The sequence below is a fragment of the Streptomyces stelliscabiei genome (assembly GCF_014873495.1).
GTDB lineage: Bacteria > Actinomycetota > Actinomycetes > Streptomycetales > Streptomycetaceae > Streptomyces > Streptomyces bottropensis.
On record NZ_JADBGF010000001.1, the window covers coordinates 8,137,921 to 8,195,591 of the forward strand.

Sequence of the window (57,671 nt, forward strand, 5' to 3'; positions counted from 1 at the left end):
CGGCGACGACCCGGTGCGGGTCCTTCCCTCATGGACGTGACGATGCACGCGCTCACCGTGGACGCCGAGGTCGGGGACCTGCGCGCCGCCGATCGGCTCCTCCACAGGCTCGCCGCCGAACTCGCCCTGCCCGAGGGCACGTTCGGCTGCACCCATCTGGTGCGGGGGGGACCGGCCCCGGGTCGCCCTGTCCCTCGCGGTGCCGTCCGAGCCGCTTCTGAGCACCGTCCAGGAGCGGCTCGCGGCCCGTGACCTCAAGGGGGCGCCCGGCATCCCGGACGCCATGGGCCGGGCCGTGATCCATCCCGGCGTCACGGCCCTGACCGGCACGCTGAGGATCGCGGACGTGCTCGACCGCTCCGCGATCTCCCGCGTGAGCGTCCTCGGCCCCCCGGCCGGCCGTCGCCGGACACACCGCTGGTCACCTGCGACCACGTACGGCCTTACCGGCACGAGGGTGAACTGGTCCTCACCGCCATGCCGGCCGCCGGTGGCACCCTCGTCCCCTTCGAGGTCCCCGAACCGACACCGTGCTGCGCGGGCCACTGACACCGTGCCCGTCCCGTCCCGTCGGGGGCGCGGGGCGGGGGCGCGTACCTGCGGACCGTTCACCCGGCAGGTGGAACTCTGCGGCCCAGTGAGCCGATCCGCTGGCCAGCCGTCCCCGGGTGCCGAGGACACGTCCGGACGCTGACGGCATGTCCATCCTTGCTTCCCTACGGGGACCCCTGCGTGCCGTGGCCGTCCTGGCCACGGCACTGGCGTGTGTCGTCGCCGTGCCCCACGGCGCCTTCGCCGCACCCGGTGACCTGGACACCACGTTCGGCACCGGCGGAAAAGTCACTGTCTCCACCCCCTCCTACGCGGACGGCCGGGACGTGGCGGTCCAGGCCGACGGCAAGATCGTCTCGGTCGGCTTCGAACAGGACCCGGCCGGCCAGGACGCCGAGTTCGCCGTGCTGCGGCACAACGCCGACGGCAGCGTCGACACCTCCTTCGGCGGTACCGGCGGCGGCGCCGGCGGCGAGGTGCTGACCGACTTCGAGGGCGGTGACGACGTGGCCCAGGGGGTGGCCGTACAGCCCGACGGCAAGATCGTCGTGGTCGGCCGCCACCAGGAGACCGACGACGAGTTCGCGGGCTGCTGCTGGTTCACGGTGGCCCGGTACACCGCCGACGGCAGCCTCGACACCACCTTCGGCGACGGCGACGGCTGGGTCAGCCCCGGCCTGGCCGGCGGCGCCGAGGACGCGGCCGGGGTCGCGGTGCGGCCCGACGGCAGGATCGTCGCCGGTGCCCGGGCCGGAGGCCTGTTCGGGCTCGTCCAGTACCTGCCCGACGGCAGCCCCGACACCGCCTTCGGCGGCGGGGACGGCGTGGTCACCACCGCGCTCTCCGACTCGCCCGGCGTCGGCGCGACCGCGCGAGACCTGGCCCTCCAGCCCGACGGGAAGATCGTCATGGTCGGCGACGTCGGCCAGACGTCCTTCGACTTCGCCCTGGCCCGGTACAACGCCGACGGCAGCCTCGACACCACCTTCGGCGGCGACGGCAAGGTCACCACGGACCTCGGCGGATACAACTGGGGCGAGGCCGTGGTCGTCCAGTCGAGCGGGAAGATCGTCGCCTCCGGATGGAGCGGCGGCCGCTTCACGCTCGTGCGCTACCAGCTCGACGGGAGCCTCGACGGCGGCTTCGGCACCGGCGGCGTCGCGACCACCGACTTCGGTAGCAGCTCCGGCGTGAACGACCTCGCGGTCCAGCCCGACGACCGGATCGTGGCCGGCGGCACCGCGGGCGGCGACTTCGCGCTGGCCCGCTTCCACGCGAACGGCACCCTCGACACCGGCTTCGGCACCAACGGCCGCACCACCACAGACTTCGGCACCGGCGACAGCGCGTACGGCCTCGCCCTCCAGTCCGACGGCAGGACCGTCGCCTTCGGCAGCAACGCCGACGGTGTGCGCGGTCTGGCCCGCTACCTCGGCGGCGAGGGCGCCCCGCAGCCCACCGGCGTCGACCTGGCCGTCACCAAGACCGGCACCGGCACGGTGAGCATCGGCGACCGCGCCACCTACACCGTGACGGTCACCAACACCGCCGCCACGACCTCGGCCACCGGCGTCGGCCTCACCGACACCGTCACCGGCCCCGCCGCCACGGTCGTCTCGGCCACCCCGGGCCAGGGCACCTGCACCACCTCGGCCACCGGCGCGACCTGCGCCCTCGGTACCCTCGCCGCCGGCGCGAGCACCACGGTGACGATCGTCGTCGAACCCAGGGCCACGGGCACCCTGACCGACCGCGCCACCGTGAGCGCGGCCCAGACCGACCCGGACCCGGGCGACAACACCGCCACGGCCACCACCGCGGTCAACAACTCCCGGGGCTGCACCCGCATCGGCACCAGCGGCGACGACACCCTGACCGGCACCAGCGGCAACGACGTCATCTGCGGCCTCGGCGGCGCCGACACCGTCAACGCCGGCCTCGGCACGGACACCGCCTACGGCGACTTCGGCAACGACCGCCTCGACGGCGCCGGCGGCAACGACACCCTCCACGGCGGCCCCGGCAGCGACAACCTGATCGGCAACGCGGGCAACGACCGCCTCAACACCGTCGACAACGTCTCCGCCAACGACACCGCCAACGGCGGTACGGGCACCGACACCTGCACCACGGACCCCGGGGACACGCGCGTCAGCTGCCCGTGACCCGACGGCCTCCAGGCCGGCTGTACACGAAAAGCGGCCGGTCGGCGATCACGCCGACCGGCCGCTCCGCGCCGGCCTACCACCTACCCCTTACGTCCTCGTCGTCGAGAACACGAACGAGAACTCCGCCGGCCCGGCGAGCAGCTGGTGCTGCGGCAGCGGGCCCGGACCGCAGGACTGGGAGCCGATGCCCATCTGGCCGTGGTCGAGGTTGACCCAGACCGTGTCACCGGCCCGCAGGTCGGTGAGGTGCTCGGCGGCGTCCAGCTGTTCGGTGGTCCAGCGGCGGGCCGTGAACCAGAACTCCGGGTCGCCCTCGACGCGCAGACCGCCCAGTTCCGCCCAGCGGACGTCCGGGCGGGCACCGTTCTCCTGGGGGCGGAGGTACGGGGTCTGCAGTTCGTCCACCGTGGCGTGGTGACGGCTCACCAGGGACGCCGACCGGGTGTCGGGGTAGCCCTCGCCGGGGCCGCCGCCGTACCACGTCACCGCGTTCGCCGACGGCAGCCCGAAGCGGATGCCGAGCCTCGGGAGCGGGACGGTCCAGTCGCCCTCCGGGGCCACCGACACGGTCAGCATCAGCCGGGTGCCGTCGGCGGCCCACCGATAGGTCGTGCGCAGGCCGACCTCCGCCGCGGCCGGCGCCACCCGCGTGCGCACGGTCAGCGCGTCCTCGCCCAACTCCACCCCGTCGAGGCGGTGTTGCATACGGTGCAGGCCCAACTTGCGCCACAGCCGGGCGTACGGCGGGACCGGGTGCCAAGGATCGGCGGCGTCGTTGTCCGTCGGCGCCCGCCACACGTCCAGGCGCAGCCCGGTCACGTCGACTTCGCCGATGGTCTTCAGCGCGCCCGTGCGGACGTCGAAGGAGGCCGGGCCGAGATGGATCAGCCGCTCACTCGCCGTGGGGCGCTCGTTCGGCGTGACGGCGGGCAAGGGCCGCTCAACGGAGGGCAGTTGGGCCCACGCGACCAGGTGGCCCTTCCTGCCCCAGGCCGTGTCCTCGGCCAGCAGCGCCCGTACGGTCCACAGCGCCTCGCCCGCCGGTCCGCCGGACGGCGGCTGCGGCAGCTTCACCTCGGCCGACTCGCCGGGCCTCAGGTCGGGCACCGCCAGGGTGCCGGCCTCCACCGTCCTCCCGTCGACCTCGTACGCCCACTCGAAGGCCAGCTCCGACAGATCCGCGAAGTCGAACGCGTTGCGCACCCGGACCGTCCCGGCCGTACCGTCGCCGTCGATACGGACCGGCTCGATGACCTTCTTGAACTCGATCAGGCCGGGGGACGGCGTCCGGTCGGGGAAGATCAGGCCGTCGCAGACGAAGTTGGCGTCGTGCAGCTCCTCGCCGAAGTCGCCGCCGTAGGCGTAGCCCAGCTCCGGGTGGGTGACGCCGTGGTCGATCCACTCCCAGATGAAGCCGCCCTGGATGCGGTCGTGGGCCTCGAAGATGCGCTGGTAGTCGGCGATGCCGCCGGGGCCGTTGCCCATGGCGTGGCCGTACTCGCACTGGATGAAGGGGAGCCCGCGGCGCTTGTGGGTGCCGCCGTCCAGACCCTGCCCGATGCGCTCGGTCTCGGCGTGGTCGGCGTACATCCGGGAGTAGATGTCGGTGTCGCGGCAGTCCCAGTCGCCCTCGTAGTGCACGAGACGTGAGCCGTCGCGGCCGTGGATCCACTCGGCCATGGCGGTGAGACCGCGGCCGGTGCCGGCCTCGTTGCCGAGCGACCAGATGACCACCGAGGGGTGGTTCTTGTCGCGCTCGACCATCCGGGCCGCGCGGTCCAGGAGGGCCGGGGTCCAGCGGTCGTCGTCGACGGGGTTGTCCCGCCAGTTCTGCTCGGTGAAGCCGTGGGTCTCCAGGTCGCACTCGTCGATCACCCAGAGGCCGTACTCGTCGCACAGGTCGAGGAAGGCCGGGTGCGGCGGGTAGTGCGAGGTGCGGACCGCGTTGAGGTTGTGCCGCTTCATCAGCAGCACGTCCTCGCGCATCGTCTCCAGGTCCAGGGCGCGGCCCGTCTCCGGGTGCCACTCGTGCCGGTTGACGCCCTTGAACAGGATCGCCTTCCCGTTGACCTTCAGCAGGCCGTCCTCCAGCACGACCGTGCGGAAGCCGATCCGCAGCGGGACGCGCTCGCCCTCGGTGACCAGCTCGCCGTCGTACAGCCTCGGGGTCTCGGCGGTCCACGGCTCGACCGGGACCGCCACCGGCTCGCCGGTCGCGACATCGATGTCGAGGGCGGGCACGAGGACCCGGCCGTCGACGTCGGAGTCGACCCGCAGGGTCCCGATGCCGCCCGTGTGGTCGTAGGAGGCGTGCACGAAGAAGTCGAGGGCGCTGCCCGCCGGGCGGTGCAGCAGCGTGACGTCCCGGAAGATGCCGGGCAGCCACCACTGGTCCTGGTCCTCCAGGTAGGAGCCCGCCGACCACTGGTGGACCCGGACGGCGAGGACGTTCCCCGCCGGCTTCAGCAGGTGCCCGACCGCGAACTCGTGCGGCAGCCGGGACCCCTTGAACTCACCGATGTCCGTGCCGTTCAGCCACACCCGGGCACAGGACTCCACACCGTCGAACCGCAGCACCGCCCCGCCCTCGTCGAGAGCGGGCCACTCCTGCGGCAGGTCGAAGAACCGCAGGTGGTCGCCGGTCGGGTTCTCCGTCGGCACCCGCGGCGGGTCCACCGGGAAGGGGTACAGGTGGTTGGTGTAGATCGGTGCCCCGAAGGCCCCGTCCCCCTGCAGCACCCAGTGGCCCGGCACCGCCACCTCCGCCCAGCCCCCGGCGTCGTACCCCTGCGCCGCGAACGAGTCGTCCTCGGCGTCGGCGGTGGGGGAGAGGCGGAAGCGCCAGCTCCCGTTGAGCGACAGCGACCGGGCGTCGGAGGACGCGTACCAGGCACGGGGCGGCAGGGCCCCGCTGCCCGGCGAGACGTCCTCGACGTAGTCGACGGATGTGCCGGTGGAGGAGGTGGTGGCGGTGGTGCCGGTGGTGCGGAAAGACATCGGTCTCCTTGCTGATTTTTCCTAGCCCTTGATCCCAGTCTGCGCGATGCCCTGCACCAGCCAGCGCTGGAGGAAGAGGAAGACGAACACCAGGGGCAGGATGGAGATGGCCGTGGCCATGAAGATCAGGTGGAAGTTGACGGTCTGGCCGGTCATGTAGTTCGAGAGCGCGACCTGGACGGTCCACGCGCTCGGGTCCTGACCGATGACCAGGGGCCACAGGAAGGAGTTCCATCCGCTGATGAACGTGATCGTCGCCATCGCGGCGAAGAAGTTCAGCGAGTTGGGTACGACGACCCGCCAGTACGCGCCCATGTAACCGAGCCCGTCCACACGCGCCGCCTCCTCCAGCTCCTTGGGGAACCCCAGGAAGTACTGCCGGAACAGGAAGCAGGTGAAACCACTGAAGAGGCCCGGAATGATGAGGCCCCGGTAGGTGTCGATCCAGCCGAGGGAGGACACCAGTACGAAGCTGGGCACGAAGGTGACGGCGGTGGGGACCATCAGGGTGCCCAGCACCGCGTAGAAGATCTTGTTGGCGTGCTTGTACGGGATACGTGCCAGGCCGTAGCCGGCCAGCGAGCAGACGAGCAGCGTACCCACGGTGTGCAGAACGCCGACGACCGCCGAGTTCCACAGCGAGCGCGCGAAGTCGACCGACGGATCGTCGAACGGCTCACTGATGTTGCCCCACTGGATGTCGGTGGGGAACCACTTCCATTCCTCGCCCGTGATCTCCGGGTCCGTCATCAGCGCGTTGCGAAGGATCAGATAGAACGGGATCAGGAAGAGGAACGCGGCGAAGCCGGTGGCGACGTAAAGCCCGGTCGAGCCGAGCACACTGCCGGTACGCACGCGACGCGGCTTGGCCGACACGTCCGCCCGGTCCGCCGGAGGTGTCGTGGTGGTGGTCACTTGGACTCCTCACCCCTTCCGAATCCCATGAACTTGCCCTGGAGCAGGGTGACCAGGCAGATCAGTACGGTGAGGATCAGCGCGCCCGCACTGCCCGCGCCGTAGTCCTGGCTGTCACCGAGCGCCTTGTAGTACAGCTCGACCAGGGGCGGCCTGCCCCAGGTGGTCTTCGACAGCAGGTTGAAGAACTCGTCGAAGGCCTGGTATGCCGCCACGAGCAGCAGCAGGATCACGGCGGTGGAGGTCGCCCGCAGCTGCGGCAGGGTGATGTGCCAGAAGGTCTGCCAGCCCGGCTTCGCACCGTCGATCGAGGCGGCCTCGTACAGCTCCTGCGGGATGTTCTGCAGGGCCGCGATGAAGAGGATCATGTAGAAGCCGGCCTGGAGCCAGAGTCGGACGCTCAGGATGACCAGCCAGTACCACGGCGGGTCGGGGCTGGCCAGCCAGGCGGTGTTGTCGATGCCGAACAGGCCCAGGAAGGTGTTCGCGAGACCGAAGCGGACACCGTTGAAGATGGACATCTTCCACACCAGCGAGGCGGCGACATAGCTGACCGCCGTGGGCAGGAAGAACACCGACCGGAAGAACGCCCGCATGAACCGCAGCCGGTTCACCATGAGCGCCAGGCCCAGCGAGGTCGCCCAGGTGATCGGCACGATGAAGACGGCGAAGACGGTGAAGGTGACGAGAGAGCCGATGAAGTCCTCGTCGGTCAGCATCGTCACGTAGTTGTCGACGCCGACGAACGTGCTCGGGGTGACCGTGAAGCGGGCCTCGAAGAACGACAGATACAGGCTCCACAGGATCGGCAGATAGACGAAGATCGCCAGGCCGATCAGGAACGGCCCGGTGAAGAGCCAGAAGTTGAAGGTGGGGGAGCCCCGCAGCCCCCGCCGCGGCTCGGCCGGAGAGGCCTTGGCCGGGGCGGGGCTGGAGACGCCGTCCTTGGTGATGGTCGACATGTTGTGAGTACCTGTCCGCCGGTCTATCCGAAGAGCTTCTTCAGCTCTTTGTTGACCTTCGCGTCGGCCTTGGTGAGTTCCTTGTCCGGGTCGCCGCCCTTGCGCACGGAGTTGGCGAGGACGTCCTCCAGGGCGGTGATGCTCGCCTGGGTCCAGCCGATGTTGTCGAAGTGGCCGTAGTCGCTGAAGAGCTTGACGCCCTCAGCGGGCAGACCCGACTTCAGCTTCTCGGCCGACTGCGCGATGGAGGTGCGCGGCGGGATGTGGAAGCCGTACGAGAGCGCCCAGTCCTCCTGGTACTCCTTCTGGTCGATCCACAGCCACTTCACGTATTCCTTGGTCTCGTCGACGTTCTTGCCCTTGGCGTTGACGAACATCGACCAGCCGCCGTTGTAGACGGAGAGCTTGCCCGCGTCGCCGACCTTCGGGAACGGGAAGATGCCGAGGTCGTCGCCGAGCGCTTCCTGCATCTGGGGCATCGCCCACATGCCGCACCACTGCATGGCGGTCAGGCCCTGGTTGAGCGCCGACGGGTCCCAGAAGTCGGTCGGGGCGTCGAGCAGCAGGTCACCGCTGGTGAACAGCTTGCGCAGCTGCTTGAAGCCGTCGACGACCGCGTCCGTGTGGTAGGCGATCTGGTTCTTGTCGTCGAGGTGCTGCGCGCCGGCCGACCAGATCAGCGGGTTGACCATCGAGTGCAGGGTGTTGCCGAGGTAGGCGCCCTTGACCTTGCTGGTGGTCAGCTTGGCGGCGGCTTCGGCCAGCTCCTCCAGCGTCTGCGGGACCTCGACACCGGCCTTGTCGAACAGCGACTTGCGGTAGAAGAAGAACTGCGGGTCGTCGATCATCCGGATGCCGTATATCTTGCCGTCGACCGTGTGCGAGGCGATGTCGGCCGGGTTGAAGTCGTCCTTGACGGGGTTGATCAGATCGCTGAGGTCGGCGACCTGACCGCTCTCGATCATCTGCAGCTGCGGGTGGAACTCGAAGCAGTCGGGGGCCTTGTCCGTGAGCAGCGAAGCGAAGAGCTTGCTCTCGAAGTTGGAACCGGTGATCCACTGCGTGGTCACGTTTCCGCCCTTGTAGGCCTTCGCGTACTTCTTGATCGCCTGCTCGGTGCCCGCCTCGCCGTACGCGTGGAAGTACTGCGTGAGACCGGCGCCCGACCCCCCGCCGTTGCTCCGGCCGGTGTTGCTGCCGCATGCGGCCAGACCGCCGGCGGCGGCCAGGCCCATGGCGGCCCGCAGTACGGAGCGGCGGTCGAAGTTGCTGTTGCTCATTGCCGACATGCTGACGTCCTTGTCTCGAGTACGGCTGCGGCGCTGCGCCCACGGCTCGGCGGCTCAGTGCCAGTTGGCTCAAAGAGGCTTGCGGTGCGGGACGTTAACCTTCGGCTAAGGCTTCGGCAAGGGGTTGGACGAAGTCTGTTCGAAGCGTTGTATTCGGTTCGGTGTTCCGAACGTCCGTGCGGTGCAATGGATTTGACGTGGGGGTGAGGGCCGCCGGGTCAGGGTCCGGCGGCCCTCGGCTCAGGGGTGTGGGTGCAGCCGTTCGCGCTCGTCGAGGCGCCCTCGGCGGCGTACGGCGGGCTTGTCCGGGGCGGCGCGTCTGCCCGGTTTCTGCCCGACCGACTGGAGCGCGCCCTCCAGCGCGAACGTCGCCGCGCCGAGGCATGCCGGGTCGGTGGGGATCAGGGAGAGGACGATGTCGGTGGCGGCCATCGGGCGCGGCAGCGCGTGCCGGGCGACGGCCTCGCGCACCTCCGCGACCAGCGGCTCACCGAGGGCGGCCGCGACCCAGCTGCTCAGCACGACCACTTCGGGATTGAAGAGATTGACCAGGTCGGCGATGCCCGCACCCAGATAGCGGGCGGTGTCGCGCACCACCTTGACCGCCACCGGGTCCTGCCGGGCCACCCCCCGCGCGAGCGCGGCGATGGTGGCCGTCTGGTCCTCGGGATGCAGCAGCGTGCTGCGCGGACTCAGCTCCCGGAGGTTCAGCATGATCCCCGGGGCGCCCACATACGTCTCCACGCACCCGTGGTTGCCGCAGTGGCACAGTCGGCCGTCCAGCACGATCGTGGTGTGGCCCCACTCCCCGGCGCTGTTGCTCACGCCCCGGTGCAGCCCGCCGCCCAGGACGAGCCCGGCTCCCACACCGGTCCCGAGGTTGACGATCACGGCGTCCCCGCGCCCCCGCGCGGCCCCGAACCACAGCTCGGCCACCGCGACGGCGCGCAGCGGATTGTCCAGGTACAGGGGATAGGCGATGTGCTCGGTCAGCAGGTCGAGCAGTGGTACGTCGTGCCAGTCCCAGTTCGGCGCGTACTCCGAGATGCCGGTGGCGCGGTCCACCTGCCCCGGCACGCTCACCCCGACGCCGAGCACCCGCGCGCCCTCGATGCCGGCCTGCGCGACCACCGAGCCGACGGCGGCGGCCACGTGCCCCACCATCTGCTCGGGCAGATTCTCGCCGGGCCGGACGTCCTCCTCGGCCCGGGCCAGGACGTTCAGCGCCAGGTCGAACAGCTCGACATGGACGTACGTCTCCGCGATGTCGACGCCGATCAACGCGCCCCCCGACGCGTTGACGGCCACCAGCCCCCGGGGGCGGCCCCCGGCCGAGTCCTCGAACCCGACCTCGGTGATCATGCGGAGGTCGAGCAGTTCACCGACGAGCGTGGCGACCGTGGCGAGGCTCAGCCCGGTCGCCGCCGCCAGCTCCTGCCGGGAGGTGGGAGACTTGGCGATGATCTGGCGGAGCACCTCGTAGCGGTTCGCGGTGCGAATGTCGCGTGAGGTGCGCTTCACCGACGACATGATCCCCTCGATCCCTCCAGGCCATGACGAGGCCTGTTGCCCCGGCGCGGTCGAAGGCTATGGCGCGGAAGGGGCTTTCTACAAGGGGTTAGGAAAGGGGGTTTACGAAGTCGTCCGGCGAACCGCCGACCGTGGCCGGAGAACGACCGTGCACTCCTACGCGCCGAGAACCTCCCGTACGAAGGTGTTGCGGAACTTGCCCGCGGGGTCCAGCCCGTCGGCCACCCGCCGGAAATCACCCAGCCGGGGGTACAGCCGCCCCAGTTCGGCCGCCGGCACGGTGAACACCTTGCCCCAGTGCGGTCGCGCCTCGAACGGCGCGAGCACCTCCTCCACCCGCCGCACCACGGGCAGGACCGGCGCCGCGTCCGCGATCCACGTGAAGTGCAGCGCGACCGTGTCCCGGCCCTCGGCGGGGCCGATCCACTGTTCGTCGGCGGCCATCGTCCGGACCTCGCAGACCTGCAGCACCGGTGCCACGGCGTGCCGGATCCCGTCGACCGCGCGCAGGGCGTCCAGGGCGAACGGGCGCGGCAGCAGATACTCCGACTGCAGCTCCTCCCCGCTGCTCGGCGTGAACTCCGCCCGGAAGTGCGGCAGCCGCTCGTGCCAGGGGCCGGGCACGCCGAACTGCTCGGTGCAGTTCACCGCCGGCATCCCCGGCACCGGATGCATCGCCTCGGTCGCGGGCGCGGCCCACGGGAAGTCCGTCGTGGGCCGGTCCCGGCGACGCTTGACCCACACCTGGTCGAAGCCGGCGTGCTGCCAGCGGGTGAAGAGGCTCACGCTGTACGCCGACGCCGAGACGGCGTCGAAGTCCAGCCCGTCCAGGGGGAGTTCACCGAAGACGTGCTGGGTCACCTCGAAGGCGGGCGCCAGGTCGAGGGTGAGCGCGGTGACCACGCCGAGGGCGCCGAGCGAGGTGACCGCCGCGCCGAAGCGGTCGTCGCCACGCGTGAGCGTCAGCGCCGACCCGTCCGCCGTGACCAGCTCGACCTCGCGCACGGCCGCCGCGAGCGGACCGTTGCCGTCGCCGGAGCCGTGGGTGCCGGTGGCCACCGAGCCGGCGACGGAGATGTGCGGGAGGGAGGCCATGTTGTGCAGGGCGAGACCGTGGGCGTGCACCGCGCGGGCCAGCTCCGCGTACCGGACACCGCCGCCGACCCGGACCGTACGCGCCGCCGTGTCCACGTCGACCGCCGGCGGCAGGCCGGTCAGGGAGAGCAGAACGCCCTCGGGGCCGGGCTCCGCGATCTCGTTGAACGAGTGCCCGCTGCCCAGCACCCGCACGCGCTCGCTGCCCGCGACCAGGGCCCCCAGCGCGTCGAGGGTACGCGGCCGGTGCAGCTCCTTCGCCGTGTACGTGATGTTCCCGGCCCAGTTGGTCAGGGTCTCCGCCGTCATGCTGGATGTCCTCCGCGCTCCACGAGCCGTCGCTGTCGAGGGCCATCTTCTCCGCCCCTGCCCCACACCCCTTCATTGACCCTCTGGCGGGCGCCTGCCTACCGTAGAGAGCGGTTGCTGCCGCCTGCCTCCCCCTCAGTCGGAAGGTCCTTCCTTGCCCGAGCGTCCGCTCGCCCTTTTCGCCATGACGGCACCGAACGTTCCGCAGGTCTTCCCGCCGGAGGTGCTGTCCCGGCTGCGCGAGACCGTCGAGATCGATCCCGCCCTGGTCGCCGAGGACTTCGCCGACCCCCGGGTCCGGAAGGCGCTGGCCGAGGCCGAGGTGCTGGTCACGGGCTGGGGCTGCCCCCGTATCGACCGGGCGGTCCTGGACGCCGCGCCCCGGCTGCGGGCGGTGCTGCACTCGGCGGGCTCGGTGAAGGGCTTCGTCACCCCCGACGTCTGGGAGCGGGGGATCGCCGTCTCCACGGCCGCCGCCGCCAACGCCGTGCCCGTCGCCGAGTACACGCTCGCCATGATCCTGCTCGCCGGCAAGGACATCCTCGGCCGCCGTGAACGCCTGCGGACCGAGCGCGTCTCACCGGGCTGGGGATTCGTCCCCGGCATCGGCAACCACGGCCGCCGCGTCGGTGTCATCGGCGCCTCCCGCATCGGCCGCCGCGTCATCGAACTGCTGCGCCCCTTCGACCTCACGGTGAGCCTCACCGACCCCTACGTCGACGAGGCCGGGGCCGCCGCCCTCGGCGTACCCCTGCTGCCGCTCGACGACCTGCTGCGCACCTGCGACATCGTCACCGTGCACGCCCCGGACACCCCCGAGACCCACCGGCTCCTCGACCGCCGCGCACTCGCCCTCATGCCCGACGGAGCCGTCCTGATCAACACCGCGCGCGGCGCCCTCGTCGACCACGCCGCCCTCGTCGACGAGCTGCGCGCCGGCCGGCTGTCCGCGATCCTCGACGTCACCGATCCCGAACCCCTGCCCGCCGACTCCCCCCTCCTCGACCTGCCGAACGCCTTCGTCACCCCCCACCTGGCCGGCTCCCAGGGCAACGAGGTCGCCCGTCTCGGCCTCGCGGTCACGGAAGAGGCCGAACGCCTCACCACCGGCCGGGAACTGGCCCACGCCCTGGACCGCACGACGCTGGAACGCATGGCGTGAACCCGGCGCCGCCACCGCGACGGCCCATGCCACGAGGCACCCGAACGAATCGACCGGCCCCGGCACGAGGAGCAGCAGCCGCCCTCGGACCGCTCCCGGCGGCCGGCGCCCGCGCGGCGGCGCGCACGAGGAAACCGGTGACCGTCGTCACCCCCGCCCCGCCGAGGGCCCCCGCTCCCACGTCCCCGCCCACGGAGGCATACCGTGAGGTGGCGAACAACGACGACGGACGACCTCTTGCGTGACGTCGGGAGCGAGGAGAACGGGATGGGCAGCCGCACCGCACTGGTGGAGGACCTGATGGAGAGGTTCCCGCACGTGCCACGGGAAGCCGTCTTCAAGGAGGACCTGCTCAGGGGTGGGGTGGCGTTCGACGCCTCCGCGCTGAGCGACAACGAGAAGGGCGACGTCAAGCCGAAGTCGTACTTCATCTTCTCCTTCGACCACGGCACCCTCCCCGAGCTGGGCGAGGCCGCGCTGCGCCGCCCGCCGGAGGAGATCATCCTCACCGGCGGCCCGTACGACCTGCGGCGTACGGTCGTCTCCGTACGGGTCAACCCCGCCTCGCCCTACCGGGTGGCCTCCGACGAGGAGGGCCTCCTCGGCCTCTACCTCGACGGGCGGCGCATCGCCGACGTCGGCGTGCCGCCCATGCCCGAGTACTACCGGCACACCCTCTCCAACGGGAAGTCCGTGATGGAGGTGGCCCCGACCATCCAGTGGGGCTACCTGATCTACCTCACCGTCTTCCGGGTCTGCCAGTACTTCGGCGCGAAGGAGGAGTGCCAGTACTGCGACATCAACCACAACTGGCGCCAGCACAAGGCGGCGGGCAGGCCGTACACGGGCGTGAAGGACGTCGACGAGGTACTGGAGGCGCTGGAGATCATCGACCGGTACGACACGGCGAAGACCTCCACCGCGTACACGCTCACCGGCGGCGCCATCACCAAGACGGTCTCCGGCCGGGACGAGGCCGACTTCTACGGCCACTACGCCAAGGCCATCGAGGAGCGCTTCCCCGACCGCTGGATCGGCAAGGTCGTCGCCCAGGCCCTGCCGCTGGACGACGTCAAGCGCTTCCACGACTACGGCGTCAAGATCTACCACCCCAACTACGAGGTGTGGGACGAGTACCTCTTCAAGATGTACTGCCCCGGCAAGGAGCGCTACGTCGGCCGCGACGAGTGGCACAAGCGGATCCTGGACTCGGCGGGCGTCTTCGGCGCGCGCAACGTGATCCCCAACTTCGTGGCGGGCGTGGAGATGGCCGAGCCGTTCGGGTTCACCACGGTCGACGAGGCCATCGCCTCGACCACCGAGGGCCTGCGCTTCTTCATGTCGCACGGCATCACGCCCCGCTTCACCACCTGGTGCCCGGAGCCCACGACCCCGCTCGGCAAGGCCAACCCGCAGGGCGCGCCGCTGGAGTACCACATCCGGCTGCTGCAGGCCTACCGCGCCACGATGGACGAGTTCGGGCTGTCCTCGCCGCCCGGCTACGGCCCGCCCGGACCCGGCAACGCCGTCTTCTCCGTCAGCTCCTTCATGGACAGCCTCCCGGCCGTCGAGGAGGCGCCCAAGGGGGCGACCGAGGAGACGACCAAGGGCTAGAGGGGGAGAAGGGGGCCGACACGGAGAGTACCGACTACGTTTCCAGTCGGTAATTCCTGTGACGGTTGAGTCGATCGGGTCCGGCGTACGTACCACTCCACAAGCGTGACCACTGGTGACGGCATTTGAAGACGCGGCTTGTCAGTTGTGCGGAAACCGTGAAAAGCTCTGGGCCACCCGCAAGGTGGTCCCCCCAACTCCCTTGAAGCAAAGGGTAGTTGACCGCTTTTGCGAACTTCCCCCCTCGCTCTGTGGATGCAGGAGACCCATGCCCGACCTGCCGAAGCCCCAGGACGCCGCCGAGGCCGCGTTGTTCTCGGAGTGCTGGGACGCGGTCCTGTCGTACGCCGACCTGTGCACATCCGGTTCGACGGCGGCGACCCAACTGGCCACCGACGCCTTCACGCACGGCATGCACGAGGCCCGCGCCCTGGAGTTCGACATATGGGCCGACCGTGGTGCCGGACGGCGTGCCCTGCGGCTGCCACGCATACCCTTCCTCCTGACCTGGGTCAGGACCACCGCCGCGACCTGGGAGGCGGGCGGCCAGGGCCACCGGCTCGACCCCGACCTGCGCCTGTGGCTCAACTCGGACAAGGCCGCCCGTTACACCGGCCCGCCGCTGCACCGCCCCCTCGCCCTGCGCGCCCTGCGTGACATGCAGGAACCCGACGCGGCCCTGCTGTGGCTCGCCGAGGTCGAGTCGCTGCCGCTGGGCTCGGTGGCCCGCCGCCTCGGCCTCGACCCGGAAGTCGCCCGGTCCGAACTCGACCAGGTGCGCGCGCTGTTCAGGGACCGCTGCGCCCGCAGTCAGCTCGACACGCCCATGAACCCCGACTGCCGCAGCTACGCCCGGCTGCTGGACGCGGTCACCCGCTCGCCCGGCACCGACACCCCCGACGACCTCTCGCGCCACCTCGCCACCTGCGTGGAGTGCGCCGAGGCCGCGGCCTGCCTCGGCCTGCACGGCGGCGGTCTGCCCGCCGCGCTCGCCGGCGGCGTGATCGGCTGGAGCGGACTCGCCTACCTGGAGCGCCGCCGCCGCGCGGCCGACGCCGGGCTGCTCCCCGGGCGCGCCGACGCCACCGGTGCCGACCGCGGACTCTCGCCGGGCCGGGAGCCGGGGCCCCGGTTCGGCCGCAACGGGCTGCTCGTCGCCGCCGGTCTGGTCTCCGTGCTGGCGCTCGCCGTCTCCCTCATGCCCTTCGGCGAGGACGACACGATCGCGGGCGGCCCGTCCGCCGACGACTCACCGGTGGTCCAGCAGGACCCGAGGTTCCCGGTGTCCCCGCCCCCGTCCGGGGAGGGGTCCGAACTGCAGAGCACGACCCGGCCCGGGCCGACCGGCTCCGGCGACAAGGGCGACAAGGGCGACGACAAGGACAAGGGCGGCAACAGCAACGAGGAGCCCCAGGGCGACTCCTCGTCGCCGGCCCGCGTCTCCCACAAACCGGTCGACCCCGGCAAGTCGCCCAAGGCCATCTGCCACGTCCGCTACCAGCTCGTCAACGAATGGCCCGGCGGCTTCCAGGCCACCGTCACCGTCACCTCCAAGAAGGCCCTCGACGGCTGGCGCCTCGGCTGGACCTACGCGGGCGACCAGCGCGTCACCCAGATGTGGGACGGCACCTTCGACCAGGAGGGCTCGCAGGTCAGCGTCAGCGCCGCCGACTACAACAAGTCCGTGGCCGCGGGCGGCACCTTCGGCGTCGGCTTCCTCGGCATCTGGCAGGGCTTCGACAACCCCGACCCCGTGAAGTTCACCCTCGACGGGAGTCCCTGCGCGACGGGGAAGTGAACGCGTCGCGTCCCGGAGGGCGGAGAGCCCGCCCGGGGCGCGTGCCCCGCCCCGCGGCGCGTGCGGTGGCACCCGTCGCGGACAGCCGGAGGGGCTCCACGAACGCGAACCGCGGCTCCACCCTTGCGCTGCCGGGCAAGAACCGGTGCACTCGTGGACGATCGACAGCGGGTGATTCTTTCTATGGTCGTCGCATTCCCGCCGTGCGTGCCGCTCAGCCGGACGCCGGTCATCCGCGAACGAAGGAACGAACCCCCATGCCGTACATCACCGTGGGCCAGGAGAACTCGACCACCATCGACCTCTACTACGAGGACCACGGGAGCGGGCAGCCGGTCGTCCTCATCCACGGCTTCCCGCTCGACGGGCACTCCTGGGAGCGGCAGAGCGCCGTACTCCTGGAGGCGGGGTACCGCGTCATCACGTACGACCGCCGCGGTTTCGGACAGTCCAGCCAGCCGACGACCGGCTACGACTACGACACCTTCGCCGCCGACCTGAACACGGTGATGGAGACCCTCGACCTGCGTGACGCCGTCCTGGTCGGGTTCTCGATGGGCACGGGCGAGGTCGCCCGGTACGTGTCCGCCCACGGCACGGAGCGGGTCGCCAAGGTGGCGTTCCTCGCGTCGCTGGAGCCCTGCCTGCTGAAGTCCGACGACAACCCCGACGGGGTCGCCCCGAAGGAGTTCTTCGACGGCGTCGTCGCGGCCGTGAAGGCGGACCGGTACGCCTACTACACCGCCTTCTACCAGGACTTCTACAACCTGGACGAGAACCTCGGCACCAGGATCAGCGAGGAAGCGGTCCGCCACAGCTGGGACGTCGCGGCCGGCGGCGGGTTCTTCGCCGCCGCCGCCGCGCCGTCGACCTGGTACACCGACTTCCGGTCGGACATCCCGGCCATCGACGTGCCGGCCCTGATCCTGCACGGCACGGGCGACCGGATCCTGCCCGTGGAGGGCACCGCGCGCCCGTTCCACAAGGCGCTCCCCTCCGCCGACTACGTCGAGATCGAGGGCGCCCCGCACGGTCTGCTGTGGACCCACGCGGAGGAGGTCAACACCGCGCTCCTCGCCTTCCTCGGGAAGTGACCCGTACGGGACCGACGGCCGGGGGGAACCCGGGCGTCGGTCCCCCCGCCCTTCGTGGGTGCGGCAGTCGTTCGAAGCCCCTGAGAAATTGGTTGGCGTCCGCCGCCGGGTGTTCCTATCCTGAGGGGGCTTCACGCGGTGGCTCAGGGCTGCCGTTGTCAGTCGTGTGTCAGCAGGACGAACCAGTACGCGGAAGTACGTCAGTCGTACGGAGAAACGGGAGGTGTGACCGATGGCTGTCTCTGTGATGGGCGCTGCCCGCAACCAGAAGATCATCCACTCCACCTCCGTGGCCTCCGGCTGACCTTTCCCACACAGCGCGCACGCGCGTGCCGCCGGGGCCGCCCTTGTGAAGGGTTTCCCTTGAACCTCCTTTCTCTTTCGGCCTCTTCGACTTCCCCGCACCCCCTCGCCGCGTACGGCTGGGACGAGGGCTGGGAAGCGGAGTTCGCCGTCCACGCCGAGCAGGGTCTGCTGTCCGGCCGTGTCGTCCGGGTCGACCGGGGGCAGTGCGACGTCATCACCTCCGACGGTCCGCTGCGGGCCGACACCGCGTTCGTCACCCCCCACGACCCGCTGCGGGTGGTGTGCACGGGCGACTGGGTGGCCGTGGAACCCGCGGGCGACCCCCGCTACGTCCGCACCTACCTGCCCCGCCGCAGCGCCTTCGTACGCTCCACCTCCTCCAAGCGCGCCGAGGGACAGATCCTCGCGGCCAACGTCGACTACGCGGTCGTCGCCGTGTCGCTCGCCCTGGAACTCGACCTCGGCCGGGTCGAACGGTTCCTCGCGCTGGCCTGGGAGTCCGGGGCGCAACCGGTGGTCGTGCTCACCAAGGCCGACCTCGTGTCGGACGCCGCCACACTGGCGCATCTGGTGCAGGACGTGGAGACCGTCGCGCCCGGCGTCGCCGTGCTGACGGTCAGTTCCGCGTTCGGCGAGGGCCTCGACGTCCTCGCCGCGGTGCTCTCCGGCGGCACCTCCGTACTGCTCGGGCAGTCCGGCGCCGGCAAGTCGACCCTCGCCAACGCGCTGCTCGGCGACGACGTGATGGACGTCCAGGCCATCCGTGACGTGGACGGCAAGGGACGGCACACCACGACCACCCGCAACCTGCTCGCCCTGCCCGGCGGCGGGGTCCTGATCGACACCCCGGGCCTGCGCGGCGTCGGCCTCTGGGACGCCGAGAGCGGGGTCGGGCAGGTCTTCGCGGAGATCGAGGCACTCGCCGCCGACTGCCGTTTCCACGACTGCGCGCACATCGCCGAGCCCGGCTGCGCGGTCCTCGGCGCGGTCGAGTCCGGTGAACTGCCCGAGCGACGCCTCGACAGCTACCGCAAGCTGCTCCGCGAGAACCAGCGGATCGTCGCCAAGAGCGACGCACGGGTGCGGGCCGAGATCCGCAAGGAGTGGAAGCGGCGCGGCGCGGAGGGCCGCGCGGCGATGGAGGCGAAGAGGGGCGGCCGGCGCTGATCCCGGCGCGGGCGAGAGGGGCGTGTCGCGCGGTTCCGCGCGCACGCCCCCGGGGGGAGGCGGGGCCGCGCGCCCCTCCTTCCCCTTCCCCTTCCCCGTCCCCGGGGCACCCAGCATCGTGTCCGAATCCCGCCAGCCCCGCTCGTCACCGTCGTCGACACTTGATGTCATGAAGGACGAGGACACCAGGTACGAGGCCGTACGCAGCAGGGACGGGCGGTTCGACGGCGCGTTCTTCTTCGCCGTCGGGACGACCGGGATCTACTGCCGGCCGAGCTGCCCGGCGGTCACGCCGAAACGGGAGAACGTCCGCTTCTACGCGTCGGCCGCCGCCGCCCAGGGCGCGGGCTTCCGCGCCTGCCGGCGGTGCCGGCCGGACGCCGTCCCCGGGTCGGCGCAGTGGAACGTCCGCGCGGACGCGGTGGGTCGGGCCATGCGGCTCATCGGGGACGGCGTGGTCGACCGGGAGGGCGTCGCCGGGCTGGCCGTACGGCTGGGATACAGCGCGCGCCAGGTCCAGCGGCAGCTCACCGCCGAGGTCGGTGCCGGGCCCGTCGCCCTGGCCCGCGCCCAGCGGGCCCACACCGCCCGCGTGCTCCTGCAGACCACCGCCCTGCCGGTCACCGAGATCGCCTTCGCGTCCGGGTTCGCCAGCGTGCGCCAGTTCAACGACACGATCAAGGCCGTGTACGCCCTGACCCCCAGCGGCCTCCGCGCCGGCGCACCCCGGCGCTCCGCCCCCTCGCCGAGCGCCGGTATCCCGCTCCGGCTCGCTCACCGGGGCCCGTACCAGTCCACCGCGCTCTTCGACGTCCTCGCCGCCGAGGCCGTCACGGGTGTCGAGGAGATGACCGGCGGACGCGGCCGGCGCACCTACCGGCGCACCCTCCGCCTCCCGTACGGCACCGCCGTCGCCGAGGTCGGCGAACGGCCGGTGAGCGGCCGGCCGCGCACATCGCCGCCCCCGGCCCCGTCCGCGGCCCCGCACCCCGGCGGCTGGCTCGACGCCCGGCTGCGTCTCACCGACCCGCGGGACCTGACCACCGCCGTGCAGCGGCTGCGGCGGCTGTTCGATCTGGACGCCGATCCGTACGCCGTGGACGCGCGCCTCGCCGAGGACGCGCGCCTCGCCCCGCTCGTCGCCGCCCGGCCGGGGCTGCGCTCGCCGGGCGCGGCCGATCCGGAGGAGTGCGCGGTACGGGCGCTCGTGGGCCGCGAGGAGGCGGCGCGACTCGTACAGGTGTACGGCAGGACCCTGGACGCCCCGCACGGGACGCTGACCCACCTGTTCCCCGAACCGGCCGCCCTGACCGGCGAGGCCGGCCTGCTCGGCGCCCTCGCCACCGCCCTGGCCGACGGCACCGTCCGCCTCGACGTGGGGGCGGACCGGGACGCCACCGAGGCGGCCCTGCTCGCCCTGCCCGGCCTGGGCGCCCGTACCGTCGCGGCGATCCGCGCCCGCGCCCTCGGCGACCCGGACGCGGCACCCCCGGACGTGACCCTGCCGGACGCCTGGCGGCCCTGGCGTGCGTACGCCCTCCAGCACCTCGGCACGGCGGACGAGCGGGAGCCGGTCACGGCCGCACGGCGACGGACGCGGACACGGGCGCGGACGCAGTCGCAGGCACAACCCGAGACACGGGCACAGGCACAGGAAACGGCTCTGGGACAAGGAGTGCAGTCGTGAGCACCGAGCAGGACACCTACTACACCGTCGTCGACAGCCCCACCGGACCACTCCTCCTCACCGCCGACGGCTCCGGCGCCCTCACCTCGCTCTCCGTGCCGGACCAGAAGGGCGGGCGGGTCCCGCTGCCGGGCTGGGTGCGCGACCCGGGGCCCTTCCGGGCGGCCGAGGAGCAGCTCGCCGCCTACTTCGCCGGGGACCTCACGGAGTTCCGGCTGGAGTTGCGCGGCGAGGGCACCGACTTCCGGCGCCGGGTCTGGGCCGCGCTCGACGACGTGCCCTACGGCGCGACCACGACGTACGGTGCCATCGCCGCCCGTATCGGGGCGCCCCGGGCCGCCGTACGGGCCGTGGGCGGGGCGATCGGCGCGAACCCCCTCCTCATCCTCCGCCCCTGCCACCGGGTGATCGGCGCGAACGGCACCCTCACGGGGTACGCCGGTGGCCTCGGCCGCAAGCGTCTCCTCCTCGGCCTGGAGGGCGTGCTCTAGCGCGGCGGCTCGCGGTGTGGGGGCGCACCGTGTGGGGGCGCGCGGTGGTGCCGGACGGCGTGGGCCGGTCTCAGCCGCCGAACACCACACCCACCCACGCCCCCGCCACCAGCAGGCACGCGAAGAGTTCCGCCAGGACGCTCGACCCGCCCGCGCGCATCGCCGTGCGGGTGGCGGCCTTCGCCGCGCCGTGACGGCCGAGGCGGAGTCGTTCGCAGAGGTAGATACCGCCGACGAAGCCCGGGATCGCGCCGAGCACGGGGAGCAGCACGAAGCCGAGGAGCGCGCCGGAGCCCGCGTACGCGCCCATGCGGGGGGTGGCGCCGCTCTCCGTCAGGCGCCGGGGTGGCAGGCCCCAGCGGACCGCCCACGACACGAGCAGTACGACGGTGGCGCCGACCAGCACCCACCAGGCGGCGGGCCGCGGATCCTCCAGAGCCCACCACATGACCCCGGCCCAGACCAGCCAGGACCCCGGCACGCCGGGCACCAGCACTCCGCACAGGCCGAGCAGCAGTACCACCGCGACCAGCAGGAGTTCCCACGCTCCCATCTGCCCAGGGTGCAGGACCGCGCGCGAAAGCGCAGGTCAGAGATGCCGGTCCAGGTCACCGGGCCGGGCTCGTACGCGGCCCGGCCCGGCCCGGCCGCGGCCGGGGTGCCGTGCCGGCGGGCGGCCGACGAGGCGGGGCCCCACGGCGGGATCCCAGGAACATGCCGCACACGCGGGCCGACCGGCCAGGCGCCCGCACCGCGTGGCCCGGATCCCTAGGATCCCTCGACTTTCCCCGACTCCCTTGCCTCGCACCGGAGTTCGACGTGTAGTCCGACACGCCGTGACGTCGTCGGCTCTGCGGACCGATTTTCCGGATGCCCCGTTTTCATACGGCTCCTGAGGTGGACAATTAGGGGATGAGCCAGCAGGGGGAGAGGCCCACCGGTCACGAGGACGACTGGTGGCGGCAGTTGTACGACGACGACATCAACGGGGACACGGGCCCCTCGGTCGCGGCCGATTCCCTCGACGACCGCTTCGCCTCGGCGGCGGACACGGTCGGGAAGCCGCGGACGACTCCGGCGAGCGCGCCGGACGGACTGGATGCGCCGGATCCGCCGGAAGTGCCGAACGTGCCGGAAGCACCGGAAGTGCCGGAAGTGTCGAACGCGCCTGAAGCACCGGAAGTGCCTGAAGTGCCGGACGCACCCGACCCGGCGAGTACGCCGAGTCGGCCGAGGGCGTCGAGTCCGCCGGGCGCCTGGGGGGCCGTACCGGGCACGTCCGGCGCCTGGGCAGCCGTGCCGGGCACATCGGCCACCAGGGCCACGTCACGCGGCGAGCCCGACGGACGACGGGGCGGCACGGGCAACGGCCCGACCCCGCCGAGTGCGTCGACCGACGCGGTCCCGCCGCCCCCCGGCCACGCCCCGGGCCCCTACACGGACAGGGTGCCGCCGCAGGGCTCGCCCGGCGGCCCCCGGCAGAGCGACCGTGGCGACCGGTCGGGTCACCCGCCGGTGCCCCCCGCGCCCCCCGCCCCGCCCCCGCCCACCGGCACCCCTCCGTACACCGGCCCCCCGCCCGCATCCGACCGCACCCCTCCTCCGCCGGACCGCGTCCCGCCTCCGCCGGACCACACCCCTCCCTCCTCGCCCCGCGACCGCACCCCTCCCGTGCCCGACCACGCCCCTCCATCCCCGGCCCCCGCCCTTCCCCCCGTCCCCGCCGCGGACCCCCGCCGCGGGCTCGTTTCGCAGCGGGCGCCCTGGGAGCCGCCGGTGGCCCAGGCGTCCGGGCCGGTCACCTTTCCGTCCGGGCCCACCCCGCCCGGATTCCGCACGGTCGCGCCCGGGTGGCGTGCGCCCGCGCAGCGGTCCCCGGGCGGCGTGCCCGTCGTGAGCCCCCCGGCGGATGTGCCGCCCGAGAGCGGCAGCGGGCACCCCGGGGATCTGTCCCGCGGTGGCACCCCCGCACCCTCCCCGGCCACCGAACCGTCCGACGCCCCGCCCCCCACGCTCCAGGCGCAGGAGGTCACCCTGGTCACCGGGAGCAGGCGCGTGCGGGTGGAGTACGTGGGGTCCGGGCCGCCCACGTACGACGCGGAACCGACCGCGCTGCCGCCGGCGGACCCGGAGGATCTGGGTGACCTGGTCGCGGACACGGTGCTGGACGGCGCGCGCTATGGGGCGTGCACGCTGCGCGCCGCGTCACTGCGCGGCGACTCGGCGCGCTACCGGGGCGAGCCGCGACGCGACGCGCTCCTCACCGCCCGCTTCGGCCTCGGCGAACAGGCGCTCGTGCTGGTGGCCGTGGCGACCGGCGCCCGCGCCACACCGGGCGCGCACCGCGCGGCGGCGGAGGCGTGCCGGTGGATCGGGCGGGCCGTCGGGCTGAGCCACGCACGGCTGGTGGATGACATCCGCGCGGCCCGGCGCGGCGACCTCAAGTCCGGGCTGCACCGGCTGACCGACCGCAGCCTCGGCAAACTGCGCGCCGGCGCGGTCGAGCAGGGGCTCGACCCGGAGGAGTACACGGCGAGCCTGCGCTGCCTGCTGATCCCGGCCGACCCCCGGTGCCGTACGCGCGTCTTCTTCGGGGTGGGCGGCGGCGGGCTGTTCCGGCTGCGGGACGGGGAGTGGCAGGACATAGAGCCCCGGGTCGCCGACACGGCCGGCGCGCCGGTGCTCGGCTTCGGTTCGCTGCCCCACGAGACCCCCGACGGCGACCGCCTCACCATGGACCTCAACATCACGACACCCCCGAGCCCGTACGAACCCGCGCCCGCGCCGCCCCGCGAGCCCTTCCGCTTCCGCGCCTCCGTGGCCCGGGAGGAGGACGTCCTGCTCCTGTGCAGCAGCGGTCTGGCCGAACCGCTGCGCGGGGAGGCCCCGCTCGCCGAGCATCTGGCGTCGCGCTGGGGGGCCGGTGAGCCGCCCGGCCTCGCCGCCTTCCTCGCCGATGCCCAGGTCAGGGTCAAGGGCTACGCGGACGACCGTACGGCCGCCGCCGTGTGGGAGGCCTGAGACCCCACCCCACAGGACGCGCAAGGGCGTCAACCAGCCGCGGGTTGGCCTGTACCAGCGAAGGTTTCCGGCCAATCAACATCATCGAGCCCAGCCGCCGGTCCGGGCCGGCGTCGCGGTGCGCGCGGGGCGGCCGTCCGTGCGGAGGATATGACCGGATCCAGGGCCCCGCATGGGCAATCGCGCCCCTTCTCGACCTCGGACGGGGGTGCCGCGGGCGCGGTGGGCGGACGGGTCCGGCGGGCCGTGCGGGGGTTTCGGAGGAGGGGAAGCGCTCTCCCGCGGTGGCGACAGCTGGCTTGACCCTGTGCGTTTGAAAGCGTACGGAGGGTCGTTGACGATTCGACATGAGTGCCGCGATCCGGACGGGGCATGGATCCCCGTGTACGTGTTCGGAACAGGGGGAATCGTCATCGGCGCGTGGGCGGGGGTCATGAAGAGGCAGGCGCGAGGGAGTGGTCCCGTGGCGACAGGGGCCTCCTCGGCAGAGGTGGTGGAGGAAGCGGTCGGCGACCCGACGGACAGGGCCGACGCGGAACAGCTGGAACGCACACTGGGGCGGGCGGACCTGAAGGCGGTGCCCGAGGCCCGCAGGGCCCTGCGGGAGCTGCTGCGGCAATGGGGGCGGCCGGAACGATCGGAGATAGCGGAACTGCTGACGAGCGAGCTGGTCACCAACGCGCTCATCCACACCGACCACGACGCGGTACTGACCGCGACCGTCTCACCGCGCGGACTGCACGTGGAGGTCCGGGACTTCGTGGGACGCAGGCCCAGACCCAGGGTGCAGAACGCCGACGACAGCACCAACGGACGCGGCCTCTTCCTCGTCCAGGCCCTCGCCGACGCCTGGGGGGTACGGCCGCACGGGGTGGGCAAGGCGGTCTGGTTCGACCTCGACGGTGGGCTGGCGTCCCCCTCGACGTGAAACGGACAGGGGCGCGGCTTCTGCCGCGCCCCTGTCCGATGTGTGGCTCCGTCCGAGCCGCCGGCTCCCTCAGCCGAACTGCTGCTCCAGATCCTTGAGCTTGCGCTCCAGGGAGTCGAGTCGCGGCAGGGCCATGGTGTCGTCCTCGGCGGTGAGGTCGACGGTGAGCGACTTGTCAGCGTTGCGTACGGGCTGCAGGGAGGGACGCGAGCGCACGGGCAGCTGCTCCGGCGTCGATATGGCAGGCTCCGAGGCCACCTGGGCCGCCGGTACGCGCTCCACCGTGGTGTCCACCTGGCGCCCGCCACCGCCACCGCCGCCGCCACGACCGGGCAGACCTCGGTGGCCCCGGCTGATCGCCTTGAGGTGGGCGCGCTCCAGACGTTCCTGCTCCCGCTTGCGCGTCCGGGTCTCTTCCTTGATCCGCTTGTCCTCGCGCACCTCGTCCACGGCCTCGTCCAGGCTGCGCACGCCCTCCAGGAGCATCAGCGACCAGGCCTTGTACGTCTCGCGCGGGGCCCGCAGCCAGCGGACGATACGGATCTGCGGCAACGGACGCGGCACCAGGCCCTGCTCGCGCAGCGCGGCGCGGCGGGTCTGCTTGAGCGCGCGGTCGAAGAGCACCGCGGCGGACATGGACATGCCTGCGAAGAACTGCGGGGCGCCGTCGTGGCCGAGACCCCTGGGAGCGTGCACCCAGTTGAACCAGGCCGCCGCACCGGCGAACGTCCACACGAGTATCCGTGAGCCGAGGGCCGCGTCGCCGTGGCTGGCCTCGCGCACGGCGAGCACCGAGCAGAACATGGCGGCGCCGTCCAGGCCGAACGGAACCAGGTACTGCCACCCGTTGGAGAGGCCCAGGTTCTGCTCGCCGAAGCCGACCAGGCCGCGGAAGGAGAGCGCGGCGGCGACCGCGGCACAGCAGAAGAGGAGGATGTAGGACGCCGTGGCGTAGAGGGCCTCCTTGCGCCTGCGGCGCTCCTCGCTGCGTTCCCACGAGTCATCGGTCTTCGCGTGCTCCCCGGAGCGCTTGCCGCGCGCGAGCACCGCAACCGCCGCCAGCATCCCCAGGAGCAGTACGGCGCCCGGAAGCAGCCAGTTCAGCGATATGTCGGTCAATCTCATCAGGGGTCCCTTGCATTGGGATAGGGCGTAACGCCCGCCATAGTGGCCCAATCCTCGCGGCCCTCAGGGGGTTTCGGGGCAAGAGACCGCCAAAGAAGTGCAATGAGTGACGCCAGGCGGCATTCTGCTCGAACTACCGCGCGAGGGACGGGAGTAGAGTGCGAGTGAGATTACCCGTTCGAGTGGTTCCACGGAAAGTTCCTGCGACAAGTGAGGAATTTGTGAACCAGCTGTAATCAAACAAGGGTCCCACCCGGATTTGATCTTACGGCACAGGCGGCGGGCGATCGCCGGGGGGTGGCACGCGAGAAGCATCCTCGTCCCCCGAGGGCCCGTCAACTGCGGGCGGCGGCCGTCAGTTTGCCGATCCGGTCCGCCTCGCAGGTGCGCGGGCAGGTGACGCAGGTGTCCTCCGGGGCCAGCGTGTAGAACATGCAGCAGCTCGCCCGGTCCCGGGTGGGCAGCGACTCGCCGCCGGGGCCGGTCAGTTCACGGAAGCCCGCGGCCCCCACGTACGGCCGGGTCGCGCCCGGCAGCAGCAGCTCCAGCTCGCGCCGGCAGCGCTCCTGCTCGTCGGCGCCCAGGAGTTCGGCGACGTACCAGATCCCCTCGACGATCTCGTCGGTCGCCATGCCCCACAGTGCCCGCCCCCGCCGCCGCATCCGGGGGCCGAAGCCGCCGAGGACCGGTTCTATGTGCTCGGCGAAGGCCGCCCGCAGCTCGGCCCGCAGCGCCTCCTCGTCCGGGACCACCCGGGCGCCCGGCTCGGCGGCCGCCGGATCGCCCGGCAGGCAGCTGAACGTCTCGCCACGCACCGCCAGCCGGCTCTGCTCCCGCTGGAACGCCACCTGCCCGGCGGGGAACCGGGGCACCCGGCGCTGCAGGAACCAGGGGACGGTGAAGAGGAGGCAGGCGTACCAGGCGTACCGGTGCAGTCCGAAGGCCGCCACCACGTCCGGCCGGCCCTCGCGGCCGTGGTCCCGCCGTATCTGGGCCGCGTCCCAGGCGAGGAACGCGTCGAGCTCGGCTCCGGCCGCCGCGAGCCCGGCCGCCCGGACCCACCCCTCGCCGTCGGGCAACGGATCCATGGGGGAGAGTTCTGTCACGCTCACCATCGGCAGGACCTCGCTCAGGCGGGCGTACGCGGCCGTCATGGGTGACGTGCGCGCGGAAAGGGCCGGTGCCGGAGCTGAGTGGGGCATGCGGGGACCGCCGTTTCACCATCGCTGGCCAAGTAAGGCTTACCTTACCCGAGGTGGTCGAGGTTTGAACTGAGGGCATGTGCGCCTATGGTGCTTTACGACCGGTAACAACCCCAGTAATGACCTAAGCGCCCCCATGTACCCCGTCGGCCGCGCTGCCCGACCCACCCGACACACGACTCGGCTCGCAGGAGGACCCGTGGAGCAGGCCGGACCGCGCTCGCGTCAGGCCGCCCCGCGCGCGCCGGAGGCCGCCGCCCGTCCGGCGTCGGCCTACCGCGTGCCCGCGCAGCCCGGAGTCGCGGACGTCGACCGGGAACGGGGCATCACCGCGGACGGCGGCGGCGCCGGGGTGCGCGGCGACACCGGCGGCGTCACCGACGCGGCCCGGGGCGAGCACACGCACAGCGAGACGCCCATCCCGCTGCCGCGCACGCCGGAACGACCCGTCCTCCAGCGGTCCTCCGTACGGGGGCAGATCCTCGACGCGCTGCGGGCCGCGCTCGCGGGCGGTGAGCTGACGCCGGGCGAGGTGTACTCGGCGCCCGCGCTGGGTGAGCGGTTCGGGGTCTCCGCGACCCCCGTGCGCGAGGCGATGCAGCAACTGGCCATCGAGGGCGCGGTCGAGGTCGTGCCCAACCGGGGCTTCCGCGTCGTACGACGGGGTGCCCGGGAGCTGGCCGAGCTGGCGGAGGTGCGGGCGCTGCTCCAGGTGCCGGTGGTCATGCGGCTCGCGCGTACGGTGCCGGCGGACCGCTGGGGCGAACTGCGGCCGCTCGCCGACGAGACGGCTCGCGCGGCGTCCACCGGGTGCCGGGCCACGTACGGGGAGGCGGACCGGGCCTTTCACCGGGGGGTGCTGGGGCTGGCCGGGAACGAACAGCTGCTGCAGATCGCGGACGATCTGCACCGGCGTACCCAACTGCCCTTGGGGGTCGGGCACTTGGGGGATGTCGGGAGTGGGGGACGCGTGGAGCTGATGGCTGACGCGGCGGAGCACATCGCGTTGCTGGACGCGTTGATGGCCGAGGACCTGGAAGCGGCGTGCTGTCTGGTGGAGAAACACTTCGGGGCGGTGGGCTGAGGTCGCGTCGGCGGCCTCGGGCCCGGTGGGGCTTCTCGCGCAGTTCCCCGCGCCCCCGAAAAGCCGGGGCTGCGCCCCGTGCTTTTCAGGCCCGTCAGGGCCTGTGCTCTTAGGGGCGCGGGGAACTGCGCGACCAGCCCCCACCCGTCCGCACCCGAAGCACGCACCCGCACTCATGCCCCCGTCGCGCCGTCACGCCGTCGCGGCCGGCGGTGGTGCCAACTGCCGGGCCAGCCACGTCGGTACGCCGCCCAGCAGCCGGAACAACCGCCCCGCCTCCTCGCGCAGCCGCGACGCCTCCGGTTCGGACTCGGTGTCCGCGAGGGCGACGAGAGCCGGGGCGGTGCCGACCAGATAGCCCAACTCCTCCCGAATCCGCAGGGATTCGGCGAAGCCGTGCCGCGCCTCGGCCAACTCGCCGTCGCGCAGGGCGAGTCCGGCGAGATGACGCCAGGTGAAGGACTGCAGGAGCAGATCGTCGTGCGCGGTCGCCCCGGCGTGGGCCCGTCGGTAGGCGGCACGCGCGGCCTGCGGGGATCGGGCGAGGTTCTCGGCGAGAACCCCCCGCCGGAAGTCGAGCAGGGCCCGGCCGGGCGCGCCGGGGGCGATCAGGGCCGCCGCCCGGCCGAGCGCGGCCCGCGCCTCGTCGGCGCGGTCCCGGACACGGAGCAGCGTGGCCGCGTACGCCAGTTGGCCGCGCTCGCAGGCCGCCGCGCCCCGCTCGTCGTCGGTACGGGCCTGCGCCTCGGCCGTGCGCAGCGCGTCCTCGGCCTCCTCCCAGCCCTGCTCGGTGTAGAGGCAGCGTTCGACGAGCAGCGCGGTCCGCTGCAGCGAGGCCTGTGGGGTGTCGGGCTCGATCAGGGCTGCCGCGTCGACCCAGCAGGCGCGTGAGCGCAGCCGCCATACCGCGGTCTGGAGTGGATCGTCACCGGCGGTCGTTCCGTTACCGGACATGGCGGTGTGCGCCACGTTGCCCTCCCCGAGCACGCCCTTGAGCTTTGAGTGGTGGCCGCATCTCAGCACGGATTCCGTGGCCCGGCCAAGGGGGTGGGTGAAGGAATTCACAAAGTCATGGGGTGCGGACGGCGCACTTGGATCTTCGCCCACCACCCCATGACCTCAGCTCATGCGCAGGGCCAGGAAGAAGTCCAGCTTGTCCTCCAGCCGGGAGAGGTCCCGGCTCGTCAACTGCTCGATGCGGCCCACCCGGTAGCGCAGCGTGTTGACGTGCAGGTGGAGCCGGGCGGCGCAGCGCGTCCAGGAGCCGTCGCACTCCAGGAACGCCTCCAGGGTGGGGATCAGCTCGGCGCGGTGCCGGCGGTCGTAGTCGCGCAGGGGGTCCAGGAGCCGGGCCGTGAAGGCGCGGCGCACGTCGTCGGGGACGAAGGGCAGGAGCAGCACGTGCGAGGCCAGTTCCTGATGGCCCGCCGCGCACACCCGGCCGGAACGGGCGGCCGCCACCCGGCGGGCGTGCCGGGCCTCCTCCAGCGCGCCGCGCAGGCCCTCCGCCGAGTGCACGGCGGCGCTGACACCGAGGGTGAGCCGTCCGTCGTCGTCGAGCCCGGCGGTCAGCGGGTCCCGTACGGCGGTGAGGAGCGTGTCGGCGTGGATGCCGGGCTCCGGACCGTCGGGCCCCGAGGAGACCGCCGGGAGGGGGACGAGGGCGATGGCCTCCTCACCCGTGTGGGCTACGGCGATCCGGTCCGAGGGCTCCGGGCCCGTCGCCAGGGGATCGACGAGGATCTCCTCCAGAAGCGCCTGGGTGACCGGACCGCTGTCGCTCTCGTCGCCGTCCCACTCGACCCGGGCCACGACGATCTGCCAGTGCGGCGCCGACCCGAGGCCGGGCAGCAGCACCGGCGCGGCCACCCGCAGCCGGGCCGCGATCTCGGCCGGGGCCGCCCCCGCCTGCACCAGTTCCAGGACCTCCTGGGCGAGTCTTCGCCGTACCGTGCGGGCCGCGTCGCGCCGGTCGCGCTCGACCGCGATCAGCTGGGTGACGCCCTGCAGCAGGTCGAGCCGTTCGGCGGGCCAGTCCCCGGCGTCCGCCTCGACCGCGAGGAGCCACTCGGACAGCACGGTCGCGCGCACGTCCCGCGCGAGGGGATCCGTGCCGCGGCCCGCGCCGCCGATCGGGAAGAGCGAGTACGTGGTGGTGCCGACGATCACGCGGTGCGGTCCTCGCCGTCCCGTGCGGGTCGCCGCCAGGTGCTCGGCGGCCAGCCGCGCGCGCAGTTCGGCGGGCAGGGCGGGCCCGGCGTCCTCGGGGCCCGCGACGAGCCGGCCGGCGGGGGAGAGCACCCAGGCGCGCAGGTCCAGATCCGAGCCGAGCAGGTCCAGAACCACGTCCGGGCCGCCGCCCGCCGGGCCGGAGGTCATCATCCGGCGGTGGCGGTCCACCACGGCCGCCAGGTCTCCGGCCCGCTCGCCGGAGACCTGCCGTACGACGTGCTCGGTGATCGTCGCGAAGGCCACCGACTCGTTCACCGCGAAGAGCGGGAGCCGGTGCCGGGCGCAGGCCACGACCAGGTCCTCCGGGATGTCGCCCAGCTCCGCCTCCCCGGCCGCCAACGCGGTGACCCCGGCCCCTGCCAGGAGCCGTACGAAGGGCTCGGAGTCGGCGGCGTCCCGGCGCCAGGCCAGGCCCGTGAGCACCAGCTCGCCGCCGGAGAGGTAGCGGCTGGGGTCCCTGAGGTCGGTGGTCATCACACCGCGCACGGTGCGGTCCAACTCGTCCCCGCCGCCGAGCAGCCGCAGACCCAGCGCGTCGGTGTCCAGCAGTGCGCGCAGCCGCATTCTCGTCGCCACCGTTCTTGTCTAGAAAACAACGTTCGGTTCGCCCGGGAAGCGTGCCCGAGGCTTCCGCGGGAGGGTGGTCGTGGAGGCCGGGGCCCCGTGTGTGTGCGGGGTGTTTCCAGCCGAAAACGAAGAGGTTGCCGAGGGCCTCCGTTCATACGAATCTACAAGATGCGCCCCTTGGCCAGCCAACTCCTTCATGTTTTCCGTGACTGACCGGGGTCGGGCGGGCGCTGTGTACTGAGACCCAAGACACGTGAACAGCCCATGGACGAGCCGGGCCCGCCGCACACGATGATCTGGCTCAAAAGACGACACAGACGAAGAAGAGAGCCGGTCACATGGACTTCCTTCGCCCCGCCAGCTGGGAGGAGGCGCTCGCCGCGAAGGCCGAGCACCCCACCGCTGTGCCGATCGCAGGCGGCACCGACGTGATGGTCGAGATCAACTTCGACCACCGCCGGCCCGGGCATCTGCTCGACCTGAACCGCATCGGCGAACTCTCCGAGTGGGAGGTCGGCGAGGACACGGTCCGCCTGGGCGCGTCCGTCCCCTACACCCGGATCATGGAGAACCTCCGTACCGAGCTGCCCGGCCTCGCCCTGGCCTCGCACACGGTCGCCTCCCCCCAGATCCGTAACCGCGGCGGCGTCGGCGGCAACCTCGGCACCGCCTCCCCGGCCGGCGACGCCCACCCGGCCCTGCTCGCGGCGGGCGCCCAGGTCGAGGCCGAGTCCGTACGCGGCACCCGGCTCATCCCCATCGACGACTTCTACACCGGCGTGAAGCGCAACGCCCTCGCCCCGGACGAGCTGATCCGCGCGGTACGCATCGACAGGGCGGACGGCCCGCAGCAGTACTCGAAGGTCGGCACCCGCAACGCGATGGTCATCGCCGTGTGCGCCTTCGGGCTCGCCCTCCACCCGTCGTCGCGGACCGTGCGGACCGGCATCGGCTCGGCCGCGCCGACCCCCGTCCGGGCCAAGGCCGCCGAGGAGTTCCTGAACGCGGCGCTCGACGAGGGCGGCTTCTGGGACAACGGCCGGATCATCACCCCGTCGGTCGCCAAGCAGTTCGCCGACCTGTGTGCCGGCGCGTGCAACCCGATCGACGACGTCCGCGGCACCGCGAGCTACCGCCGCCACGCGGTCGGCGTCATGGCCCGCCGCACGTTGATGTGGACCTGGGAGTCGTACCGCGGCACCGCCGCCACCGAGGGAGCTGCGTGATGCGCGTCAATTTCACGGTCAACGGCCGTCCGCAGGAAGCCGACGACGTGTGGGAGGGCGAGTCCCTGCTGTACGTGCTGAGGGAGAGGATGGGACTTCCGGGCTCCAAGAACGCCTGTGAACAGGGCGAGTGCGGGTCGTGCACCGTCCGGCTGGACGGGGTGCCCGTGTGCGCGTGTCTGGTCGCGGCAGGACAGGTGGAGGGCCGCGAGGTCGTCACCGTCGAGGGGCTGGCGGACTTCGCCAGGCAGCGGGCGGAGCGCGGTGGTTGCGCGTCGGGTGCGTGTGGTACGCCTGGTGCGGGCGGGACTTCGCTCGACACGGCCAGGCAGTGGGCCGCCCGAGGGGCCGACTCACAGGCCGGCGAAGGGGGCGGCGTACCTCCGCGTGCGACGCTCTCCCCGATCCAGCAGGCGTTCATCGACGCCGGCGCCGTCCAGTGCGGCTTCTGCACGCCGGGGCTGCTCGTCGCCGCCGACGAGATGCTGGAACGCACTCCCGACCCGAGCGACGCGGACATCCGCGAGGCACTGTCGGGCAACCTGTGCCGCTGCACCGGCTACGAGACGATCATGGACGCGGTCCGCCTCGCGGCCGCCCGGCAGTCCGAAGGGGTCTGAACATGGGAACCACCGGCCTGCCCACCAACATCACCCAGGGCTCCCGCACCAAGGGCGGCATCGGCGAGTCCACGCTGCGCCCGGACGGCACCCTCAAGGTCACCGGTGAGTTCGCGTACTCGTCCGACATGTGGCACGAGGACATGCTCTGGGGCCAGGTCCTGCGCTCCACCCTCGCCCACGCCGAGATCGTCTCCATCGACACGGCCGAGGCCCTCGCCACACCCGGTGTCCACGCCGTCATGACGTACGACGACCTGCCGACCGAGGTGCGCAACTACGGCCTGGAGATCCGGGACACCCCCGTCCTCGCCCACGGCAAGGTCCGCCACCACGGCGAGCCCGTCGCGATCGTCGCAGCCGACCACCCGGAGACCGCCCGCCGCGCCGCCGCCAAGATCAAGGTGGAGTACCGGGAACTTCCGGTCATCACCGACGAGGCCTCGGCGACCGCGGCGGACGCGCTCCTCATCCACGAGGGCCGCGACGACCACCACAGCGGCCATGTCGCTCACCCGAACATCGTCCACCGCCAGCCGATCGTCCGCGGCGACGTGGCGGCGGCCCGTGAGCGCGCCGATGTGATCGTCGAGGGCGAGTACGTCTTCGGCATGCAGGACCAGGCCTTCCTCGGACCGGAGTCCGGGCTCGCCGTGCCCGCGGAGGACGGCGGCGTCGACCTCTACGTCGCCACCCAGTGGCTGCACGCCGACCTGGGCCAGATCGCGCCCGTCCTCGGCCTGCCCGAGGACAAGGTACGGATGACCCTGGCCGGAGTCGGCGGCGCCTTCGGTGGCCGCGAGGACCTGTCGATGCAGATCCACGCCTGCCTGCTCGCGCTGCGCACCGGCAAACCGGTCAAGATCGTTTACAACCGCTTCGAGTCCTTCTTCGGCCATGTCCACCGCCACCCCGCGAAGCTCCACTACGAGCACGGGGCCACGAAGGACGGCAGGCTCACTCACCTCAAGGCCCGCATCGTCCTGGACGGCGGCGCGTACGCGTCCTCCTCCCCGGCCGTCGTCGGCAACGCCGCCTCGCTCGGCGCGGGCCCGTACGTCATCGAGGACGTCGAGATCGAGGCCCTCGCCCTCTACACCAACAACCCGCCCTGCGGCGCCATGCGCGGCTTCGGCGCGGTCCAGGCGTGCTTCGCCTACGAGGCGCAGATGGACAAGCTGGCGGCGAAGCTCGGCATGGACCCGGTGGAGCTCCGGCAGATCAACGCCATGGAGCAGGGCACCCTCCTGCCGACCGGCCAGGCCGTCGACTCCCCGGCCCCGGTCGCCGAACTCCTGCGCCGCGTCAAGGCGATGCCTCTGCCGCCGGAGCGCCAGTGGCTCGCGGCGGGCGAGGCGGCCGACGTACGGCAGCTGCCGGGCGGCCTGTCCAACACCACGCACGGAGAGGGCGTCGTGCGGGGCGTCGGCTACGCGGTCGGCATCAAGAACGTCGGCTTCTCCGAGGGCTTCGACGACTACTCGACCGCCCGCGTCCGTATGGAGGTGGTGGGCGGCGAGCCCGTCGCCACCGTCCACACGGCCATGGCGGAGGTAGGCCAGGGCGGCATCACCGTCCACGCGCAGATCACCCGCACCGAGCTGGGCGTCACGCAGGTGACCATCAACCCGGCGGACACGCGGGTGGGTTCGGCCGGCTCGACCTCCGCGTCCCGGCAGACGTACGTCACGGGCGGCGCGGTGAAGAACAGCTGTGAGCTGGTCCGGGAGAAGGTGCTGGAGCTGGGCCGGCGCAGGTTCGGCACGTACCACCCGGCCTGGGCCACCGCCGAACTCCTCCTGGAGGGCGGCAAGGTCGTCACCGACGCCGGTGAGGTGCTGGCCGACCTGGTGGACGTCCTCGGGGACGAGGCCGTCGAGGTCGAGGCGGAGTGGCGGCACCGGCCGACCGAACCCTTCGACCTGCGGACGGGGCAGGGGTTCGGGCACGTGCAGTACTCCTTCGCCGCACACCGCGCGGTCGTCGAGGTCGACACCGAGCTGGGCATGGTCAAGGTCGTCGAGCTGGCCTGCGCCCAGGACGTCGGCAAGGCGCTCAACCCGCTCTCCGTGGTGGGCCAGATCCAGGGCGGTACGACCCAGGGTCTCGGCATCGCGGTGATGGAGGAGATCGTCGTCGACCCGAAGACCGCGAAGGTCCGTAACCCGTCCTTCACGGACTACCTCATCCCCACGATCCTCGACACGCCGACCATCCCCGTCGACGTGCTCGAACTCGCCGACGACCACGCGCCGTACGGGTTGCGTGGGGTCGGAGAGGCGCCGACGCTGTCGTCGACCCCGGCCGTGCTGGCGGCGATCCGGGCGGCGACGGGGTTGGAACTGAACCGGACGCCGGTACGGCCGGAGCATCTGACCGGTACGGCGTAGTCCGTGGCCGCCGGGCGCGTAGGGGCTCGGGCGGTTCGGTTCGTCGGCGGGTGCGGGTGGGTGGGGGCTGGTCGCGCAGTTCCCCGGCGCCCCTAAGAGCACAGGCCCTGACGGGCCTGAAAAGCACGGGGCGCAGCCCCTGCTCTTCCGGGGCGCGGGGAACTGCGCGAGAAGCCCCACCGGACCCGCACCCGACAACGCACCCCACCAGCACCCACCCCGTTCGTCTCGGGCCGTCCCCCGGGTCGGGCACTTCCCAAATCCCGCCGAAGCCCGGTGCGACGGCCGGGTGCCCCTGTGAACCTTGGGAGTAGGCCCCATGACCCAACAGTCGCTGAAGCCGAGGACGGCCGCCGAAGGCGCCGTCGACCCGGCCGGCCGGTCCCGTCTCGACCGGTACTTCCACATCACCCACCGAGGCTCCACCGTCCCCCGAGAGATCCGCGGCGGCGTCACCACCTTCATGGCGATGGCGTACATCCTCCTGCTCAACCCGCTCATCCTGTCCGGCCCGGACGCCACGGGCGCCACCCTCGGCCAGAAGGCCCTGATCACGGCGACCGCGCTCGCGGCGGCCGTCACCACACTCCTCATGGGCTTCGTCGGCCGGGTGCCGCTCGCCCTCGCCGCCGGCCTCTCCGTCTCCGGTGTCATCGCCTCGCAGGTCGTCCCCCGGATGACCTGGCCGCAGGCGATGGGCATGTGCGTGATCTACGGCGTGATCATCATGCTCCTGGTCGTCACCGGCCTCCGGGAGCTGATCATGAACGCCATCCCGCTCGCGCTGAAGCACGCCATCACCATGGGTATCGGCCTCTTCGTCGCCCTGATCGGCTTCTACAAGGCCGGCTTCGTGCACCAGGGCAGGGCGACCCCGGTCAGCCTCGGCCCGACCGGCGAACTCGCCGGCTGGCCGGTCCTCCTCTTCGCGGTCACCCTCCTCGCGATCTTCATGCTCCAGGCCCGCGGCGTCCCCGGGGCGATCCTGCTCGGCATCGTCGGCGGCACGGTCCTCGCCGTCGCCCTCAACGCCCTCGACGTCGTCGACCCGAAGCAATGGGCCAGTGGCGCACCGGAGTTGCACGGTGCCGCGGTCTCGATGCCGGACTTCTCGCTCCTCGGGCACGTCGAGTTCGGCGGCTGGGGCGACGTCGGCGCGATGACGGTCGGCATGATCGTCTTCACGCTCGTGCTCGCCGGGTTCTTCGACGCCATGGCCACCATCATCGGCGTGGGGACCGAGGCGGGGCTGGCCGACGACAAGGGCCGGATGCCGGGGCTGTCCAAGGCACTGTTCGTCGACGGCGCCGGCGGCGCGATCGGCGGCGTGGTCGGCGGCTCGGGCCAGACCGTGTTCGTCGAGTCGGCGACCGGCGTCGGCGAGGGCGCCCGCACGGGGCTCTCCTCCGTCGTCACCGGCCTGTTCTTCGCGGCCTGCCTGTTCTTCACCCCGCTCACGGCGATCGTGCCCGGCGAGGTCGCGGCCGCCGCGCTCGTCGTCATCGGCGCCATGATGATGATGAACGCCCGGCACGTCGACTGGTCCGACCGCGCCACCGCGATCCCGGTCTTCCTGACCGTCGTGATCATGCCGTTCACGTACTCCATCACCGCGGGCGTCGCCGCCGGAGTCGTCTCCTACGTCGCCATCAAGCTGGCCCAGGGCCGGGCGCGGGAGATCGGCGCGTTCATGTGGGGCCTGACCGCGGTCTTCCTCGTCTTCTTCGCCCTCGACCCGATCGAGAGCTGGCTGGGCGTGCACTAGACGCCCGGCGCCGAGTACCGTCCGCACACCCGTCGCTTCAAGGAGACCGAACATGCTGGACATCGCCGAAGAACTGCACCGGTGGGTCGAGCACGGGCGCGACTTCGCCGTGGCCACCGTGGTGGCCGTCGGCGGCAGCGCCCCCCGGCAGCCGGGAGCCGCCCTCGCGGTGGACGCCGAGGGCACCGCGATCGGCTCGGTCTCCGGCGGTTGCGTGGAGGGCGCCGTCTACGAGCTGTGCCGACAGGCGCTGGCGGACGGCGAACCGGTGCTCGAACGCTTCGGCTACAGCGACGAGGACGCCTTCGCGGTCGGTCTGACCTGCGGCGGCGTCATCGACATCCTCGTCACACCGGTGCGGGCCTGCGACCCGGTCCGCCCGGTCGTCGCCGCCGCGCTCTCCGCCGCCACGAGCGGGGAGGCGGCGGCGCTGGCCCGGATCGTCTCCGGCCCGGCGGACCTGCGGGGCCGCGCCCTGCTGGTCCGCCCGGACGGCGCGTACGACGGCGGCTACGGCGCCCATCCCGAACTGGACCGCACCGTCGCCGCCGAGGCCCGCGCCTTCCTCGACGCCGGCCGCACGGGCACCCTGGAGATCGGAGAGCAGGGCTCACGGTGCGGAGCACCGCTCACGGTCCTCGTCGAGTCGTCCGTCCCACCGCCCCGGATGATCGTCTTCGGCGCGATCGACTTCGCGTCGGCGCTGGTCCGTGTCGGCAAGTTCCTCGGCCATCACGTCACCGTCTGCGATGCCCGTCCCGTCTTCGCGACCCGTGACCGCTTCCCGCAGGCGGACGAGATCGTCGTCGACTGGCCCCACCGATACCTGGAGCGTACGGCCGTGGACGCCCGTACGGTCCTGTGCGTCCTCACCCACGACGCCAAGTTCGACGTCCCGCTCCTCCAGCTCGCCCTACGGCTCCCCGTCGCCTACGTCGGCGCGATGGGCTCCCGCCGCACCCACCTCGACCGCAACGAACGCCTCCGGCAAGTGGGCGTGACAGAGCTGGAGTTGGCCCGGCTCAGGTCCCCGATCGGCCTCGACCTCGGGGCCCGCACCCCGGAGGAGACGGCCCTGTCCATCGCCGCCGAGATCGTCGCCGCCCGGCGCGGCGGCAGCGGCGTCGCCCTGACCGGCGCGCACACCCCGATCCACCACGACGGTTCACCCGAGGTCACGCGGCTGCCGAGCCTGCGGGTCTCCTGACCCCCAATCCCCAATCCTCAATCCCCAACCCCCGGACTCGCGCCGCGACTTGACCCCCAGCGCGACAGGGCGGACCGTTGCGATACGACAACAGCACTACGGGGGCGGACAGTTGGGTACGGCGAGCGGCGAGGAGCGCCCGGCCGAGGGCGCGGACCAGCGCCCGGACGGCACGCCGCGCGCGGACGCGGGCGACGGCAGCGCAGGCGCGAGCGGGAACGGCGGCGGCCCGCCCCCGGGCGAGAGCACCGCCGACCGCGACGCGGCCTCCGCCACCGATGACGGCGCGGCCGAGGGCTCCGGCGCAGACTCGGGCGAAGACTCCGGAGCGCACTCGGGAGACGAACCCGGAGACGACCCCGGCACCGGATCCGAAGACGGCGAGCCCGGCAGCGACTCGGGAGACGACCCAGGCGCCGACTCGGGAGACGACGACCCCGGCGCCGGATCGGGCGAAGCCCCTGGCGCAGACCCGGCCGGCCCCGCCGACGGCGCCGCCCCTGAACCCGACGCCACCCCCGACGAACGGCGGCTGTCCACCCTCTCGACGACCCTGCTCGGCCTCTTCCTCCTCGCCGACGTCGTCTTCGTCTGCGGAGCCCTCGTGACGCTCTGGCCCGCCGTACTGGCGACGGTCGAGCCCGGGGCCGAGCCGACGGTCACCGCGCGCTGGTCGCCCTTCGGCCTAGGGGACTGGTCCCTGACCGCCGACGCCGCGATGCTGCTCGCCGTGGTCGTGTGCAGCGCGCTCGGCAGCTTCGTCCACGCGGCCACGTCCTTCGCGACCTACGTCGGCAACCGGCGGCTCTACGCGAGCTGGCTGTGGTGGTACCTCCTGCGGGCCGGCATCGGTGTGGCCCTCGCCCTGCTCGTGTATCTCCTGCTGCGCGGCGGCCTGTTCGCGGGCAGTTCCGGCACCGGCGCCACCAACCCGTACGGCTTCTCCGGCATCGCCGGGCTCTGCGGACTGTTCTCCAAGCAGGCCACCGACAAGCTCCGCGAGATCTGCGACACCCTCCTCACCACCACGGGCGACGGCGACCGCGACCGCCGCGACGGCCTGGCCGCCGGCCGGAACGGCGACCCGGGCGCGTCCTGACCGGCCCCGGCCCGGTCTCAGCCCTCCCGGCGGTTCACCCCGGCCTGCGCGCCAGCACGTACGCCTGGGGCGTGGCCGCCGTGGTGCCCGGCCCGTCCGCCTCCCGCACGAGCCGGGCGGACTCCACGAACCCGGCGTCCGTCAGCAGCTGCGCGACCAGGTCGGGCGGGAACCGGTGCACGTCGAGGTCGAGGGGGTGACCGTACGCGTGCGAGAGGTGCACGGACTCGTCCCCCACCTTGTACGCCAGCGCGAGGAGGCCGCCGGGCGCGAGAACGCGATGGAACTCCCGGAACAGGGGCGGGAGTTCGTCCAACGGGGTGTGGACCGTCGAGTACCAGGCGAGGGCGCCCGCCAGCGAGCCGTCCTCGAAGTCGAGCGCGGTCATCGTGCCCACGTCGAACCGCAGCCGTGGATGGGCCCAGCGGGCCACGGTGATCATCTCCGGCGAGAGGTCGATCCCGCAGATGTCGAGCCCCAGCGAGGCCAGATGCCCGGTGACCCGGCCGGGTCCGCATCCCAGGTCCGCCACGCGGCCGCCCCCGGCGCCCAGCACCCGCTCGGCGAACACGCCCAGCATCGCCCGCTCGAACGGGCTGTTCGCCAACTCGTCCCTCAGTAACCTCTCGTAGTCGGCGGCGACCGTGTCGTAGGACGCCCGGGTGGCGTGCGGGTGGTGTGTGGTCATGCTCCGGGACAGTAACCGGGGGGTCTGACAAGGACATCGGGACCGAGAGAGGCCCTGACAACGGTCGGCGATCGCCTTGTCGGAGGCGTCGGTCAGCCCGGCCGTCGGCTCAGCCCGGCCGCCGGCCGTGGGACGCGAGCAGTCCGTCCACCGCCCGCCCGAACATCCACCGTGCCACCAGCCCCAGCGGGCGGTCGAAGAGGCCCGGCAGCCCGCGCACCCGCAGGTCCTCCCGCCACACCACACGGCACGCGCCGGCGCCGTGCGGACGGACCTCGATCTCGGCCCACCCGGTGACGAACGAACCGTGCTTGACCAGCCGGCACCTCCCGCCGGCCGCCCCCTCCGGCGGCTCCCAGAGCGTGACCTCCATCGGGTCGTCGAAGGCGAGCGGGCCGACACCGCTGCGGGCCACGAACACCGTGCCCTCACCGGTCGGGGGAGGCGTGCGGACGGCGACGCGGGTCAGCGGGACGACGTCGGCGTGCCGGGGCCAGTCGGTGAGACGTTGCCAGGCGCGGTCCGCGGGGAGCCGTGGGAGGCGTTCCAGGACGAAGAGAACCACGGGGCGATCGTAGGCGCACGGGAGTGAACCCACCCCTCCCGACCCGCGGGCCCGTCCCGGCGCGGAGCCCCTACCGCGCCGCCCCGCCGTACGGCACCATGAGCGCGACCGCACGCCCGCCCCTGGCCGGAAGGTGCTCCCGTGGACGCTGAACTGCACGACAGGTTCGACGAGTTGCAACGGGATCCGTATCCGCACTACGCGCGGGCCAGGGCGGCGGAGGGGCTGACGTACGTCCCCGAGCTGGACTCCTGGCTGGTCGCGCGGGACGCCGACGTACGGGAGGTGCTGCGGCGCCCGGAGGACTTCTCGTCGGCGAACGCGCTGCGTCCGGACGTCATGCCCGCGCCCGCCGCACTGGCCGTGCTCGGCGGCGGCTTCGGCGGCCGCCCCGTCGTCGTCACCGCCGACGGGACCCTGCACCAGGAGCTGCGGGCACCCATCGTGCGGGGCCTGTCGCCCGCGAGGGTCGCGGCAATCCTCCCGTACGCCGCCGAACGGGCCGAAGCCCTGATCGACGGCTTCGTCAAGGACGCCGAGGGGAGCAGGGGCGCCGAGAGCGGGCGGGTCGAGCTGATGTCCGCCTACGCGGGCCGCCTCCCCGGGGAGGTCATCGGCCGCCTCGTCGGGTTCGACCCGGACGACGTACCGGCGCTGGTCCACGGCGGTCACCGGGCCGAGCAGCTGCTGTTCCGGCCCATGACGGAGGCCGAACAGATCGCGGCGGCCGAGGACGTGGTCGCCACGGCCCACCGTCTCGACGCGTTCGTGCGGGCCCGACACGCCGACCCCCGCGAGGACCTGGGCACCGAACTCATCAGGTCCGTCGTCGGGCCCGGCGACGGTGAGCTGACGCTCGACCACCGTCATCAGGTCGTCGCCCATCTGCAGAACCTGCTCATCGCCGGGCATCTGACCACGACCGCCCTCATCGGGACGACCCTCCTGCACCTGCTGCGCGACCGTCGGCAGTGGGAGCTGCTCTGCGCCGAGCCGGAACGCATCCCGGCCGCCATCGAGGAAGCCGCCCGCTACGACACCGCGTTGCAGGGTTTCCGCCGGGTCACCACTCGGCCGGTCACCCTCGCCGACACCGAACTCCCCGCCGGGGCACCGGTGTTCCTCGCCTTCGGCAGTGCCAACCGGGACGGCTCGCGTCACCCGCGCCCCGACGACTTCGACATCACCCGGCCCGCCGGCAGCCGCCACCTCTCCTTCGGCTTCGGCACCCACACCTGCCCCGGCTCACAGCTCGCCCGCGAACAACTCCGCCTCACCCTGGAGCTGTTGACCAGCCGCCTGCCGAGCCTCCGCCTCGCGGGCGGCCCCCACATCACCATGCGCCCGACCTTGATCCACCGCTCCCCGGAGCGCCTCGAACTCGTCTGGTGACCGCACGGCCCGATCGCCGGACGGCGCGCGGGAGGCCCGCCCGGTCACGGCCCGCCGCTTCCTCGTGGCCCTGCGGCGGCGACTGCGGCCCGGCGACCTGGCCGCGGGGTTCGTGGCCCTCGCCGGCCTGACTCTCGTTCACCGACCTGGCCCTCGCGGGCGCCGGACTCCGGGCGGCCGGGCCTTCGCTCTCCTCGTCGCCGTCGCCGTCGCCGTCGCCGTCGCCGTCGGCATCGGCGCCGCGGCGGTCGGCCTGTGCGCCTGCGCACGCCCCGGGTATGTCGCAGACCGGCCCGCGGCGCTGCGGCGAGCGGCGCGGGACGCGGTGCGCGCTCCGAGCGGCAGCGGACCGGTCGTCCTGGCCGTGGCCACGGCCGCGCTGAGCGCGTGGATGCTGCTGCCGCTCGCCTTCCTCGTACCGGGACCGCCGGCTCCGACGCTCACCGCCGTGGACCTGCGCGGAAACGGGGTCGCTTCCCGGACGGGCGTGTGATGGGGTGACGCCCGGGATGTCCTCAGGAGGGGGAGCGCACGGTGAACATACGGCGGCGCAAGAAGCTGTCCCGGCGGCTGGTGTGGGCCGCCATGATCGGTGACACCGCCGGGGTCGACGCGCTGCTGCGTGCCGGAGCGCCCGCCGAGACGGCCGACGCCGAGGGGACGACGCCCCTGTACGCGGCGTCCGTCCACGGCGCCGCCGACACCGTCCGCCTGCTCCTGGCCGCCGGGGCCCTGCCCGACACCGAGAGCGGACGCGGCACGGAGGGCACACCGCTGTGCGGCGCCGCGTGCTGGGGGCACACCGACACGGTGCGCGCGCTCCTCGCCCACGGCGCCGACCCCGGCCTCCGCGAGGACCACGGCACCGGCCGCACCCCGCTCGACTGGGCGACCGCCGGCCCCCACCCCGAGACGGCGGCCCTGCTGCTGGCCGCGGGGGCGCGTTCTTCCTAGTGCGCCGTCGCTGTACGGGACGGGTACGGGACGGTCAGAACGCGTACGGTCCGAAGCGGCCCCAGGCCACCACGGCCGCCAGGATCAGCAGCACCAGGCTCGGGACGCTCTCCTTGATCTCCTTGCGCCGGACATGGAAGCCGACCGCGCCGAGCATGGTGAGTGCGAGGCCGGTGGCCGCCAGCGGGACGAGGACGGGGGCCATGTCCAGCGCCGCCGGGAGGATCAGGCCGAGGGCGCCCAGGGCCTCCACGGCGCCGATGCCCTTGACCGCGCCCGGGGAGAACTCCTCGGCCCAGTTCATACCGGAGGCGATCAGCTTCTCCCTGGTCTGGGTGGTCTTCATCAGGCCGGCGGCGAGGAAGGCGGCCGCGAGCACGCTCGCGATGATCCAGAGGGTGACGTTCACGGTGGGCACGTCCGGTTCATGAGGTCTTGTGAATTGAAAGTTCAAGGGATGCGGGGCTCAACGTAGGGGCGCGTGACTTGAAGCGTCAAGTCATTGAAGCGTCAAGTCATGCCGTGGGGGGTCACGTGGAGCGGCACGTAGAGTGGGCGTCATGGAGGCCAGGGAGACACCGCACCAGTCGCGTGGGCTGACCGAGGAGGAGAGCGAGACCTGGCACGCGCTGGCGGGCCTGATGGTCCGACTGCCGAGTGCTCTGGACACGCGTCTCCAGCAGGACTCGGGGATCAGCCACGTGGAGTACCTGGTGATGTCGATGCTCTCCCAGAGCGAGGAACGCACCCTGCGGATGAGCGACCTGGCCAGGCACGTCGGTTCGTCGCTGTCCCGGCTGTCCCATCTCGTGAAGCGGCTGGAGAGGAGCGGATGGGTGCGCCGGGAGCCGGACCCCTCCGACGGGCGTTACACGCTGGCCGTGCTCACCGAGGCCGGTCACGCCAAGGTCGTCGACAGCACGCCGGGGCACGCCGACGCCCTGCGGCACCTGGTGTTCGACGCGCTCACCAGGACCCAGCAGCGGCAGCTGCGGGACATCGGGCGGCGCGTCTGGCGCAGCGTCGCGCCGGACGACCACTGCGTGCCACCGCCGGGCTGACGGCGCGGTCCCGGCGAACGGGAGACCGGCGACCGGCGCCTCAGTGGCCGGCCGGCGGGCCCGTGGTGCCGCGGACCTCCAGCGTCGGCGTGGTCAGGACGACCTTGCCGGCGCGCGTCGGGTCGGCGATACGGTCCAGGAGGCACTGGGCGGCGGCCCGGCCGACGTCGTGGCTGGCGTTGTCCACGGTGGTGAGCCAGAGGTGGCGCAGGCGGGCGACGTAAGTGTTGTCGTAGCCCACGAGGGAGAGGTCGCGCGGCACCTTCAGGCCCATCTCCTCGGCGGCGGAGAGGGCGCCCACGCAGGCCATGTCGTTGAACGCCACGATGGCGGTGGGGCGTTCGCGGGCGCCGAGCAGCCGGACCGTGGCGCGGTAGCCGCCCTCCTCCGTCAGATCGCCCCGCTCGACGGACGCCAGGTCGCCCAGCCCGTGCTCGCGCATCACCGTCTCGAAACTGCGGCGCCGCAGCGCGCCGACGACACCCTCCCCGGCGATGTGCGCGATGCGCCGGTGCCCGAGGCCGAGGAGGTGCTCGGTGGCGAGGCGGGCGCCGAGCTGGTCGTCGCCCGCGACGACGTCCACATGGGGGAGCGTGGGCTCCCGGGCGCCCGCCACCACGGTCGGGATGCGCCCGGCCGCCGTGCGCAGGGCCTCGGACGGCGGCAGGGTGCCGACCGCTATCAACCCGTCGACCCGCAGCTCCGTGAAGGTGCGGGTGAGGTCCTCGCCGAGCCGCCGGTTGAGATGGCCGTCGGCCAGCAGCATGCGCAGACCGTTGTCGTGCAGCCGGGAGTTGAGGCCGTCCAGCAGCTCCACGAACCAGGGGTTGCGCATGTCGTTGAGGAGGACGCCGACCGTGCGGGTGCGGCGCTCGCTCAGGCTGCGCGCGGCGGCGTTCGGCCGGTAGCCCAACTGGTCCACGGCCGTCAGCACGGCCTCCCGCTTCTCGGGGCGCACCTGGTCGGAGCCGCGCAGCACCAGGGAGACCAGTGACTTCGACACGCCGGCCCGCTCGGCGACGTCGCGGATGGTCGGGGGTCTCATGGCGTGGACCGTTCCATAGCCGCGGCGCGCTTGTCAAAGGGGTTGACAGCCAGGAAGACAGGCCCGCATGGTGAGCGGCGTACGTTCTGGAACGGTCCAAAACGCGGTCGACCACGCTCGCCGCGTACCGAACAAGCCCATGGCACGACCCCTCGCTCGGTCCACAGGTCGCGGAGACGATGCGAGGAGGTCCGGGCAGGGTCGAGGAAGGGCAGTCATGGTGAGTGCGCTCGGTGTCGCCGTCGTGGGGTTCGGCTGGATGGGGCGGGTGCACACCCAGGCGTACGCCCGCGTGATCCATCACTTTCCGCAGCTGTCCCTGCGGCCCGAGCTGGTCACCGTCGTCGAGGAGGTGCCCGGCCGCGCCGAGGAGGCCGCCCGGCAGTTCGGGTTCGCCTCGACCGCCCGGGACTGGCGCGAGGTGGCCGCCGACCCCCGCATCCGGGCGGTCAGCATCACCGCGCCGAACTTCCTGCACCGCGAGATCGGTGTCGCCATGGCCGAGGCCGGCAAGCACATCTGGATCGAGAAGCCGGTCGGGCTCACCGCCGCCGACGCCCGCGCCGTCGCCGACGCGGCCGCCCGGGCCGGGGTCCAGGGGACCGTGGGCTTCAACTACCGCAACGCGCCCGCCGTCTCCACCGCCCGCGAGTTGATCGCCGCCGGCCGGATCGGCACCGTCACGCACGTTCGCATCCGTCTGTTCAGCGACTACGCCGCCCACCCCGAGGGCGCCCTGACCTGGCGCTACGAGCGGGAACGCGGCGGCAGCGGCGTCCTCGGCGACCTCGCCTCGCACGGCGTGGACCTGGCCCGTCATCTGCTCGGCGACATCACCTCCCTCACCGCCGACACCGCGATCTTCGTCCCCGAGCGGGCCCGGCCCACCGGCGCCACCGCCGGCCACACCCGGGCCTCGGGCGGCGAACTCGGCCCCGTGGAGAACGAGGACTACGTCAGCTGCCTCCTCCGCTTCGCCTCCGGCGCCCGGGGCGTCCTGGAGGCCTGCCGGGTCTCCGTCGGCGAGCAGAACAACTACGGCTTCGAGATCCACGGCACCGAGGGCGCCCTCTTCTGGGATTTCCGCCGCATGGGCGAGCTGGGCGTCAGCAGGGGTGACGCCTACCAGGACCAGTCCGTGCACACCCTCTTCGTGGGCCCCGGCCACGGCGCGTACGGCGCCTTCCAGCCGGGCTCGGCCAACGCCATGGGCTACGACGACCTCAAGGTCGTGGAGGCGTACAACTTCCTGCGCTCGATCGCGGAGGACACCCCGCACGGCACCACCCTCGCCGACGCCGTGCACAGCGCCACCGCGCTGGACGCGATGAGCCGCTCGGCCGAGTCGGGGGCGTGGGTGAACCTCTGAACCGGGGGCGCGTGGAGTTCTTGGACCGTTCCCGGACCTGAACTCCCCTGCGCTGGGGGTCAGTTGCGGACGAGGAGCTGGAAGTCGAAGGAGTAGCGCGAGGCCCGGTAGATGTGGGTGCCGTACTCCACCGCGCGGCCGGTGTCGTCGTACGCCGTGCGCTGCATGGTGAGCAGCGCGGCGCCCTCCGGCTCGCCGAGGCGTCCGGCCTCCTCGGGGGTGGCGATACGGGCGCCGACGCTCTGGTGGGCGCTGTGCAGGGTGATGCCGGCGTTGCGCATCATCCGGTACAGGCCCGTCGACTCCAGATGCTCGGTGGCGAGGTCCAGCAGCCCGCCCGGCACGAAGTTGGCCAGGTACGCCACCGGCTGGCCGTGGGTCAGGCGCAGCCGCTCGAAGAGGTGCACCTCGGCCCCCTCGGCGATGCCCAGGGCGGCCGCGACCTCGGCGGAGGCCTGCCGGACCTCGCTCAGCAGCACCCTGGTCGTGGGCTGCTGACCGGCCGCCTCCAGGTCGTCGTACAGGCTGCTCAGCTCCAGCGGCCGTTTCACCTGGCTGTGCACCACCTGCGTACCGACACCCCGGCGGCGTACGAGCAGGCCCTTGTCGACGAGCGACTGGATGGCCTGCCGTACGGTCGGGCGGGACAGACCGAGCCGGCCCGCGAGCTCGATCTCGTTGCCCAGCAGACTGCCGGGGCCGAGAGCGCCGTGCTCGATCGCCGACTCCAGCTGCCGGGCCAGCTGGTAGTACAGCGGCACCGGGCTGCTCCGGTCGACGCTGAGGCCGAGACTCCCTGTACTCCCCGTGGTCGCGCTGGTCACGCCCATGAGAGTAGCCGTCCGTCCGGATGACAGGAACCCCTGTCATCGCATTGTCCTGACATGGGCGGGAGAGTGGCGGGGAGGCCGGCCCGGGGATCGGCCGGGAGGTCGGTCCGGCGATTGGCGGAGGCCAGTACGGAGATCGGCCGGGAGACCGGTACGGGGTGGGCCGGGAGGCCGGCCCGGGGATCGGCTGGGAGACCGGTACGGGGTGGGCCGGGAGGCCGGCCCGGGGATCGGCTGGGAGACCGGTACGGGGTGGGCCGGGAGGCCGGCCCGGGGATCGGCCGGGAGACCGCTACGGGATCGGTCGCGGCTCCGACCGGAAGCGGGGGCCACCGAAGGGCACCGGTGTGCGGGCCCCTCGGTGGCCTTCGGTCGGGGCCCGTCAGAGATGGCGCCGCCGGCCGGCCGCCTCGCGGTCGTACGCCGCGCGTGCCTCGACGGCCGCCGGGCGGGAGGCCGTCTGCGCGACCGGGACGTCCCACCAGGCCTCCGCCGGGGGAGCGGTGGGCGCCGGGTCGGTCTCGACGTACACACAGGTGGGCCGGTCCGAGGCGCGGGCCGTCGCGAGCGCCTCGCGCAGCTCCCGCACGGTCTTGGCGCGGATGACGTCCATGCCGAGGCTGGCCGCGTTCGCCGCCAGGTCCACCGGGAGCGGGGCGCCGGAGAAGGTGCCGTCGGCGGCGCGGTAGCGGTAGGCGGTGCCGAAGCGCTCGCCGCCCACCGACTCCGACAGGCCGCCGATGGAGGCGTACCCGTGGTTCTGGATGAGGACCAGATTGACCGGCAGGCCCTCCTGGACGGCTGTCACGATCTCCGTCGGCATCATCAGATACGTGCCGTCCCCGACCAGCGACCAGACGACCGTGCCGGGCGCCGCCTGCTGGACACCGATCCCGGCGGGGATCTCGTAGCCCATGCAGGAGTAGCCGTACTCCAGGTGGTACTGGCGGGGGCTGCGGGCCCGCCACAGCTTGTGCAGGTCGCCGGGGAGCGAGCCGGCCGCGTTGATGATCACGTCCTCGTCGCCGACGACCGAGTCCAGGGCGCCGAGCACCTGCGTCTGGGTGGGCGCGGCGTGCTCGTCGACCGGGGTGTAGGCGGCCTCCACGACCCGCTCCCAGCGCTCCTTGCCGGCCCGGTACTCCGCCTCGTACGCCTCGCTCACCCGGTGGCCCTCCAGTGCCGCGGTGAGCGCGGTGAGACCGGCCCGCGCGTCGCAGACGACCGTCCGGGCCGACAGCTTGTGGGCGTCGAACGCGGCGATGTTGAGATTGACGAAGCGGACGTCCGGGGTCTGGAAGAGGGTGTTCGAGGCGGTGGTGAAGTCGGTGTAGCGGGTGCCGACGCCGATGACCAGGTCGGCGGTGCGGGCGATGTCGTCGCAGACGGCCGTGCCGGTGTGCCCGATGCCGCCGAGGTCGGCCGGGTGGTCGAACCGCAGGGACCCCTTGCCCGCCTGGGTGGACGCGACCGGGATGCCCGTGGCGTCGACGAGCGCCTTCAGCGCCTCCTCGGCCTCGCTGTGGTGGACGCCGCCGCCCACGACGATCAGCGGCCGCCGCGCGGCACGGACGGCCCGTGCGGCCTCCGCCAGTTCCACCGGATCGGGCGCGGGACGCCGTACGCGCCACACGCGCTCGGCGAAGAACTCCTCCGGCCAGTCGTACGCCTCCGCCTGGACGTCCTGCGGCAGGGCGAGGGTGACGGCGCCGGTGTCGGCCGGGTCGGCGAGGACCCGCACGGCGTTCAGGGCGGCCGGGATCAGGGCCTCGGGGCGGGTGACGCGGTCGAAGAAGCGGGAGACCGGGCGCAGCGTGTCGTTGACCGAGACATCGGCCTCGGTGGGGTGCTCCAGCTGCTGGAGCAGCGGGTCGGCGGTGCGGGTCGCGAAGTAGTCGCCGGGCAGGAGCAGCACGGGGAGGCGGTTGATGGTGGCGAGGGCGGCGCCGGTGACCAGGTTGGTGGCGCCGGGGCCGATGGAGGTCGTGACCGCCTGCGCGGAGAGCCGGTTCAGCTGGCGGGCGTGACCCACGGCGGCGTGCACCATGGACTGCTCGTTACGGCCCTGGTGGAACGGCATCGCCTCCTCACCGGCCTCCAGCAGCGCCTGGCCGAGCCCCGCGACATTGCCGTGGCCGAAGATGCCCCAGGTCCCGGCGATCAGCCGGTGGCGCTCCCCGTCGCGCTCGGTGTACTGCGCGCACAGGAACCGCACCAGCGCCTGGGCGACGGTCAGACGGCGGGTGGGGGACTGGGACATCGGGACCTCACGGGTTGGGGTGGTGGTGGGTTGGTGTGCGGGGCGGGCTCAGAGCAGCCCGACCGCGGTGTCGACCGCGGCCTCCACGCCGCCCTCGGCCGGGTAGAGCAGGGAGCGGCCCGCGACCAGGCCCTGCACGGTGGGCAGGCGCAGGGCCTTGCGCCACTTCTCGTAGACGCCCTCCTGATCCCTGCCCACTTCGCCGCCGAGCAGCACGGCCGGCAGGGTGGACGTCTCCAGGACCTCGCCCATGGCGTCGGGGTCGTCGGTGACGGGAAGCTTGAGCCAGGTGTACGCGGAGGTGCCGCCGAGCCCGGCCGCGATGGCGATGGAACGGGTGACGGCGCCGGCGCCCAGGTCGTTGCGCACCCTGCCGTCGACGCGGCGGGAGAGGAAGGGCTCGACGAACAGCGGCAGTCGGCGGGCCGCCATCTCGTCGACCGCGCGGGCCGTGGAGTACAGCGTGCGCAGGGACCCGGGGTCGTCGTGGTCGATCCGCAGCAGCAGCTTGCCCGCGTCGAAGCGCAGCCGCGCGAGGTCCTGCGGGCGGTGGCCGGTGAAGCGGTCGTCCATCTCGAACGAGGAGCCGGCGAGCCCGCCGCGGTTCAGGGAGCCCATGACGACCTTCCCCTCCAGCGCGCCCAGCAGGAGCAGGTCCTCCAGGATGTCGGCGGTGGCGAGCACACCGTCGACCCCCGGGCGGGCCAGCGCGACGCAGAGGCGTTCGAGGAGGTCGGCGCGGTCGGCCATGGCGAGCGGGCGGTCGCCGACGCGGAGGGCTCCGCGGGCGGGGTGGTCGGCGGCGACGATCATCAGACGGCCGGTGTCGCCGACGAGCGGCCGCCGGGTGCGGCGCGCCGCCGCCTCGGCGATGGCCTCCGGGTGCCGGGCGCGCACGCGCACGAGGTCGGGGATGCGGACGCTCAAGTGGGGCTCCTGTCGTTCGGCGGGTGCGGGTGCGGGTGCGGGTGCGGGTGCGGGTGCGGGAGCGAGGGAGGTGCGGGTGCGTGGGGGCTGGTCGCGCGGTTCCCGCCCCCCGAAACGCGGGGGCTGCGCCGCCGGACGCTCGTCAGGCCGCCCGCATCAGACAGCCGCCCGCACCCTCTGCCCGCCGACAGGGGGCCGCCCGCAGGGCGGGAGCCCCGGAGGCACTGCCGAGGAACCCGCCGACGGGCTCGACGCGCGCGAGAGGGACGCCGGTCTGCAACGGATGGAGATCGATTGCGACACGGCTTGTCGTGAGCGGATCGAAGGATTCGGCGGACTCCGGCATGCGCGTCGCTCCTCAAGGCGGGGATGCGGGCCACCGGAGGTCCGCGGCGCGCGGGGATGCGCGCACTCGGGTCCGGATGTATCCCAGGTGTAGGACCCGAAGCGGCCCCCTGTCAAGACTTTGTACTGACATCCTGACTTGCTCGTGAAATGATGTCTTAACAAAGTCTTGACAGGGGGGTCCGCCAGGGGTTTGTATCCCGTCCCAACGAATCAGCGCAGTCGGCCTACCGGCACAATGATCCGGACTTTCGAAGTCCGGGCCCGCGCGGGCGCTCCGCCCGACGCTGTCCCGATCCCTTTCCCCCTGTCGCACAGTGAGGTGCAGGAAAGATGGACCGCACGTTGTACTCCCGCTCACGCAGAGTGGCTCCCTTCTTCGCCATGGCCGCAGCCTCCGCGCTGCTGATAGCCGGCTGCTCCAGCAGCTCCGGCGGGAAGGAGTCCGAGGAGGGCGGGGCGGACGCCTCCGCGGGCAAGGCGAACACGCCCCGGATGAAGGTCGCGCTGGTCACCCACCAGGCCCCCGGTGACACCTTCTGGGACATCGTCCGCAAGGGCGCCCAGGCGGCGGCCGACAAGGACAACATCGAGCTCATCTACTCGGCGGACCCGAACGCGGGCAACCAGGCCAACCTGGTGCAGAACGCGATCGACCAGAAGGTCGACGGCATCGCCATCACCCTCGCCAAGCCCGACGCGATGAAGGACGTCGTGGCCAAGGCGACGAAGGCGGGAATCCCGGTCGTCGGCCTCAACTCCGGTCTGAGCGACTGGCAGAGGCTCGGTCTGATGTCCTTCTTCGGGCAGGACGAGAGCGTGGCGGGCGAGGCGTTCGGCAAGCGGCTGAACGAGGTCGGCGCGAAGAAGGCCGTCTGTGTCGTGCAGGAGCAGGGCAACGTCGGCCTGGAGCAGCGCTGCGCGGGTGTGAAGAAGACCTTCGAGGGCGACACCGAGATCCTCAACGTCACGGGCACCGACATGCCGTCCGTGAAGTCGACCATCACGGCCAAGCTCAAGCAGGACACCGCCATCGACTACGTGGTCGCCCTCGGTGCCCCCTACGCCCTGACCGCGGTCCAGTCGGTCGGGGACGCGGGCAGCAAGGCGAAGGTCGCCACCTTCGACCTGAACAAGGACCTGACGGACGCCATCAAGAGCGGTGACATCCAGTTCGCGGTGGACCAGCAGCCGTATCTGCAGGGCTACCTGGCCGTCGACTCGATGTGGCTCTACAAGAACAACGGCAACTACAGCGGCGGTGGCGAGGAAGCGGTGCTGACCGGCCCCGCGTTCGTCGACAAGAAGAACGTCGACACGATCGCCGAGTTCGCCGCGAAGGGCACCCGGTGATCTGAATGACCCAAGCAACGGCTCCGGCGGCGAGTTCCTCGCCGCCGGCTCCGCCGGCCGGCGCGCAGAAGGACGGGCGCACCGCGCAGCGCTCGCTCGGACGGCGGCTGCTGGCCCGCCCGGAGGTCGGCGCGCTGATCGCCGCGATCGGGGTGTACGTCTTCTTCTTCTCGGTGGCCCCGTCCTTCCGGGAGGCCAGTTCGCTGGCGACCGTGCTCTACCAGGCCTCCGTCATGGGCATCATGGCGATTCCGGTGGCCCTGCTGATGATCGGCGGCGAGTTCGACCTGTCCGCCGGTGTCGCGGTCACCACCTCCGCCCTCACCGCCGGCATCCTCAGCTTCCAGCTGACGGTGAACGTGTGGACCGGCGTGATCGTCGCGCTGATCGTGTCGCTGGCGGTGGGTGCGTTCAACGGCTGGCTGCTGATCAAGACCGGGCTGCCCAGCTTCCTCGTCACGCTCGGGTCGTTCCTGATCCTCCAGGGCTCGAACCTGGCGGTGACGAAGATCTTCACCGAGAACGTGGCGTCCGACTCGATCAGCGACATGGACGGCTTCGACCAGGCCAAGAGCGTCTTCGCCTCGGAGGTGTCCATCGGCGGCGTCGACGTCAAGGTCACGGTCTTCTACTGGCTGGCGTTCGCGGCGATCGCGACCTGGCTGCTGCTGCGTACCAAGTTCGGCAACTGGATCTTCGCGGTCGGCGGGAACAAGGACAGTGCGCGGGCCGTCGGCGTGCCCGTGAACTTCACCAAGGTCGCCCTCTTCATGGGGGTCGGCGCGGGCGCCTGGTTCGTGGGCATGCACCTGCTGTTCTCGTTCAACACGGTGCAGTCCGGCGAGGGCGTGGGCAACGAGTTCCTGTACATCATCGCCGCGGTGATCGGCGGCTGTCTGCTGACCGGCGGCTACGGCTCGGCCGTCGGCCCGGTGATCGGTGCCTTCATCTTCGGCATGGTCTCCCAGGGCATCGTCTACGCCAACTGGAACCCCGACTGGTTCAAGGCCTTCCTCGGCGTGATGCTCCTGATCGCCGCCCTCGTCAATCTGTGGGTCCGCAGCCAGGCCACCCGGAGGTGAACCACCCCGTGACCACCAGCAACGAAACCACCACCCCCGCGACCTCGGGCGCGGGCGAGGCCCCCGTGGTCGAGCTGCGGAACACCGGCAAGGCCTACGGCAACGTCCGCGCCCTGCACGGTGTGAACCTGACCGTCCACCCCGGCCGTGTCACCTGCGTCCTGGGCGACAACGGCGCCGGCAAGTCCACGCTGATCAAGATCATCTCGGGCCTGCACCAGCACACCGAGGGCGAGGTCCTCGTCGACGGCGAGCCGGTGCGCTTCACCACCCCGCGCGAGGCCCTGGACGCCGGCATCGCCACCGTCTACCAGGATCTGGCGACCGTCCCGCTGATGCCGGTCTGGCGCAACTTCTTCCTGGGCTCGGAGTTCACCAAGGGCCCCTGGCCCGTCCGGCGTCTGGACATCGCCCGGATGAAGGAGACCGCGGACACCGAACTGCGCAACATGGGCATCGTCCTGGACGATCTGGACCAGCCCATCGGCACTCTCTCCGGCGGTCAGCGCCAGTGTGTGGCCATCGCGCGCGCCGTCTACTTCGGTGCCCGCGTCCTCATCCTCGACGAGCCCACCGCCGCCCTCGGCGTCAAGCAGTCGGGTGTGGTGCTGAAGTACATCGCCGCCGCCCGCGACCGCGGCCTCGGCGTCATCTTCATCACCCACAACCCCCACCACGCCTACATGGTCGGCGACCACTTCAGCGTCCTGCGCCTCGGCACCCTCGAACTGAGCGCCGCCCGCGACCAGGTCACCCTGGACGAACTCACCAACCACATGGCCGGTGGTACCGAACTCGCCGCCCTCAAGCACGAACTCGCCCAGGTGCGCGGCGTCGACGTCGAAGAACTCCCCGAAGCGGAGGACCTCACGGCACCCGTGGGCACCCCGAAGGACGGGGCCGCGTAACACCCGGCGGCCGCTCCTCGCGAGCGGTCCCGCCGCCGGCCACGGCCGGGTCGTCAGGACGGCTCTCCGGCACGACGGTCCCTTCGATCGAGGGGGCGTCCGGGAGAGGCGTCCTGACGACCGCGGCCGTTCGCGCCCACGGTGTCCGGCGGACGGCGAGACCCCTTGCCGCTCACCGGGGTTCACCAGCCCCGGACCCGTGTCGTGGCACCGCCGCCGAGGCGGTGGCGACGTCTTCCGTCTCCCCGTTTCACGACTTGGCTGGCGATCGCCTTGCTGTTCGGTTACCGGGCCGTCACCATGAGGTGTGCCGCCCGGAGCCGTACGCTCGAGGAGACGCCTATGGACAGGTACGAGCAGCCCTTCGCCACGAGCGTCGTCAGGGACTTGCACGACACCTCACTGGACGAGGTACCGGAGTCCGCTCAGGAGTCGGCCATGGCAAGGATGCTCGCAGGTGGCGGAGAGCCGGTGGCCGCCTTCCAGTCCTCGCTCTGACCGGTCCGGCCGGAACGACGGGGAACCGTACCGGTGACGGTGGCGGCGCGGCCCTTCCGCCAGTTCGTGATCAAGGTCCACAGCCGGTGCGATCTGGCCTGTGACCACTGCTACGTCTACCAGCACGCCGACCAGAGCTGGCGCGGGCGTCCGGGGACGATGTCCGAGGAGACGTTCCGTCGTACGGCCGAGCGGATCGCCGAGCACGCCGCGGCGCACCGGCTCACCCGCGTCCATGTCGTCCTGCACGGTGGCGAACCCCTCCTCGCCGGGCGGGAACGGCTGCGCGGCTACGCCCGCGAACTGCGCGCGGCCCTCGACGGCGTGGCCGCGCTCGATCTGCGGATGCAGACCAACGGCCTCCGGCTGGACGACGCGTTCTGCGCGATGCTCGTCGAGGAGTCCATCGTCACCAGCGTCTCGCTCGACGGGGACGAGGTGTCGAACGACCGCCACCGCATCAGACGGGACGGCTCCGGCTCCTACCGGGACGTGGTGCGCGCGGTGCGCCTGCTGGGCGCGCCGGCCCACCGGGACGCCTTCGGCGGGCTGCTCTGCACGATCGACGTCGAGAACGACCCCGTGGAGGTGTACCGGGCACTGGCCGAACTCGCCCCGCCCGCCGTCGACTTCCTGCTGCCGCACGCCACCTGGGAGTACCCGCCGCCCCGCCCCGGCGGCGAGACCGGCTCCGAGTACGCCCACTGGCTGATCGCCGTGCACAAGCAGTGGACCGCCGACGGCATGCCGATGCGGATCCGCATGTTCGAGTCGATCAGCCGGCTGAGCCGCGGCCGGGGCAGCCTCACCGAGGCGCTGGGGCTGGGCAGTTCGGACCTGCTCGTGGTGGAGACCGACGGCGCCATCGAGCAGGCGGACTGGTTGAAGACGGCCTACCCGGGAGCCCCCGGGACCGGCATGCACATCGACACCCACCGGCTGGAGGAGGCCGCCGCCCACCGGGGCATCCAGGCCCGCCGCGCCGGACTGGACGGACTGAGCGCGCAGTGCCGCGCCTGCCCCGTCGTGTCGGTCTGCGGCGGGGGCCTCTACGGACACCGTCACCGCAGGTCCAACGGCTTCGACAACCCCTCCGTCTACTGCGCGGACCTGCTGAGGATCATCGAGTACGTCCAGACGACCGAACGCGACGACGCCGATGTCCGGCACGGCTGGCACGGTCTGTCCTGGGGGCACTTCGACGAACTGGCCGCCGGACACGGCAGCACGGCCGCCGTCCGGTCGCTGGCCGCGGCCCAGAACAGCCAGCGGCGCGCGCTGCTGGCGGCAGCCCGCCGCGCGGACACCCGGGCGCCGGGCACCCCGGTGCCGGGCGCGGGTACGGGCTCGGGCTCGGATGCGAGGTACAGCCCGGTGACCGGCGGCTCGGCGGACTCGGCCCCCGGCTGGGACGCGGTCCTCGCCCTGCCCGCCGCCGCACTGGACGTGCTGCTCGCCGACCCCTATCTGCGCGTGTGGGCGCTCGCCTGCGGCCAGTCGGTGCGACGGCGGGCCGAGGGCCACCCGGCCGAGGCCGCGCTGTCGGCCGTCGCGCGCACCGGCGGCCGGCTGACCCTGGCCGTACCGCTGCGGCACGGCTCCGAGGGCCCCGCGGTCCATCTGCCGGGCATCGGGCGGCTGTTGCTGCGGGGCGCCGGCCGTGACCGGCCGTCCCGGACGCTCACGGTGACGGCGGCCGACACCGCCCTCACCGTCGAAGGACGCACCCTGGGCCGGGAGCGGCCACCCGACGGCATGATCTGGCAGCCGCTGCGCCGTCTGTCCTCGGACGGGCTGGACGTGGCCCTGGACGACCTGGACCCCTCCCGTGACTGCTACGGCTACGAGCCCCGGCCCCGGCTCCCCGAGGCCGAATTCCGACGCTGGGAGGCGATGTTCGAGGAGGCCTGGCAGCTGATCCGGACCGAGTACGCCGACTACGCGCAGGCCATCGCCGCCGGCCTGACCACGGTCACCCCGCTCACCCCCGCACCGTCCGGCGACGACGTCAGCGCCACCTCCCGGCACGCCTTCGGGGCCGTGGGCATCGCCCTGCCGCGCACGGCCGAGGACCTGGCCATGCTGGTCGTCCACGAGTACCAGCACGTCAAACTGGGCGCGATGCTCGACATGTTCGACCTGCTCGACGGCGTCGACGAACGCCGCTACCGAGTGCTGTGGCGCCCCGACCCCCGACCGCTCGACGCCATCCTCCAGGGCGCGTACGCCCACCACGCCGTCGCCGACGTGTGGCGGATCCGGGTCCGGCGCGGTGCGGGCGGTGTCGGCGCCCCTCTCTACGAACGCTCCCGCGCGGAGGCCGACAAGTGGCGTACTGCCGTGCTGGACGCCCTCGACACCGTGGCCGGAACCGGCTCCCTGACGGCCCTCGGGCACCGCTTCGTACGCGGGCTGCGGGGCGAGGCGGAAACACTGGGCGGAGTGGCCGAAACGGGTCCGACCGCGGTGTAATGGTCAGCCAACTCCCGTCCCTCGCACCCGTGTCCGGTGCAACTTGCTCCGGCCCGACCCCTGGCACCGGCGGTGGTTTTCGCGTTCCAATGGGTCCTTGGAGGAGATCCAGCTGCGACGGTCGGGGCCTGGGAGGGGCCCGCGGTGGGCTACGGGGGAGGGGAAAGGCGAGTCCATGGTTCAGGCGGTATCTCAGGCGACGCAGTCGGCGGATTCCTCCGATCCGTACGTGTTCTTCATGAGCTACGCGCGGACACCACTGGCGGGGATGCGGGCCAGGAAAGACGCGTCCGACGTGGCGCTGGAGCAGTTCCATGTCC

At 72.4% G+C, this 57,671-nt stretch carries 46 protein-coding genes (1 of these 46 running past the window's edge); 28 read left to right on the top strand and 18 right to left on the bottom strand.

The features are described 5' to 3' along the window. Nucleotides 1-698 precede the first annotated feature (698 nt). The gene (locus tag H4687_RS35820; protein ID WP_046918310.1) at nucleotides 699-2,717 is read left to right on the top strand and encodes a DUF11 domain-containing protein; all 2,019 of its coding nucleotides are present in this window, start codon (nucleotides 699-701) and stop codon (nucleotides 2,715-2,717) included. A 90-nt stretch (nucleotides 2,718-2,807) separates the two neighbouring features. Here H4687_RS35820 and H4687_RS35825 read toward each other — a convergent pair whose 3' ends face one another. From H4687_RS35825 to H4687_RS35850, 6 genes are all read right to left on the bottom strand, one after another. Continuing rightward, nucleotides 2,808-5,717: a glycoside hydrolase family 2 TIM barrel-domain containing protein gene (locus H4687_RS35825; RefSeq protein WP_046918311.1), complete on the bottom strand. Its 2,910-nt coding sequence runs from the start codon at nucleotides 5,715-5,717 to the stop codon at nucleotides 2,808-2,810. Between the two features lie 21 nt (nucleotides 5,718-5,738). Continuing rightward, nucleotides 5,739-6,632: a carbohydrate ABC transporter permease gene (locus tag H4687_RS35830; RefSeq protein WP_046918312.1), complete on the bottom strand. Its 894-nt coding sequence runs from the start codon at nucleotides 6,630-6,632 to the stop codon at nucleotides 5,739-5,741. Continuing rightward, the gene (locus tag H4687_RS35835; RefSeq protein ID WP_046918313.1) at nucleotides 6,629-7,594 is read right to left on the bottom strand and encodes a carbohydrate ABC transporter permease; all 966 of its coding nucleotides are present in this window, start codon (nucleotides 7,592-7,594) and stop codon (nucleotides 6,629-6,631) included. The genes H4687_RS35830 and H4687_RS35835 overlap by 4 nt, the downstream gene beginning before the upstream one ends. Nucleotides 7,595-7,617: 23 nt before the next feature. Further along, entirely contained in the window at nucleotides 7,618-8,883 is a 1,266-nt protein-coding gene (locus tag H4687_RS35840; RefSeq protein WP_046918314.1) for an ABC transporter substrate-binding protein, read from the bottom strand. A 240-nt stretch (nucleotides 8,884-9,123) separates the two neighbouring features. After that, entirely contained in the window at nucleotides 9,124-10,413 is a 1,290-nt protein-coding gene (locus H4687_RS35845; RefSeq protein ID WP_046918315.1) for an ROK family transcriptional regulator, read from the bottom strand. A gap of 156 nt (nucleotides 10,414-10,569) precedes the next feature. After that, entirely contained in the window at nucleotides 10,570-11,817 is a 1,248-nt protein-coding gene (locus tag H4687_RS35850) for an FAD-binding protein (RefSeq protein ID WP_046918316.1), read from the bottom strand. A gap of 154 nt (nucleotides 11,818-11,971) precedes the next feature. Here H4687_RS35850 and H4687_RS35855 point away from each other — a divergent pair, with 154 nt between their 5' ends. From H4687_RS35855 to H4687_RS35885, 7 genes are all read left to right on the top strand, one after another. Further along, entirely contained in the window at nucleotides 11,972-12,979 is a 1,008-nt protein-coding gene (locus tag H4687_RS35855; RefSeq protein WP_050399327.1) for a hydroxyacid dehydrogenase, read from the top strand. A 267-nt stretch (nucleotides 12,980-13,246) separates the two neighbouring features. Then, nucleotides 13,247-14,593 carry a radical SAM protein gene (locus tag H4687_RS35860; RefSeq protein ID WP_046920214.1) on the top strand — a complete coding sequence of 449 codons (1,347 nt, stop codon included), beginning with the start codon at nucleotides 13,247-13,249 and terminating at the stop codon, nucleotides 14,591-14,593. A 268-nt stretch (nucleotides 14,594-14,861) separates the two neighbouring features. Then, on the top strand, nucleotides 14,862-16,391 hold the full coding sequence (locus H4687_RS35865) for a cellulose-binding domain-containing protein (RefSeq protein ID WP_046920213.1): 1,530 nt from the start codon (nucleotides 14,862-14,864) through the stop codon (nucleotides 16,389-16,391). Nucleotides 16,392-16,648: 257 nt separating this feature from the next. Next, nucleotides 16,649-17,485 carry an alpha/beta fold hydrolase gene (locus H4687_RS35870; protein WP_046920212.1) on the top strand — a complete coding sequence of 279 codons (837 nt, stop codon included), beginning with the start codon at nucleotides 16,649-16,651 and terminating at the stop codon, nucleotides 17,483-17,485. 363 nt (nucleotides 17,486-17,848) lie between these two features. After that, entirely contained in the window at nucleotides 17,849-18,958 is a 1,110-nt protein-coding gene (gene rsgA / locus H4687_RS35875) for a ribosome small subunit-dependent GTPase A (RefSeq protein ID WP_050399328.1), read from the top strand. A 169-nt stretch (nucleotides 18,959-19,127) separates the two neighbouring features. After that, nucleotides 19,128-20,645, top strand: a complete 1,518-nt coding sequence (locus H4687_RS35880; protein WP_046919792.1) for a DNA-3-methyladenine glycosylase 2 family protein — start codon at nucleotides 19,128-19,130, stop codon at nucleotides 20,643-20,645. Further along, nucleotides 20,642-21,136 (top strand): methylated-DNA--[protein]-cysteine S-methyltransferase, encoded by a 495-nt coding sequence (locus H4687_RS35885; protein ID WP_005482079.1) that lies wholly within the window; start codon nucleotides 20,642-20,644, stop codon nucleotides 21,134-21,136. Before H4687_RS35880 ends, H4687_RS35885 begins: the two co-directional genes overlap by 4 nt. Nucleotides 21,137-21,206: 70 nt before the next feature. Here H4687_RS35885 and H4687_RS35890 read toward each other — a convergent pair whose 3' ends face one another. Further along, complete coding sequence (locus H4687_RS35890) at nucleotides 21,207-21,689, bottom strand: DUF456 domain-containing protein (RefSeq protein WP_046919793.1); 483 nt, start codon at nucleotides 21,687-21,689, stop codon at nucleotides 21,207-21,209. A 359-nt stretch (nucleotides 21,690-22,048) separates the two neighbouring features. On the opposite strand from H4687_RS35890, the gene H4687_RS35895 reads away from it, so the two are divergent. Then, nucleotides 22,049-24,157: a protein phosphatase 2C domain-containing protein gene (locus tag H4687_RS35895; protein WP_192781758.1), complete on the top strand. Its 2,109-nt coding sequence runs from the start codon at nucleotides 22,049-22,051 to the stop codon at nucleotides 24,155-24,157. A 433-nt stretch (nucleotides 24,158-24,590) separates the two neighbouring features. After that, nucleotides 24,591-25,085: an ATP-binding protein gene (locus H4687_RS35900; RefSeq protein ID WP_179860253.1), complete on the top strand. Its 495-nt coding sequence runs from the start codon at nucleotides 24,591-24,593 to the stop codon at nucleotides 25,083-25,085. A gap of 69 nt (nucleotides 25,086-25,154) precedes the next feature. Here the strand turns inward: H4687_RS35900 and H4687_RS35905 are convergent, their stop codons facing one another. After that, on the bottom strand, nucleotides 25,155-26,210 hold the full coding sequence (locus H4687_RS35905; protein WP_028796597.1) for a DUF2637 domain-containing protein: 1,056 nt from the start codon (nucleotides 26,208-26,210) through the stop codon (nucleotides 25,155-25,157). Between the two features lie 335 nt (nucleotides 26,211-26,545). Next, nucleotides 26,546-27,412, bottom strand: a complete 867-nt coding sequence (locus H4687_RS35910; RefSeq protein ID WP_404819298.1) for a (2Fe-2S)-binding protein — start codon at nucleotides 27,410-27,412, stop codon at nucleotides 26,546-26,548. Nucleotides 27,413-27,611: 199 nt separating this feature from the next. On the opposite strand from H4687_RS35910, the gene H4687_RS35915 reads away from it, so the two are divergent. Next, the gene (locus H4687_RS35915) at nucleotides 27,612-28,496 is read left to right on the top strand and encodes a GntR family transcriptional regulator (RefSeq protein ID WP_046918709.1); all 885 of its coding nucleotides are present in this window, start codon (nucleotides 27,612-27,614) and stop codon (nucleotides 28,494-28,496) included. Nucleotides 28,497-28,688: 192 nt separating this feature from the next. On the opposite strand, the gene H4687_RS35920 is transcribed toward H4687_RS35915, so the two are convergent. Both H4687_RS35920 and H4687_RS35925 read right to left on the bottom strand, forming a co-directional pair. Beyond that, nucleotides 28,689-29,465: a hypothetical protein gene (locus H4687_RS35920; protein ID WP_046918715.1), complete on the bottom strand. Its 777-nt coding sequence runs from the start codon at nucleotides 29,463-29,465 to the stop codon at nucleotides 28,689-28,691. Between the two features lie 150 nt (nucleotides 29,466-29,615). After that, on the bottom strand, nucleotides 29,616-31,292 hold the full coding sequence (locus H4687_RS35925) for a PucR family transcriptional regulator (protein WP_046918710.1): 1,677 nt from the start codon (nucleotides 31,290-31,292) through the stop codon (nucleotides 29,616-29,618). Between the two features lie 341 nt (nucleotides 31,293-31,633). Between H4687_RS35925 and H4687_RS35930 the strand changes: the two genes are divergently transcribed. The 6 genes from H4687_RS35930 to H4687_RS35955 all read left to right on the top strand — a co-directional run bounded on the left by H4687_RS35930 (nucleotide 31,634) and on the right by H4687_RS35955 (nucleotide 39,602). Beyond that, nucleotides 31,634-32,521 (top strand): FAD binding domain-containing protein, encoded by an 888-nt coding sequence (locus H4687_RS35930; RefSeq protein ID WP_046918711.1) that lies wholly within the window; start codon nucleotides 31,634-31,636, stop codon nucleotides 32,519-32,521. Further along, the gene (locus H4687_RS35935; RefSeq protein ID WP_046918712.1) at nucleotides 32,521-33,141 is read left to right on the top strand and encodes a (2Fe-2S)-binding protein; all 621 of its coding nucleotides are present in this window, start codon (nucleotides 32,521-32,523) and stop codon (nucleotides 33,139-33,141) included. The genes H4687_RS35930 and H4687_RS35935 overlap by 1 nt, the downstream gene beginning before the upstream one ends. A gap of 2 nt (nucleotides 33,142-33,143) precedes the next feature. Continuing rightward, a complete protein-coding gene (locus H4687_RS35940) occupies nucleotides 33,144-35,531 on the top strand; it encodes a xanthine dehydrogenase family protein molybdopterin-binding subunit (RefSeq protein WP_046918713.1) in 2,388 nt (795 codons plus the stop codon). A 319-nt stretch (nucleotides 35,532-35,850) separates the two neighbouring features. Then, nucleotides 35,851-37,296, top strand: a complete 1,446-nt coding sequence (locus tag H4687_RS35945) for an NCS2 family permease (RefSeq protein ID WP_046915861.1) — start codon at nucleotides 35,851-35,853, stop codon at nucleotides 37,294-37,296. 52 nt (nucleotides 37,297-37,348) lie between these two features. Further along, a complete protein-coding gene (locus H4687_RS35950; protein WP_046915860.1) occupies nucleotides 37,349-38,503 on the top strand; it encodes an XdhC family protein in 1,155 nt (384 codons plus the stop codon). Nucleotides 38,504-38,615: 112 nt separating this feature from the next. Beyond that, on the top strand, nucleotides 38,616-39,602 hold the full coding sequence (locus tag H4687_RS35955; RefSeq protein WP_046915859.1) for an ICP22 family protein: 987 nt from the start codon (nucleotides 38,616-38,618) through the stop codon (nucleotides 39,600-39,602). A 34-nt stretch (nucleotides 39,603-39,636) separates the two neighbouring features. On the opposite strand, the gene H4687_RS35960 is transcribed toward H4687_RS35955, so the two are convergent. Both H4687_RS35960 and H4687_RS35965 read right to left on the bottom strand, forming a co-directional pair. Beyond that, nucleotides 39,637-40,290, bottom strand: a complete 654-nt coding sequence (locus tag H4687_RS35960) for a class I SAM-dependent DNA methyltransferase (RefSeq protein WP_046915858.1) — start codon at nucleotides 40,288-40,290, stop codon at nucleotides 39,637-39,639. A 109-nt stretch (nucleotides 40,291-40,399) separates the two neighbouring features. Further along, the gene (locus H4687_RS35965; RefSeq protein ID WP_046915857.1) at nucleotides 40,400-40,855 is read right to left on the bottom strand and encodes an SRPBCC family protein; all 456 of its coding nucleotides are present in this window, start codon (nucleotides 40,853-40,855) and stop codon (nucleotides 40,400-40,402) included. A 141-nt stretch (nucleotides 40,856-40,996) separates the two neighbouring features. On the opposite strand from H4687_RS35965, the gene H4687_RS35970 reads away from it, so the two are divergent. From H4687_RS35970 to H4687_RS35980, 3 genes are all read left to right on the top strand, one after another. Next, complete coding sequence (locus H4687_RS35970) at nucleotides 40,997-42,247, top strand: cytochrome P450 (protein WP_046918493.1); 1,251 nt, start codon at nucleotides 40,997-40,999, stop codon at nucleotides 42,245-42,247. Between the two features lie 64 nt (nucleotides 42,248-42,311). Continuing rightward, a complete protein-coding gene (locus H4687_RS35975) occupies nucleotides 42,312-42,740 on the top strand; it encodes a hypothetical protein (RefSeq protein WP_192781759.1) in 429 nt (142 codons plus the stop codon). A 41-nt stretch (nucleotides 42,741-42,781) separates the two neighbouring features. Then, nucleotides 42,782-43,201 (top strand): ankyrin repeat domain-containing protein, encoded by a 420-nt coding sequence (locus tag H4687_RS35980; protein WP_046918494.1) that lies wholly within the window; start codon nucleotides 42,782-42,784, stop codon nucleotides 43,199-43,201. Nucleotides 43,202-43,235: 34 nt separating this feature from the next. On the opposite strand, the gene H4687_RS35985 is transcribed toward H4687_RS35980, so the two are convergent. After that, the gene (locus H4687_RS35985; RefSeq protein ID WP_046918501.1) at nucleotides 43,236-43,610 is read right to left on the bottom strand and encodes a DoxX family protein; all 375 of its coding nucleotides are present in this window, start codon (nucleotides 43,608-43,610) and stop codon (nucleotides 43,236-43,238) included. A gap of 142 nt (nucleotides 43,611-43,752) precedes the next feature. Between H4687_RS35985 and H4687_RS35990 the strand changes: the two genes are divergently transcribed. Beyond that, a complete protein-coding gene (locus H4687_RS35990) occupies nucleotides 43,753-44,262 on the top strand; it encodes a MarR family winged helix-turn-helix transcriptional regulator (RefSeq protein ID WP_046918495.1) in 510 nt (169 codons plus the stop codon). Nucleotides 44,263-44,302: 40 nt separating this feature from the next. Here H4687_RS35990 and H4687_RS35995 read toward each other — a convergent pair whose 3' ends face one another. Continuing rightward, nucleotides 44,303-45,307 (bottom strand): LacI family DNA-binding transcriptional regulator, encoded by a 1,005-nt coding sequence (locus tag H4687_RS35995; protein WP_046918496.1) that lies wholly within the window; start codon nucleotides 45,305-45,307, stop codon nucleotides 44,303-44,305. 217 nt (nucleotides 45,308-45,524) lie between these two features. Between H4687_RS35995 and H4687_RS36000 the strand changes: the two genes are divergently transcribed. Continuing rightward, nucleotides 45,525-46,676, top strand: a complete 1,152-nt coding sequence (locus H4687_RS36000; protein WP_046918497.1) for a Gfo/Idh/MocA family protein — start codon at nucleotides 45,525-45,527, stop codon at nucleotides 46,674-46,676. Nucleotides 46,677-46,735: 59 nt separating this feature from the next. Here the strand turns inward: H4687_RS36000 and H4687_RS36005 are convergent, their stop codons facing one another. The 3 genes from H4687_RS36005 to H4687_RS36015 form a co-directional block, all read right to left on the bottom strand. Further along, the gene (locus H4687_RS36005) at nucleotides 46,736-47,506 is read right to left on the bottom strand and encodes a GntR family transcriptional regulator (protein WP_046918498.1); all 771 of its coding nucleotides are present in this window, start codon (nucleotides 47,504-47,506) and stop codon (nucleotides 46,736-46,738) included. Between the two features lie 382 nt (nucleotides 47,507-47,888). After that, on the bottom strand, nucleotides 47,889-49,766 hold the full coding sequence (iolD, locus tag H4687_RS36010; protein ID WP_050399330.1) for a 3D-(3,5/4)-trihydroxycyclohexane-1,2-dione acylhydrolase (decyclizing): 1,878 nt from the start codon (nucleotides 49,764-49,766) through the stop codon (nucleotides 47,889-47,891). A gap of 48 nt (nucleotides 49,767-49,814) precedes the next feature. Beyond that, entirely contained in the window at nucleotides 49,815-50,693 is an 879-nt protein-coding gene (locus tag H4687_RS36015; RefSeq protein WP_050399331.1) for a Cgl0159 family (beta/alpha)8-fold protein, read from the bottom strand. A gap of 678 nt (nucleotides 50,694-51,371) precedes the next feature. On the opposite strand from H4687_RS36015, the gene H4687_RS36020 reads away from it, so the two are divergent. The 6 genes from H4687_RS36020 to H4687_RS36045 form a co-directional block, all read left to right on the top strand. Next, entirely contained in the window at nucleotides 51,372-52,391 is a 1,020-nt protein-coding gene (locus tag H4687_RS36020) for a sugar ABC transporter substrate-binding protein (protein ID WP_046918725.1), read from the top strand. Between the two features lie 5 nt (nucleotides 52,392-52,396). Next, nucleotides 52,397-53,473: an ABC transporter permease gene (locus H4687_RS36025; RefSeq protein WP_046918724.1), complete on the top strand. Its 1,077-nt coding sequence runs from the start codon at nucleotides 52,397-52,399 to the stop codon at nucleotides 53,471-53,473. An 8-nt stretch (nucleotides 53,474-53,481) separates the two neighbouring features. Beyond that, the gene (locus H4687_RS36030) at nucleotides 53,482-54,381 is read left to right on the top strand and encodes an ATP-binding cassette domain-containing protein (protein ID WP_097251310.1); all 900 of its coding nucleotides are present in this window, start codon (nucleotides 53,482-53,484) and stop codon (nucleotides 54,379-54,381) included. 342 nt (nucleotides 54,382-54,723) lie between these two features. Next, nucleotides 54,724-54,879: an FxSxx-COOH cyclophane-containing RiPP peptide gene (fxsA, locus tag H4687_RS36035; protein WP_005482117.1), complete on the top strand. Its 156-nt coding sequence runs from the start codon at nucleotides 54,724-54,726 to the stop codon at nucleotides 54,877-54,879. Nucleotides 54,880-54,912: 33 nt separating this feature from the next. Further along, entirely contained in the window at nucleotides 54,913-57,351 is a 2,439-nt protein-coding gene (locus H4687_RS48215) for an FxsB family cyclophane-forming radical SAM/SPASM peptide maturase (protein WP_046918722.1), read from the top strand. Nucleotides 57,352-57,526: 175 nt separating this feature from the next. Next, nucleotides 57,527-57,671, top strand: the 5' end (the start) of a protein-coding gene (locus H4687_RS36045; protein WP_050399332.1) for a TIR-like protein FxsC. Its footprint extends 506 nt past the window's final position; the window shows 145 of its 651 coding nt (coding positions 1-145); its start codon is at nucleotides 57,527-57,529; the stop codon falls past the right edge of the window.

Excerpts from the sequence above, each read along its gene's own strand:
- H4687_RS35840 (WP_046918314.1), bottom strand. The coding sequence starts at position 8,883 with ATGTCGGCAATGAGCAACAGCAACTTCGACCGCCGCTCCGTACTGCGG.
- iolD (WP_050399330.1), bottom strand. The coding sequence starts at position 49,766 with ATGTCCCAGTCCCCCACCCGCCGTCTGACCGTCGCCCAGGCGCTGGTG.
- H4687_RS35905 (WP_028796597.1), bottom strand. The coding sequence starts at position 26,210 with ATGAGATTGACCGACATATCGCTGAACTGGCTGCTTCCGGGCGCCGTA.
- H4687_RS35845 (WP_046918315.1), bottom strand. The coding sequence starts at position 10,413 with ATGTCGTCGGTGAAGCGCACCTCACGCGACATTCGCACCGCGAACCGC.
- H4687_RS35925 (WP_046918710.1), bottom strand. The coding sequence starts at position 31,292 with ATGCGGCTGCGCGCACTGCTGGACACCGACGCGCTGGGTCTGCGGCTG.
- H4687_RS36005 (WP_046918498.1), bottom strand. The coding sequence starts at position 47,506 with ATGGGCGTGACCAGCGCGACCACGGGGAGTACAGGGAGTCTCGGCCTC.
- H4687_RS35935 (WP_046918712.1), top strand. The coding sequence starts at position 32,521 with ATGCGCGTCAATTTCACGGTCAACGGCCGTCCGCAGGAAGCCGACGAC.
- H4687_RS35835 (WP_046918313.1), bottom strand. The coding sequence starts at position 7,594 with ATGTCGACCATCACCAAGGACGGCGTCTCCAGCCCCGCCCCGGCCAAG.
- H4687_RS35870 (WP_046920212.1), top strand. The coding sequence starts at position 16,649 with ATGCCGTACATCACCGTGGGCCAGGAGAACTCGACCACCATCGACCTC.
- H4687_RS35945 (WP_046915861.1), top strand. The coding sequence starts at position 35,851 with ATGACCCAACAGTCGCTGAAGCCGAGGACGGCCGCCGAAGGCGCCGTC.
- fxsA (WP_005482117.1), top strand. The coding sequence starts at position 54,724 with ATGGACAGGTACGAGCAGCCCTTCGCCACGAGCGTCGTCAGGGACTTG.
- H4687_RS35940 (WP_046918713.1), top strand. The coding sequence starts at position 33,144 with ATGGGAACCACCGGCCTGCCCACCAACATCACCCAGGGCTCCCGCACC.
- H4687_RS36025 (WP_046918724.1), top strand. The coding sequence starts at position 52,397 with ATGACCCAAGCAACGGCTCCGGCGGCGAGTTCCTCGCCGCCGGCTCCG.
- H4687_RS36000 (WP_046918497.1), top strand. The coding sequence starts at position 45,525 with ATGGTGAGTGCGCTCGGTGTCGCCGTCGTGGGGTTCGGCTGGATGGGG.
- H4687_RS36020 (WP_046918725.1), top strand. The coding sequence starts at position 51,372 with ATGGACCGCACGTTGTACTCCCGCTCACGCAGAGTGGCTCCCTTCTTC.
- H4687_RS35995 (WP_046918496.1), bottom strand. The coding sequence starts at position 45,307 with ATGAGACCCCCGACCATCCGCGACGTCGCCGAGCGGGCCGGCGTGTCG.
- H4687_RS35825 (WP_046918311.1), bottom strand. The coding sequence starts at position 5,717 with ATGTCTTTCCGCACCACCGGCACCACCGCCACCACCTCCTCCACCGGC.
- H4687_RS35895 (WP_192781758.1), top strand. The coding sequence starts at position 22,049 with ATGAGCCAGCAGGGGGAGAGGCCCACCGGTCACGAGGACGACTGGTGG.
- H4687_RS35880 (WP_046919792.1), top strand. The coding sequence starts at position 19,128 with ATGAAGGACGAGGACACCAGGTACGAGGCCGTACGCAGCAGGGACGGG.
- H4687_RS35960 (WP_046915858.1), bottom strand. The coding sequence starts at position 40,290 with ATGACCACACACCACCCGCACGCCACCCGGGCGTCCTACGACACGGTC.
- H4687_RS35900 (WP_179860253.1), top strand. The coding sequence starts at position 24,591 with ATGAAGAGGCAGGCGCGAGGGAGTGGTCCCGTGGCGACAGGGGCCTCC.
- H4687_RS35890 (WP_046919793.1), bottom strand. The coding sequence starts at position 21,689 with ATGGGAGCGTGGGAACTCCTGCTGGTCGCGGTGGTACTGCTGCTCGGC.
- H4687_RS35865 (WP_046920213.1), top strand. The coding sequence starts at position 14,862 with ATGCCCGACCTGCCGAAGCCCCAGGACGCCGCCGAGGCCGCGTTGTTC.
- H4687_RS35820 (WP_046918310.1), top strand. The coding sequence starts at position 699 with ATGTCCATCCTTGCTTCCCTACGGGGACCCCTGCGTGCCGTGGCCGTC.
- H4687_RS35910 (WP_404819298.1), bottom strand. The coding sequence starts at position 27,412 with ATGCCCCACTCAGCTCCGGCACCGGCCCTTTCCGCGCGCACGTCACCC.
- H4687_RS35930 (WP_046918711.1), top strand. The coding sequence starts at position 31,634 with ATGGACTTCCTTCGCCCCGCCAGCTGGGAGGAGGCGCTCGCCGCGAAG.
- H4687_RS35850 (WP_046918316.1), bottom strand. The coding sequence starts at position 11,817 with ATGACGGCGGAGACCCTGACCAACTGGGCCGGGAACATCACGTACACG.
- H4687_RS35950 (WP_046915860.1), top strand. The coding sequence starts at position 37,349 with ATGCTGGACATCGCCGAAGAACTGCACCGGTGGGTCGAGCACGGGCGC.
- H4687_RS35860 (WP_046920214.1), top strand. The coding sequence starts at position 13,247 with ATGGGCAGCCGCACCGCACTGGTGGAGGACCTGATGGAGAGGTTCCCG.